Annotated in this window: 39 protein-coding genes (1 of these 39 running past the window's edge); 22 read left to right on the plus strand and 17 right to left on the minus strand. The window is 70.0% G+C overall.

Features of this window, described 5'->3' with window-relative positions; all coding sequences use genetic code 11:
• The first annotated feature begins 183 nt into the window (after positions 1-183).
• Together CQ047_RS07395 and CQ047_RS07400 are read left to right on the plus strand one after the other, a co-directional pair.
• Entirely contained in the window at positions 184-402 is a 219-nt protein-coding gene (locus tag CQ047_RS07395; protein WP_105673794.1) for a ribbon-helix-helix domain-containing protein, read from the plus strand.
• Positions 399-770, plus strand: a complete 372-nt coding sequence (locus CQ047_RS07400; RefSeq protein ID WP_308116186.1) for a type II toxin-antitoxin system PemK/MazF family toxin — start codon at positions 399-401, stop codon at positions 768-770. The genes CQ047_RS07395 and CQ047_RS07400 overlap by 4 nt, the downstream gene beginning before the upstream one ends.
• 170 nt (positions 771-940) lie before the next feature.
• Here the strand turns inward: CQ047_RS07400 and CQ047_RS07405 are convergent, their stop codons facing one another.
• The 5 genes from CQ047_RS07405 to CQ047_RS07425 form a co-directional block, all read right to left on the minus strand.
• Positions 941-1,627: an ECF transporter S component gene (locus CQ047_RS07405; RefSeq protein ID WP_105673796.1), complete on the minus strand. Its 687-nt coding sequence runs from the start codon at positions 1,625-1,627 to the stop codon at positions 941-943.
• Positions 1,624-2,499 carry a siderophore-interacting protein gene (locus CQ047_RS07410; RefSeq protein WP_105673798.1) on the minus strand — a complete coding sequence of 292 codons (876 nt, stop codon included), beginning with the start codon at positions 2,497-2,499 and terminating at the stop codon, positions 1,624-1,626. Before CQ047_RS07410 ends, CQ047_RS07405 begins: the two co-directional genes overlap by 4 nt.
• Before the next feature lie 11 nt (positions 2,500-2,510).
• Positions 2,511-3,323 carry an energy-coupling factor transporter transmembrane component T gene (locus CQ047_RS07415; protein ID WP_105673800.1) on the minus strand — a complete coding sequence of 271 codons (813 nt, stop codon included), beginning with the start codon at positions 3,321-3,323 and terminating at the stop codon, positions 2,511-2,513.
• Positions 3,320-5,083 (minus strand): ABC transporter ATP-binding protein, encoded by a 1,764-nt coding sequence (locus CQ047_RS07420; RefSeq protein WP_105673802.1) that lies wholly within the window; start codon positions 5,081-5,083, stop codon positions 3,320-3,322. The genes CQ047_RS07415 and CQ047_RS07420 overlap by 4 nt, the downstream gene beginning before the upstream one ends.
• A gap of 120 nt (positions 5,084-5,203) precedes the next feature.
• Positions 5,204-5,749, minus strand: a complete 546-nt coding sequence (locus tag CQ047_RS07425; protein WP_105673804.1) for an ECF transporter S component — start codon at positions 5,747-5,749, stop codon at positions 5,204-5,206.
• A 166-nt stretch (positions 5,750-5,915) separates the two neighbouring features.
• Here CQ047_RS07425 and CQ047_RS07430 point away from each other — a divergent pair, with 166 nt between their 5' ends.
• Positions 5,916-8,945, plus strand: coding sequence for a S8 family serine peptidase (locus tag CQ047_RS07430; protein ID WP_181155863.1), 3,030 nt, complete (start codon positions 5,916-5,918; stop codon positions 8,943-8,945).
• A 154-nt stretch (positions 8,946-9,099) separates the two neighbouring features.
• On the opposite strand, the gene CQ047_RS07435 is transcribed toward CQ047_RS07430, so the two are convergent.
• From CQ047_RS07435 to CQ047_RS07445, 3 genes are all read right to left on the minus strand, one after another.
• Positions 9,100-10,017, minus strand: a complete 918-nt coding sequence (locus CQ047_RS07435; protein ID WP_105673808.1) for a pirin family protein — start codon at positions 10,015-10,017, stop codon at positions 9,100-9,102.
• The gene (locus CQ047_RS07440) at positions 10,014-10,316 is read right to left on the minus strand and encodes a GNAT family N-acetyltransferase (protein ID WP_105673810.1); all 303 of its coding nucleotides are present in this window, start codon (positions 10,314-10,316) and stop codon (positions 10,014-10,016) included. The genes CQ047_RS07435 and CQ047_RS07440 overlap by 4 nt, the downstream gene beginning before the upstream one ends.
• Positions 10,317-10,476: 160 nt before the next feature.
• On the minus strand, positions 10,477-11,919 hold the full coding sequence (locus tag CQ047_RS07445) for an MFS transporter (RefSeq protein ID WP_105673812.1): 1,443 nt from the start codon (positions 11,917-11,919) through the stop codon (positions 10,477-10,479).
• A gap of 59 nt (positions 11,920-11,978) precedes the next feature.
• Here CQ047_RS07445 and CQ047_RS07450 point away from each other — a divergent pair, with 59 nt between their 5' ends.
• Complete coding sequence (locus tag CQ047_RS07450; RefSeq protein WP_105673814.1) at positions 11,979-12,485, plus strand: MarR family winged helix-turn-helix transcriptional regulator; 507 nt, start codon at positions 11,979-11,981, stop codon at positions 12,483-12,485.
• Positions 12,486-12,544: 59 nt separating this feature from the next.
• Positions 12,545-14,584, plus strand: coding sequence for a DNA helicase RecQ (recQ, locus tag CQ047_RS07455; RefSeq protein ID WP_105673816.1), 2,040 nt, complete (start codon positions 12,545-12,547; stop codon positions 14,582-14,584).
• A gap of 124 nt (positions 14,585-14,708) precedes the next feature.
• Here recQ and CQ047_RS07460 read toward each other — a convergent pair whose 3' ends face one another.
• Together CQ047_RS07460 and CQ047_RS07465 are read right to left on the minus strand one after the other, a co-directional pair.
• On the minus strand, positions 14,709-15,932 hold the full coding sequence (locus CQ047_RS07460; protein WP_105673818.1) for a hypothetical protein: 1,224 nt from the start codon (positions 15,930-15,932) through the stop codon (positions 14,709-14,711).
• Positions 15,933-15,990: 58 nt separating this feature from the next.
• Positions 15,991-17,253: a TetR/AcrR family transcriptional regulator gene (locus CQ047_RS07465; RefSeq protein ID WP_105673985.1), complete on the minus strand. Its 1,263-nt coding sequence runs from the start codon at positions 17,251-17,253 to the stop codon at positions 15,991-15,993.
• Between the two features lie 137 nt (positions 17,254-17,390).
• Between CQ047_RS07465 and CQ047_RS07470 the strand changes: the two genes are divergently transcribed.
• The 3 genes from CQ047_RS07470 (at position 17,391) to CQ047_RS07480 (ending at position 21,313) form a co-directional block, all read left to right on the plus strand.
• Entirely contained in the window at positions 17,391-18,689 is a 1,299-nt protein-coding gene (locus CQ047_RS07470; protein ID WP_105673820.1) for an MFS transporter, read from the plus strand.
• Between the two features lie 2 nt (positions 18,690-18,691).
• On the plus strand, positions 18,692-20,452 hold the full coding sequence (locus CQ047_RS07475; RefSeq protein WP_105673822.1) for a glycoside hydrolase family 3 protein: 1,761 nt from the start codon (positions 18,692-18,694) through the stop codon (positions 20,450-20,452).
• Positions 20,453-20,737: 285 nt separating this feature from the next.
• Positions 20,738-21,313 (plus strand): RNA polymerase sigma factor, encoded by a 576-nt coding sequence (locus CQ047_RS07480; RefSeq protein WP_181155864.1) that lies wholly within the window; start codon positions 20,738-20,740, stop codon positions 21,311-21,313.
• 8 nt (positions 21,314-21,321) lie between these two features.
• Here CQ047_RS07480 and CQ047_RS07485 read toward each other — a convergent pair whose 3' ends face one another.
• From CQ047_RS07485 to CQ047_RS07495, 3 genes are all read right to left on the minus strand, one after another.
• Positions 21,322-21,729, minus strand: a complete 408-nt coding sequence (locus tag CQ047_RS07485; protein ID WP_105673826.1) for a DUF4265 domain-containing protein — start codon at positions 21,727-21,729, stop codon at positions 21,322-21,324.
• 53 nt (positions 21,730-21,782) lie between these two features.
• Entirely contained in the window at positions 21,783-22,304 is a 522-nt protein-coding gene (locus CQ047_RS07490) for a hypothetical protein (RefSeq protein WP_181155865.1), read from the minus strand.
• A gap of 157 nt (positions 22,305-22,461) precedes the next feature.
• A complete protein-coding gene (locus CQ047_RS07495; RefSeq protein WP_181155866.1) occupies positions 22,462-23,052 on the minus strand; it encodes a suppressor of fused domain protein in 591 nt (196 codons plus the stop codon).
• 248 nt (positions 23,053-23,300) lie between these two features.
• Between CQ047_RS07495 and CQ047_RS07500 the strand changes: the two genes are divergently transcribed.
• The 4 genes from CQ047_RS07500 to CQ047_RS07515 all read left to right on the plus strand — a co-directional run bounded on the left by CQ047_RS07500 (position 23,301) and on the right by CQ047_RS07515 (position 31,040).
• On the plus strand, positions 23,301-26,840 hold the full coding sequence (locus tag CQ047_RS07500; RefSeq protein WP_105673832.1) for a choice-of-anchor G family protein: 3,540 nt from the start codon (positions 23,301-23,303) through the stop codon (positions 26,838-26,840).
• A gap of 73 nt (positions 26,841-26,913) precedes the next feature.
• Positions 26,914-27,732: a DUF5819 family protein gene (locus tag CQ047_RS07505; protein WP_105673834.1), complete on the plus strand. Its 819-nt coding sequence runs from the start codon at positions 26,914-26,916 to the stop codon at positions 27,730-27,732.
• Entirely contained in the window at positions 27,729-28,871 is a 1,143-nt protein-coding gene (locus CQ047_RS07510) for an HTTM domain-containing protein (protein WP_105673837.1), read from the plus strand. Before CQ047_RS07505 ends, CQ047_RS07510 begins: the two co-directional genes overlap by 4 nt.
• A 132-nt stretch (positions 28,872-29,003) precedes the next feature.
• The gene (locus tag CQ047_RS07515; RefSeq protein WP_105673839.1) at positions 29,004-31,040 is read left to right on the plus strand and encodes an acyl-CoA dehydrogenase; all 2,037 of its coding nucleotides are present in this window, start codon (positions 29,004-29,006) and stop codon (positions 31,038-31,040) included.
• A gap of 105 nt (positions 31,041-31,145) precedes the next feature.
• Here CQ047_RS07515 and CQ047_RS18835 read toward each other — a convergent pair whose 3' ends face one another.
• On the minus strand, positions 31,146-32,213 hold the full coding sequence (locus tag CQ047_RS18835) for a hypothetical protein (protein ID WP_181155867.1): 1,068 nt from the start codon (positions 32,211-32,213) through the stop codon (positions 31,146-31,148).
• Between the two features lie 122 nt (positions 32,214-32,335).
• Between CQ047_RS18835 and CQ047_RS07525 the strand changes: the two genes are divergently transcribed.
• Positions 32,336-33,379 (plus strand): NAD(P)-dependent alcohol dehydrogenase, encoded by a 1,044-nt coding sequence (locus CQ047_RS07525; protein WP_105673843.1) that lies wholly within the window; start codon positions 32,336-32,338, stop codon positions 33,377-33,379.
• A 46-nt stretch (positions 33,380-33,425) separates the two neighbouring features.
• On the opposite strand, the gene CQ047_RS07530 is transcribed toward CQ047_RS07525, so the two are convergent.
• Together CQ047_RS07530 and CQ047_RS07535 are read right to left on the minus strand one after the other, a co-directional pair.
• A complete protein-coding gene (locus CQ047_RS07530; RefSeq protein ID WP_105673845.1) occupies positions 33,426-34,403 on the minus strand; it encodes a nucleoside hydrolase in 978 nt (325 codons plus the stop codon).
• 51 nt (positions 34,404-34,454) lie between these two features.
• Positions 34,455-35,870, minus strand: a complete 1,416-nt coding sequence (locus CQ047_RS07535) for an MFS transporter (protein WP_258132522.1) — start codon at positions 35,868-35,870, stop codon at positions 34,455-34,457.
• 141 nt (positions 35,871-36,011) lie between these two features.
• Here CQ047_RS07535 and CQ047_RS07540 point away from each other — a divergent pair, with 141 nt between their 5' ends.
• Genes CQ047_RS07540 through CQ047_RS07550 form a run of 3 tightly spaced genes read left to right on the plus strand, consistent with a single transcriptional unit; the run spans position 36,012 to position 38,257 of the window.
• Positions 36,012-36,797, plus strand: a complete 786-nt coding sequence (locus tag CQ047_RS07540; RefSeq protein ID WP_105673847.1) for a GntR family transcriptional regulator — start codon at positions 36,012-36,014, stop codon at positions 36,795-36,797.
• A 12-nt stretch (positions 36,798-36,809) separates the two neighbouring features.
• Positions 36,810-37,649 carry a PfkB family carbohydrate kinase gene (locus CQ047_RS07545; protein WP_105673849.1) on the plus strand — a complete coding sequence of 280 codons (840 nt, stop codon included), beginning with the start codon at positions 36,810-36,812 and terminating at the stop codon, positions 37,647-37,649.
• 38 nt (positions 37,650-37,687) lie between these two features.
• The gene (locus tag CQ047_RS07550; protein ID WP_105673851.1) at positions 37,688-38,257 is read left to right on the plus strand and encodes a DNA-3-methyladenine glycosylase I; all 570 of its coding nucleotides are present in this window, start codon (positions 37,688-37,690) and stop codon (positions 38,255-38,257) included.
• A 73-nt stretch (positions 38,258-38,330) separates the two neighbouring features.
• Here CQ047_RS07550 and CQ047_RS07555 read toward each other — a convergent pair whose 3' ends face one another.
• Positions 38,331-39,077 (minus strand): GntR family transcriptional regulator, encoded by a 747-nt coding sequence (locus tag CQ047_RS07555; RefSeq protein ID WP_258132523.1) that lies wholly within the window; start codon positions 39,075-39,077, stop codon positions 38,331-38,333.
• A 202-nt stretch (positions 39,078-39,279) separates the two neighbouring features.
• Between CQ047_RS07555 and CQ047_RS07560 the strand changes: the two genes are divergently transcribed.
• The 6 genes from CQ047_RS07560 to CQ047_RS07585 form a co-directional block, all read left to right on the plus strand.
• Positions 39,280-42,090: a metallophosphoesterase gene (locus CQ047_RS07560; protein ID WP_105673855.1), complete on the plus strand. Its 2,811-nt coding sequence runs from the start codon at positions 39,280-39,282 to the stop codon at positions 42,088-42,090.
• A 144-nt stretch (positions 42,091-42,234) separates the two neighbouring features.
• Positions 42,235-48,309, plus strand: a complete 6,075-nt coding sequence (locus CQ047_RS07565) for an Ig-like domain-containing protein (protein WP_105673857.1) — start codon at positions 42,235-42,237, stop codon at positions 48,307-48,309.
• Between the two features lie 171 nt (positions 48,310-48,480).
• Positions 48,481-54,522 carry an Ig-like domain-containing protein gene (locus CQ047_RS07570; RefSeq protein WP_258132524.1) on the plus strand — a complete coding sequence of 2,014 codons (6,042 nt, stop codon included), beginning with the start codon at positions 48,481-48,483 and terminating at the stop codon, positions 54,520-54,522.
• Positions 54,523-54,565: 43 nt separating this feature from the next.
• Positions 54,566-55,537, plus strand: coding sequence for a MoxR family ATPase (locus tag CQ047_RS07575; RefSeq protein WP_105673861.1), 972 nt, complete (start codon positions 54,566-54,568; stop codon positions 55,535-55,537).
• Entirely contained in the window at positions 55,537-56,793 is a 1,257-nt protein-coding gene (locus CQ047_RS07580; protein WP_105673863.1) for a DUF58 domain-containing protein, read from the plus strand. The genes CQ047_RS07575 and CQ047_RS07580 overlap by 1 nt, the downstream gene beginning before the upstream one ends.
• On the plus strand, positions 56,790-57,671 hold the start of the coding sequence (locus tag CQ047_RS07585; protein ID WP_105673865.1) for a transglutaminase domain-containing protein. 1,524 nt of this gene lie beyond the right edge of the window; the window shows 882 of its 2,406 coding nt (coding positions 1-882); the start codon lies at positions 56,790-56,792; the stop codon falls past the right edge of the window. The genes CQ047_RS07580 and CQ047_RS07585 overlap by 4 nt, the downstream gene beginning before the upstream one ends.

The raw sequence follows: 57,671 nt of genomic DNA on the forward strand, positions 1-57,671 counted from the left end.
ATGTCGTGCGTCTTTGCTCCGGTGATTCTATGCCGGAAACACGGGGCACGGCTTCGGAGCGGGGGCGAGGCGCGCCGAGGGGTGGACGCCGTAGAGCGGCGTGTCGGGAACGGGGTCCGCAGCCGTGCTCGTCGCGGGTGATGGTCGGTAGCAGGATCCTTGCTACCTGAGTAGCATGGAGCCATGAACAGCAAGGTCAGTCTCAGCCTGAGCGAGAGCGATCTGGCGTTCCTCGACCTCGAGGCGCTCAGCGGACGGTACGCGTCGCGATCGGCGGCGGTGCAGGATGCCGTCCGTCTGCTCCGCGAGAGCCGCCTCGCGGATGCCTACGCCGAGGCCTATGCCGAGGGGTACGACCCCGAGTGGGACCTCGCCGACAGCGACGGACTCGCGTCGGCGTGAGCGCGGCATCCATCCCTCTGCTGCGTCGAGGGCAGATCGTCCTCGTGTCGTTCGACCCGGCAGTCGGGTCCGAAGTGCGAAAGACTCGCCCCGCCGTCGTGGTGAGCAACAACACCGCCAACACCGTCGCGAGCCGCAGCTCGAATGCGACGGTGACCGTCGTGCCCCTGACCTCCCGCACCGAGAAGGTGTTCCCGTTCCAGGTGCTCCTCCCCGCCGGCGCGACGGGACTCGATCGCGACTCGAAAGCGCAGGCCGAGCAGATCCGCACGGTCTCGGTCGCCCGGATCGTGCGGCCGGTCGGCTGGGTGCCGGCGGAGCTGCTGGGCGCGGTCGACGAGGCCCTGAGGCTCCACCTGTCGCTCTGACCGTGCGGTCAGGCACAGCTTCGGAGCGGCGCCGGGCACAGCTTCGGAGCGGCGCCGCGAAACGCCGGCGAGGATGCCGGGTGAGCGGCGTGTCGGCTTCGAGATCCGCAGCTGTGACCCTGAAAGGAGCACGCCATGGCTCCGGTGCAGGCCGGATACGGTCGCCGCGACTACGGACGCGGCTGCGGGGTCCGGCCTCCGACGCCCGCACGGCGCAGACGGTCGGCGATCAGGATGCCGAGGGCGGTCGCACCCACGCAGCTCGCGAGGGTGACCGCGAAGAACGTGACTTGGAGGCCCACGGTCATGCTCCCGAGGTTGAACGACGCCCACGCCAGCACCGGGTAGACGACGCCGACGACGATCGCGCCGAGGTAGTGCATCCACGTGCCCCAGTAGCGCCAGATCACGAAGACGAACGGCAGCTCCGTGAACGCCGCCCACCACAGGTTCGTGAGCACGCTGGCGAATCCGTATCCGGAGAACGGCACGATCACGAGTCCCGCGAGAAGCCCGACCAGGATGCCGACGAGCGGCCGGCGCAGCAGTCGCAGCGCGATCACCGAGGGGAGGAGCCACAGCCCCGCCAGCGCGACGCTGACGAACGGCAGTCCGGGGAAGAGGATCGTCGAGATCCAGTTCGCGGGGGCGAGCAGCAGGCCGCCCGCGACGCCCAGTGCGGCACAGGTGAGCAGCACGGCCGTGGAGTAGCGCGCGCCCTTCGCCCCGCGGGGCCGATCGGTCGGGGCCGCAGCGGTCCCCGATCCTGCGCCGTTGTAGGGCTGCCTCTCCGTCGCCGCAGCGGCGGCCGCGGCATCCGTCTCCGGGGTGTGCGCCCCGCCGTCCGTCGCGCTCATACCAGCGGCTCCGCCGAGGCCTCGCGCGCAGCCTTCGATGCGGGGGACGCCGCCCCGATCTTCCAGTAGCCGCAGAAGCTGACCGTGTTCTTGTCGACTCCGCGCTCGCCGACGAGGTGCTTGCGGACCCCGGACGCGAGGGCCTGCTCGCCGGCGGCGTAGGCGTGGAAGGGAGCCGCGGGCAGGTCGCCCTCGCGCAGCGCCGCGAGCGCGAGGGTGCCGGGAGCCGTGGAGTGCGGTCGCACGATCCAGGTGACGTCGATGCCGGCCGGGTGCGGGAAGTCGAGGGCGTCCTCCTCGCTCGGCACCTCGATGAGGGCGGAGCCGGATGCCGTGGCCGGCAGCGAGGCGCAGATCGAGGAGATCGCGGGCAGCGCCGTCTCGTCGCCGACCAGCACGACGCGATCGGTGCCGCGCTCGGGGTTGAACGTGAGTCCCTCGTCGATGATCAGCACGTGCTCGCCGGGCTCGCACGTCTCGGCCCACCGCGACGCGGGACCGGCCGTGCCCTCGGCGGCTGACCCGTGCAGCACGAAGTCGACGTCGATCTCCGCCCCGGCGTCGGCGGTCGCGGGGCGGTACGCGCGCACGCTGTAATTGCGCATGACCGGACGCTCGCCATCGGGGATGCGGAGGAACTTCAGGTATCCGAACATCTTGTTCGCCTTCGCGGGCACGCGGTCGAGCCCCGCTTCGCCGCCGATCGGCAGGAAGAGACGGAACCACTGGTCGAAGCCCATCGGCCGGAACCTCTCGATCTCGCCGCCGCCGAGGGTGACCCTCACCCAGTGCGGTGCGAGCCGCTCGGTGCGCAGCACCGTCACGTGGAGGAGGTCGGAGGAGAGCGGCTTGACCAGTTTGCTGAACGCCATCGGTGCGCCTTTCAGATGTTCCAGGGGAAGAAGAGGGCGAGGATCGTCGCGGAGGCCGCGATCCCCACCACGATGAAGACGAGGTCGCGCCCGCGGAACGGCACCAGATGCCGCTCGGTGCGCGTGGGGTGGGCGCCGAAGGCGCGGGAGTCCATGGCCAGGGCCACACGCTCCGCGTGCCGGATCGCGCCCGCGAGCAGGGGGACGATGTAGCCCCAGCCGCGTGCGATCCTGGCGAACGGACCGCGCCCGCCGTGATGGCCGCGCACGCGGTGCGCCGCGCGGATCACCGAGAGCTCGTAGCCGAAGCGGGGCACGAAGCGGAAAGCCGCGAGGGCCGTGTAGCCGATCCGGTACGGCACGCGCAGCTGCTGCACGCTCGCCCGCACCAGGTCGGGACCCGTGGTGGTGAGACCGCCGATCAGCGCCAGCGCGATGATCGCTCCGAGGCGCAGGCCGGTGGCGAAGCCGATGGCGAGGGCGCCCTGGTAGAGCGTCCAGTCGCCGACGCGGAGCAGGGGTGCGGTGTCGCTCACGAGACCGGCATCCACCCAGATCGAGAACCCGAAGCCGATGAGCAGGATGCCGAGGGGCACGGCCGCGAACAGGATCGCCGCGGTGCGGCCGGTGAGACGTGCGCCGACGAGCAGCACGGCGTAGGAGAGGGCGAGGAACGCGGCCGGTGTCGCGAGGTCCCGCACGAAGACGAGCACGAGGATCGCGGGCAGCACGGCCACGACCTTGGAGAGGGGGTTCAGCCCGTACAGGAACTGCCGCGGCGAGGTCGCCGTCATCTCTGCGTACGGATCGAACGCGGCGCTCATGATCTGCCCGCCAGCATCCGCTGCAGGGCGGGGAGGCGCAGCCCCGCCTCGGAGAAGGCGCGACCGTCGTCGAAGAGCTCGGCGGTGGGGCCGGCGGCGTGCACGCGCCCGTCACGGAGGATGACGGTGCGAGTGGCGTGCTCGGCGACCAGCTGCAGATCGTGCGTCACGATGACGATGGTCGTGCCCTCGGCGCGCAGGTCGTCGAGGAGTGAGAGCAGCTCGGATGCTCGTGCCCTGTCCTGCCCGAACGTCGGCTCGTCGAGAGCGAGCACCCGCGGCCTGGTGATGAGCGCGGTGCCCACCGACAGGCGTCTCTTCTCGCCGCCGGACAGCAGGAACGGATGCACGTGAGCCTTGTGCTCGAGGCCGAAGCGCGCGAGCATCTCGGCGACGAGGCTCTCGACCTCGTCGTCTGGCGTGCGCCGCAGCCGCAGGCCGTGGGCGAGCTCGTCGAACACCGTCGGTGCGATGAACTGGTGTTCGGGGTTCTGGAAGACGAATCCGATGCGGGCGGACAGCTCGCGCGGAGAGGCGGTGCCCGGGTCGACGCCCGCGACATCCACCCGACGCCGTGGCGGAGGGACGACCCCCGCGAGGGCCTGGATCAGCGTCGTCTTCCCCGCGCCGTTCGTGCCGACGATCGCGGTGAGGCTGCCGGCGGGGATGCTGAGGTCGACGCCGTGCAGGATCTCCCGCTTCCCCTTCCGCACGGTCAGGCCGCTGGCCGTGATGATCGGCGGCGCGTCCTGCTCGCTCGTCTCGCGTGCGGCCTCGGTCGTCGAGTGAGCGGAGCGAGACGACACGCTGTGCGTCGCGACTCCTCTCGTGCGCGGCGCGAAGCTTTTCGTCTCGTCGCTGCGCTCCTCGCTCGACGACCGGGAGGCCTCGTTCGACGACCCGGGGGCGGCGGCGAGCGCGGCCCCGAGCTCATCGGGGGTCAGCGGCAGCGGTTCGAGGACGACGCCGGCATCCCGCATCCGCAGCGCCGCCAGCGTCGCCGACGGAAGCCACACCCCCATCGAGAGCAGCTCATCGACGTTCTCGCGCACCACGGATGCGGCGGGCCCGTCGAACGCGACGCGTCCGTCGCGGTCGAGCACGATCGCCCGCGTCACGAACCCCATCGCGGCGTCGAGGTTGTGCTCGACGAGGAGGATCGCCCTGTCACCAGCGGCGACGACGTCGGCGAGGGCCGCGTAGACGTCGTCGATACCCTGCGGGTCGAGGTTCGCGGTCGGCTCGTCGAGCACGATCAGCGGCGAGCCCATCGCCAGCGCGCAGGCGATCGCGAGGCGCTGGCGGCCTCCGCCCGAGAGCAGATCGGGGTTGTCCGTCCTCCGGTCCCACAGGCCGACGCGTCGAAGCGCGTCTTCGGTGCGCCGCTCCACCTCGGCGAGCGGCAGCAGCAGGTTCTCCGGTCCGAAGGCGACCTCGTCGTAGACGGTGCCCGTGACGATCTGGGCATCCGGATCCTGGAACACCATCGCGACCCGGGTGCTCAGCGACGCGGTCGTCGTCTCGGCGGTGTCGAGGTCGCCCGCGGTCACCGTGCCCGTCATGGTCGCGGGGACGGCGTGGGGGATGAGTCCGTTGAGCGCCAGGGTGAGCGTCGACTTGCCCGAGCCCGACGGTCCCAGCAGCAGCACGACCTCTCCGGCCGCGATGTCGAACGAGACGTCGCCCGGTGAGGGGTGCGCGGCATCCGCGTGGGTGATCGAGAGGTCACGCACGCGCAGAAGGGGCGCGGATGGGCGCACTAGCACGGCCTCGGGTCAGCGGATCGGACCCTACTAACTTAGCTGAGCCTTACCTATTTCGCCACGCGGCATTCACGCGGGCGTCGACGGCGAGGCCGGCCGAAGAGGAGAGGGCCCGCGCTAGCGGCGTGCGACGCCGGCGCGGCTGAGCGCTGTGCCGATGGCGAGGCCCACCGCAGTCCAGGCGATCGGGCCGAGGACCGAGATGACGAGATATGCGATCTGCGCCCACAGCGCCATGGTCGACAGGTGCGCGGCGAAGAACACCACGACCGCGACGAACACGCCGATCACCGCGGCGGAGACGAAGAAGCGCCAGGCGCCCCACGAGCGGTAGCGCGTCAGCGCGGCGACGCCCTCCTGGATCGCGCCGAACAGCAGCGCGGTGCCGATGAAGCGCAGCGCCCACGCGGGGTTGAAGGCGCTCGCGATGAGCGCGGCGATCACGTGCGTGACGATGGCGACGAGGGGGCGGCGGAGCACCTCCTGCGCGATGATGCCGGGCAGCACGTGGGAGCCGAGCACGAGTCCGTAGAGGAAGGCGGGGCCGGCGAGCACGGGGACGGTCACCCAGCCCGCAATGCCTCCCAGGATGCCGGTCGCCACACCGATCGCGGCGCACACGAGCAGGACGCGGGTCGGCAGGGGGGAGCGGGAGGATGCCACGTCTCCAGCCTACTGTCGACCAACGGCGGCGACGGCTGGCCGATCGTCTAGGAACCGGCTGTGGATCTGGTGAGAGTCGGATTCCGGGACTACTTTGAGCGACGGTGCGGCAACGCGGCTGCACCATAGGACATCGGGAGCACCAATGGGTCGAACACCCCTCCGGATGGCAGCAGCCACCACCCTGGCGACGCTGTTCATCGCTTCAACCGCCACCGCCGGCTACGCAGGAGTAGAGGAGGTGACGCATCCCACCCCTGTCGAGGGCACTCCCGGGCACTACATCGTCGTGATGAAGTCCGACCCGCTGGCGAGCTACACCGGCGAGGTCAAGGGACTCAAGGCGACCAAGCCCGTCGAGGGCGAGCAGCTGGAGACGGAGTCCGAGGACTCGCAGCGCTACATCCAGCACCTCGAGACCGAGCAGCAGACGCTCGCGCAGGAGGTCGGCGTCACGCCGGACACCACGTACCAGACCGTTCTCAACGGGTTCAGCGCTCAGCTCACGGGCGAGCAGGTCGACAAGCTGCGCGCGTCGAAGGACGTCTACGAGGTGTTCCCCGACGAGATCCGTCACCCCGATGCGCAGACGTCGACGTCCTTCCTCGGACTCGGCGACGACAAGAAGGGACGCGGCGGCCTCTGGCAGCAGACCGGCGGCGTCGACCGCGCGGGTGAGGGCATCGTGGTCGGTGTGATCGACACGGGCATCGCACCGGAGCACCCCTCGTTCGAGGGCAAGAAGCTCAAGAAGCAGAAGCGCGACCACAACCGACACAAGGGCAACCAGCCCTACACCGACGGCACCTACGTCTACTTCGACAAGTCGGACGGCGGGCAGTTCAAGTCCCTCATGGTCGAAGGCCAGGGCTGGGACAAGGGCGACTACTCGACCAAGATCATCGGCGGCCAGTACTTCTACACCGGTGCGCAGGCAGACGGCTTCGACTTCCAGTACGACTACCTGTCTCCGCGTGACGGCGCAGGCCACGGCTCGCACACCGCGAGCACGGCCGCCGGGAACTTCGGAGTGAAGGCGTCGATCGAGAACGTCGACTTCGGCAAGATCTCCGGCGTAGCGCCCGGCGCCAAGATCTCGGCGTACAAGGCCTGCTACGAGGGCCCGGACCCCGCCGTCACGACCGACGACATCTGCGCGTTGAGCGACCTCGTCGCGGCGATCGATCAGGCCGTCGCCGACGGCGTCGACGTGATCAACTACTCCATCGGCGGCGGAGCGGCCAAGACCGTGCTCGCCCCCGAGGACATCGCGTTCTTCAACGCGGCGGCCGCGGGCGTGTTCGTCTCGGCGAGCGCCGGCAACGACGGCCCCGACCCCGTCACGGCCGATCACGCATCGCCCTGGTACACGACGGTCGCGGCATCCACCATCCCGACCTGGGAGGGCACCGTCACGTTCGACGGGTTCGCGCAGGCCGGCGCCTCGGTCAGCGTGCCGTTCGGCACCACCGTGACCGGTCCGTCGATCTACGCGGGGGATGCCGCGGCAGCAGGAGCGGCGAACGCGCAGCAGTGCCTCCCAGGCACCCTCGACCCGACGAAGGTCGCGGGGCACATCGTGGTCTGCGACCGCGGCAACAACGCCCGCGCCGAGAAGTCGCAGGTCGTGAAGGACGCCGGCGGCAAGGGCATGGTCCTCGTGAACGTGCCGGGTGGAGCCGACTCGCTCGACAACGACTTCCACGCCGTTCCGACGGTTCACCTCGCCTCCGCGCACCGTGCGGCCGTGCTCGCCTACGTGCAGGGCGGCAAGGACCGTCCGATCTCGCTCATCGGCAAGAACACCACCGGCGTCACGACTCCCGTCCCGCAGATCGCGGGCTTCTCGAGTCGCGGCCCGATGCTCGCCGACGGCAGCGACATCATGAAGCCCGACATCGCAGCGCCCGGCGTCGCGATCCTCGCGGCGACGAACAACGCGCCGGACGAGAAGCCGACCTTCGGCATCCTCTCTGGCACGTCGATGGCGGCGCCGCACATCGCCGGACTCGCGGCGCTGTACCTCGGCGAGCGTCCGAAGGCCACGCCGGCGGAGATCAAATCCGCGATGATGACGACCGCCTACGACACGGTCAACGCCGACGGTTCGAAGAACCGGAACCCCTTCGAGCAGGGCGCGGGTCAGGTCGATCCGACGCGCTACTTCAACCCGGGCCTGCTGTACCTCAACGGTGCGAAGGACTGGGCGGCGTTCCTGGAGGGCAAGGGACTCGGCGCCTTCGACGGCGTCGACCCGATCGACGGCAGCGACCTCAACATCGCGTCCTTCTCGATCGGCTCGCTCGCCAGCGCGCAGACCGTCACGAGGACCGTCACGGCCACCGAGAAGGGCACGTTCACGGCATCCGTCGATCTGCCCGGCGTCAAGACGACGGTGACGCCGTCGACGCTGAAGTTCGACCGTGCGGGGCAGACGGCCACCTTCACGGTGACCTTCGACAACCAGAGCGCCCCGGTGGAGCAGTGGGCCACCGGCTCTCTGACGTGGACGAGCAAGAAGAACACGGTGCGCTCGCCGATCGCGGTGTTCCCGGTGACGGCGGATGCTCCGCCCGAGGCCTCGGGCACCGGTGTCGACGGATCCGCCACGGTGGAGATCGTCCCCGGCGTGACCGGCGACCTCGCCCTCACGCTGTCGGGTCTCACCCCGTTCGAGCTCCTCGCCGACCCGGACGGCCGGGTCGATGGGCACTCGGGCGACGAGGCGTCGGGCGATGCCGACAAGAACGTCTCCTGGCTGGTCGACGTGCCGGCCGGCACGACGCTGTCGCGCTTCGACCTCGACTCGTCGGATGACGCAGGCAGCGACCTCGACCTCGCGGTCTACCGCGTGGTCAGCCCTGACGACCTGCGCTACTACGACAAGTGGCAGTCGGCGACGGGTTCGGCCGACGAGCAGGTCACGCTGAAGGCTCCGAAGGCCGGAACCTACCTGGTGGTCGCGAACGTGTACTCGACCTCGGCGCCGATGACGTGGGACATGACCGTCGCCAACGTGCAGCCGAGCGGAGAGGGCGCCTTCACGGCCACCCCGAACCCGATCGCGGCGACGCGCGGCACCAAGACGAGCTTCCAGCTCGGCTGGAGCGGCCTCACCGCCGGGACCCGCTACCTCGGCCTCGTGCAGTACGGCGAGTCGGCGGTGTCGACCATCCTCACGGTCGACGCGCAGTAGCCCCCGCAAGACGGAACGCGGTGAGGTCGCACAGACCTCACCGCGTTCCGTCGCGTCTTCGGAGAACGGAGACGGATGCCGCGCATCAGGGCGTGTCGGCGGGGACACGCCGCGTCGGCGTCGGATCATCTGGGGTTTCCGAGGCGAGGCGGCCTCAGATCCTGCGGCCCCGTGGCATCAGTCGCACGTCGGGCAGGGGAGGGGCGGGGATGCGCACGTCGTGCCCCTCGACCTCGCCGAAGCGGGCTGACGCGGCCTCCCAGTCGGCCCTCGCGACGGCGATCTCGTCGTGCGTGCGGCCTGCGAAGTTCCACCACATCACGATCTCGTCTTCGAAGGGCTCGCCGCCGAGCAGGAACAGCAGCGCCCCTTCGGCGCTCGACACCTCCACGCTCTCCCGCGAGTCGCCGAGATAGAGGGTGTCGTTCAGGGCGAGCGGATGCTCCGCCACGGTCGCCGCGCCCTCGACGAGCATGATCCCGTGCTCCCAGTCGGCGCGCAGCGGCAGGTGCACGGTCGTCCCGGCCGGCACCACGATCTCCGCGCCGACGATCGGCGTGTGCACGGTCGCCGGAGACGTCGCCCCCGCGAACTCGCCGAGCACGACGGTGGCCGCGGCATCCGCTCCGTCGACGGCGGGCAGCGTGACACCTGGCAGCGCGGTGTGGCGTTCGAATCCGGCGGCGCCGTGCCGCGCCGACTCGGGCAGCACGACCCAGAACTGCAGGGCGTCCAGTGGGATCGGCTCCTCGCCGATCGAGTACTCCGAGTGCGAGATGCCGTTCCCCGCGGTCATGAGGTTCAGCTGCCCGCGGCGCAGGTCGGCGTCGCTGCCGAGCGAGTCACGATGACGGATCTCCCCGACCAGCGGCCAGGTCACGGTCTGCAGGCCGATGTGGGGGTGCGGTTCGACGCGCATCCTCGTGTCTGCGGGACCGAACCGGTCGAGGAAGCACCAGGCGCCGATCGTCGGCAGGTTGCGGTGCGGCAGGGCGCGCAGCACGTTCATGCCGCGCACGCCGCCGAGGGGCACCTCCCGTGGCTCGAGGATGAGCCGGTGCTGACCGATCATGAGTCGCGGCGTCCGGGCCAGCGGATCTCCGCCCCGGGGATCTCGTGCGTCTCGAGGTACTTCGCGATGTACGGGCACAGCGGCACGATCGCCTCGCCGGATGCCGCGGCATCCGTCAGGGCGTCCTTCGCGAGGATGCCGGCGAGCCCCCGCCCCTGGAACGCCGGATCGATCTCGGTGTGCGTGAAGCGGATCGCGCCGGGGCGCAGCTCGAACTCCGCGAAGCCGGCGAGGCCGCCGTCGAGCGTGATCTCGTAGCGGGAGGCGTCGTCGTTGCGGGTGACGGCGATATCGGTCATCGGATGCTCCTTCTGCGGTCTGCGTCCAACCTACGCCCGCCGGGAGCGGGAGGGCTCGCTCCGCGCGCCGACGCCCGGCCTGGCCTCCGTCTCTCAGATGGGGAGTCGTCTCGTAGGCGGGGCGTCGGGCGCAGACGGGGCCGGGCGCGACGGAGCGGGCTCAGTGCACGGGCTCGGCGTCGGCGAGACCGTGCGCGTCCTCCCGGCTCGTGCGGGGGAAGGCGAAGCTCACGGCGACGAAGATCGTGAGCGTGATCGCCGGCACGATGAGGGTGTGCTGGAACGCCTCCGACGGTGACCCAGACCCCGCGGCGTCGAAGAACACCGAGGCGAAGATCGCGACGCCCACGGCACTGGCGATCGCCTGCACCGCGGTGAGCACTCCGGATGCCGAGCCGATCTCATCATCCTTCACGGCCGCGAGGATCGTGCTGAACAGGGCGGCGATGATCGCTCCCCCGCCCATGCCGAAGAGGACGATGCCGGGGGCGATCCCCCAGATGCTGAAGTCTCCCGGCTGCTGGAGCTCGAACCACAGCAGAGCGGCGCCGGCGAGCTGCGTCACGGCGCCCAGCTGCAGCACGGAGCGGCCGATCTTCTCGGCGAGCCAGGCGCCGCTGAGCGCTCCGCCGATCGCGGAGCCGATCGCGAGGGGCAGGTTGCCGAGTCCGGCCTCGCCGGCGGTGAAGCCGTTGCCCTGTTGCAGGAACAGCGTCAGCACGAGCTGCGTGCCGGTGAGGCTGCTGAAGAAGAGGGCGATGCCCACGAGCCCGAACGTGTAGGCGCGCCGCGTGAACATGGTGGCGGTGACCAGCGGCACGCCTCCTCGGCGCAGCAGGCTGTGCTGCTGCCAGCCGAACACGACGAAGCCGAGAGCGCCGACGACCACGCACACCCAGGCCCAGACCGGCCAGTCGAGCTCGGGGCCGAACGTGAGGGCGAGCACGAGCAGGCCGGATGACAGGATGATGAGCGCGCCCCCGACGGGGTCGATCGTGACCCTGCGGTCGCCGGATCGCTTCGGCAGGATGCGCCAGGCGACGATCAGCGCGGCGATCCCGATGGGCAGGTTCACCAGGAAGACGGAGCGCCAGCCGAGTCCGAACAGGTCGGCCTCGATGAGTCCGCCGCCGATGACAGGACCGAGGATGCCGCCGAGTCCGAGCGCGGGCCCGAACACGCCGAACGCGGTCGCCAGCTCGGCGCCCGAGAGGTTCTCGCGCAGCAGTCCGAGCCCCTGGGGGAGCAGCAGTGCGCCCGCGGCGCCCTGGACGAGTCGGAACGCGATGAGGGTCTCGGGGCTCGGCGCGAGCGAGCAGGCGAGGGATGCCGCGGTGAACACGGTGAGCCCGAGCAGGAACATCGGTCGGCGCCCGTACCGGTCGCCCAGCCGGCCGCCGAGGATGAGTCCGGCGCCGAGGGCGAGGGCGTAGCCGCCGATCACCCACTGGAGTCCGAGCGGGGTGACCCCGAGGGACGTCTCCAGCGAGGGCCCGGCGACGTTGACGATGGTCGCGTCGAGCATGTCCATGATCTCGGCGGCGAGCATCACCCCGAGGATCGCCCAGCGCCAGCGGTAGGGAGGTTCGGTCGTTTCGGCCATGTCATCTCACATCTTGATAATCAATAGAATTAGCAATTATTCATACTACTATGACAGACATGGATGCGACGTCGAACCAGCGTGCGGCTGGACGAGAGGGCTACTCGCCGTCGAGTCGCCACGAGACCGAACCGGCGGAGGAGCGCGACATCCGGTCGCGCGTGCAGCAGCTCACGATGCGGCAGCAGCGGTTCGAGAGATCGCTCGCGAAGCGGCTCGACCTGGATGCCGCCGGACTGGAGGTCGTCGACCATCTCATCTCGTCCGGGCCGACGACGCCGACCGAGCTCGCGCACCGGGTCGAGATCTCTACCGCCGCCATGACCCTCGTGCTCAACAGGCTCGAGGATCGAGGGCACATCGGCAGGGAGCGGCATCCGTCCGACGGGCGCAAGCTCATCGTGACGGTGTCGAATGCCGCAGCCGCCGACGCCGAGCGGATGGTCGCGCCGCTCATCGACGAGGTCGAGGACGTGATCTCGGCGATGAGCGAGGAGGAGCGCGCCGTCGTCTCGCGATTCCTGGACGACCTCATCGGCGCCTACGACCGCTCGACTCCGGACTGAGCCGCCCGCCTGTGGAGAACGCGGGGCGTGACGTCGGCGGGGGTGGTTACGCTGGAGGGATGCCGCAGACTCCCCGTGACCCGTACGAGGATCTGCCGTATGCAGACGAGCCCTGGGGTGACGGGTGGGAGCCGAGCGAGCCGCCGGAGCCCATGGACTGGGAGCCGCAGGGCTCAGGGTACGAGCCTCCGCTCGACTGGGGGCCCGGCCCGCGGACGCCCGTGACGGCATCCGCCCCGGCATCCGGTCCGGCATCCGGTGCGCCCGTGCGCAGGGCGACGCCCAGCCACTTCGCCACCGCGCGGGAGGCGCTGCACACGGTCTTCGGCTATGACGAGTTCCGCGGCGACCAGGCCGAGATCGTGGAGCAGGTGATCGGCGGCGGTGATGCCGTCGTGCTCATGCCGACCGGCGGCGGAAAGAGCATCACCTATCAGGTGCCGGCGCTCGTGCGCGAAGGCACCGGACTCGTGATCAGCCCGCTCATCGCCCTCATGCACGACCAGGTCGACGCCCTGCGCGCCAACGGCGTGAACGCGGCGTACCTCAACTCAACGCAGTCGATCGACGAGCGGCGCGAGGTCGAGCGCGCGTACGTCGCTGGCGAGCTCGATCTCATCTACGTCGCGCCGGAGCGGCTCAGCAGTGCGCAGACCACCGCGCTGCTGCAGCGCGGCACCCTGAGCGTCATCGCGATCGACGAGGCGCACTGCGTGTCGCAGTGGGGTCACGACTTCCGTCCCGACTACCTCGCTCTCGGCGACCTCGGCGAGAGGTTCCCCGGGGTGCCGCGCATGGCGCTCACGGCCACGGCCACCAGGGCCACGCACCAGGAGATCACCGAGCGACTGCGCCTCGACGCCGCGCGGCACTTCGTGGCGAGCTTCGACCGCCCGAACATCCAGTACCGGATCGTGCCGAAGGTCGATCCGCGCAAGCAGCTCGTCGCCTTCATCCGCTCGATGCCGGAGGGCGCAGCGGGCATCGTCTACGCCCTCAGCCGCAAGTCGGTGGAGCAGACCGCGACGTACCTCGCCGCGCAGGGCTTCGACGCGCTGCCGTATCACGCGGGGCTTCCGGCCGAGGTCCGCGCGACCAACCAGTCGCGGTTCCTCCGCGAAGACGGCGTGGTCATGGTCGCCACGATCGCGTTTGGCATGGGCATCGACAAACCCGACGTGCGCTTCGTGGCCCACATCGACCTGCCGAAGTCGGTCGAGGGGTACTACCAGGAGACCGGTCGCGCCGGCCGAGACGGCGAGGCCTCCGTCGCCTGGATGGCCTATGGCCTCGGCGACGTGGTGCAGCAGCGCCGTCTCATCGACCAGAGCCCCGGCGACCGCACGTTCAAGATGCGCATGGGGCAGCACCTCGACGCGATGCTCGCCCTGTGCGAGACCGTCGAGTGCCGCAGGCAGAACCTGCTCGGCTACTTCGGCCAGGAGTCGCAGCCGTGCGGCAACTGCGACACGTGCCTCGAAGACACCGCGACCTTCGACGGCCTCATCCCCGCGCAGAAGCTCCTCTCGACGATCGTGCGTCTCAAGAAGGAGCGCAACCAGGCCTTCGGCGCCGGTCACCTGATCGACATCCTCCGCGGCGCGTCGACCGAGCGCATCCGTCAGCAGGGCCACGAGAAGATCGCGACCTACGGCATCGGCGCCGACCTCTCCGATCAGGACTGGCGCAGCGTGGTGCGGCAGCTCCTCGCTCGCGGCATCCTCGTCGCGCAAGGCGAGTACGGCACTCTGGCCCCCGGCGAGCTCGCGGTAGGCGTGCTGAAGGGCGAGACCCCTGTGCCGCTGCGCAAAGACACCATCGGCCGGCCGGCGTCGGCGCCTCGCGCCCGCAAGGCGAGTGCGGCGGATGCGCTGGATGCCGGAGACCGCCCGCTGTTCGAGGCGCTGCGCGCCTGGCGTGCGGAGACCGCGCGAGAGCAGGGTGTGCCCGCGTACATCGTCTTCGGCGATGCGACACTGCGTGCCCTCGCTGAGCATCGGCCCGCGTCGATGGGGGCGCTCGACGGGATCACGGGCATCGGCGAGAAGAAGCGCGAGGCCTACGGCGAGGGCGTGCTCGCCGTGATCGCCGCAGGCTGAGCCGCGCTCACGCGGCGGTCGGGTTCCGGTCTTTGAGCGAGGAGCGCAGCGACGAGACGAAACGCGGTGGCGGACGCTCACAGCACTCCCTCCATCGCCGGGAGGAGTCAGCCGCTGACCGTGCTCATCGCCCGGCGGCCCACTCCGGGTTCACGGCGATCGCCGTGACGTGGAGGTCGCGCCGGGGGAAGTCGATGCCGTCGACGTCGATCTCGATCCGGCGCTCGCCGCTGATGGCATCCGCGCTGAAGATCGCGAAGCTGAGGAGCTTGTCATACGATTCGCCGCGGCTCGGGTTGATGAAATCCTCCTCCGTGGCGACGCCGAAGACGCGTCCTCCGCTCTGCGCCAGTGCACCCTGGTCGGTGCCGACGACCGGACTCAGGTCGCCCAGGAACCCGCCCAGATCCGCCGCCGGCTCGGCGTCCACCGACCTCGACTCCGCGATCTCGGCGAGCGGGATCGACCACAGGGTGGCCCCGGCGGCCCAGTGCAGTCGTCCCTCCCAGACGAAGGGCGTGCCCGATTCCCACCCCAGCACCGACTCGGGGTAGTGGATCTCGAGTTCCTGTCTGTCCCCTGTGGTCCGGTCCCAGATCTGCAGGCTCTGGTGCGCCGACGTCTTCTCGTCGACGATCTCGCCCAGGCCGAGCGCGCGGTCCTGGTCGCAGACCAGCGTGCGGACGCCGGTGAACACGCCGAGCCCGTCGATGTCTCGTGAATCCGGCGTCACGATGCGCACACCGGACTCGTCGACCAGGGCGACATCGTCGCCGCACGTGGTCAGCGCGGGGTTGACGTACCCGAGGTCGATCGTCGTGATCTCTTCCGTGGCGGCATCCACGAAGGCCAGCTGCTGACCTTCGGCCGAACCCGTGTACACCGCGAAGCCGTCGGCGACGGCGAGCCTCGCCCGCTCCGACGACGACTCCTTCGCGCCCGACAGGGGCAGCGCCGTGAGTCCGTCGTCATGGATCAGGTACTCGTCTGCGGGGCCGCCGACGCTCAGTCCCGCCTCCGACCACGCGAGCCTCGACTCCTCGAAACCCCGTTCCTCGAGCTCCACCGACCGCGTCTCTCCGGCCTCGTTCACGAGTACGAGATAGGCGTGGTCGCCGGCGTGCAGGCGCAGGGCCACGACGGCGTCTTCGAGGCCGAAGTCCTCGGAGATGGGTGGGGCGTTCAGCATCCTGACAACGGAGGGGATGCCGAAGAACGCCGCCCAGATGCCGACCAGCACGAGGGCGACGATGATCCAGCTCTTCAGCAGACCGGGCCCCGTGCCCTTCCCGCCACGATCAGGGCGCCCCTTCGCCTTCTGTGCCGCTCGGCCCCCCGCAGTGCTCATGGGAACGATCCTGTCAGAGCGAGGCGGTGCTCGACGGTCGGAGGTGCGGGGACGCGTCTCAGCGTGCGGGAAGCACGTCGTCCAGGTGGGCGCGGAGCTGCACGGCGACGTCCACCGCGTCGCGGTCGTAGAGCCACTGGTACTGCAGGCCGTCCCACAGGGCGATGAGCCAGATCGCCTCGCGCTCGGGGTCGCGATGCTCTGGCAGGTCGCCGTCGAGCTGAGCGAGCCGGAACACCTCGGTGAAGTAGTCCAGGCTGCGCTCGAAACGGCGGATGAAGTAGTCGTGGGCGGGGTGGCCTGCGGGCACGGCCTCGCACGAGAGCACCGCGTACACCTCGATGAGGCCGGGTTCGACCTCGGCGTTGTGCGCGGCGCCCGCGGGCATCCCGCGCAGGAGGTCGGCCGCGCGGCAGGGGGTCGTCGCGTGGTCCTGGAGGCGGATCGCGTCGTCGCGTTCCATGAGCACCGCGCTCAGCAGCGCCTCCTTGGTCGCGTAGTGGTGCAGCAGCGTCGACTTCGACACCCCCACCGCCTCAGCGATGTCGCGCAGGCTGGTGTCTCCGTATCCGCTGCGGGCGAAGAGCTGCGTGGCGTCGACGAGGATCTGCGCTCGACGTCGGCGGCCGGCCGCGTAGCCGGCCTGGTCCTCGTCGGCGAGGCCGCTGAGCGCCAGTTCGGGAAGAGGGCCCGACGGCTCGGCGGGCGCTTCGGGCTCCTCGGGGTCGCGCCATCCGACCGGCGTCGCCCACAGCCCTTCCCGCTCTTCGAGCATCTCCACGACGTCGACGCGCTCCGGGAGGTACTGCGCCATGAGCTGCAGGCCGTCCCACCCGGCCATGTGGCGGATCGTCTCGCCTTCGAGCTCGCGATCCGCGGAGATCACGCCGTGGTCCACGGCATCCTGCATCGCGTCGACCGTCAGCTCGCGCATGGTGGCGTAGCGCTCGCGCATCCGCTCGTGAGCGGGGTGGGCCGGGGCCGACGCCTCGCCGGTGAGTGCGGCGTACAGCTCCAGGTAGCCGGGGGTCTCCGCGTTGCGGGTGGCGAGCTCGGACAGCACGAGGGACCCCGGCTCGGCGGCGGCGGTGAGGACGCTGACGGCCTCGGCGTTCTCCTCCTCGAACTGCGCGACGACCTCGGCGAGCAGGTCGTCCTTCGAGGCGAAGTGGCCGAGGAGACCGGGATGACTGACGGATGCCGCGGCGGCGATGTCGCGAAGCGAGGTGGAGCGGTACCCCTGGGCGACGAAGAGCTCGCGGGCAGCCGTGAGGATGCGCTGCCTCGTGGCAGCGGCACGAGCATGCCGGGTGTTCGTCATCGCATCCTCCCAGGACACTCTATCCTCGCTCATTACCAATCGGTCGAGATTCACTTACCAAACGGTCGAGATTCGTGTATCGTCGAGTCCGCGCCGATCGCGGAAGACCGGCGGAACCTTGCCCGAAAGGATCTCCCATGACAGAGCTGTCATCGGCTGCGAACGCCGCAGCCGCCGGAACCACCGGCTTCAAGCTCCCCGGAACCACCCCCGAGAAGACCCCCCGCGGCTATACGCCCGGTCTCGCCGCGGTGAACTTCGGCGTCTACCTCGCCCTGCTCACCCCGGTCATGGTCTCGATGGCCTTCAAGGTCCAGCACCTCGACCCGACCAACACCGAGGGGAGCCTCGGCCTCGTGATGGGCGTCGGCGCCGCATTCGCCCTCGTCGCCAACCCGCTCGTCGGGCGCCTCTCCGACCGCACCACCTCGCGCTGGGGGATGCGTCGTCCGTGGATCCTCGGCGGTTCGATCGTCGGTCTCGGCGGGTTCGCCCTCATCGGCGCCGCGTCGTCGGTGTGGATGGTGCTGCTCGCCTGGTGCCTGGTGCAGACCTCGATGAACGCGGTCCTCGCCGCAGCGAACGCCACCCTGCCCGACCAGGTGCCCGTCTCCAGCCGCGGCAAGGTCTCCGGTCTCGTCGGCATCACCACCCCGATCGGCATCCTCGCCGGCAGCTTCCTGGTGAACTTCCTCCCCGGCGACTTCGAGCGCTTCGTGGTCCCGGGCGTGATCAGCCTGATCCTCGCCATCGTCTTCGTGGCCATCCTCAAGGACCGCGTGCTCACCGAGAAGCCCGCCGAGCGCTTCACGATCGGCATGTTCTTCGGCTCCTTCGTCTTCAACCCGCGCAAGCACCCCGACTTCGGCTGGACGTGGCTGACCAAGTTCATGGTGATGTTCGGCTACGCGGGCATCGCGACCTTCCTGCCGCTCTACCTCGTCACCAAGTTCGGCCTCGACGAGCAGGGCGCCGTCGGCATCATCCTCGCCGCCAACCTCGCCTCGATGGCGGCCATGGCCGTGTCCTCGCCCCTCGGCGGGTTCCTCTCCGACAAGATCGGCAAGCGACGCCCGTTCGTCGCCGTCGCCGGCGTGATCATGGTCGTCGGTCTCGTGATCCTCGCGATCGCCCCCAGCATCCCGGTCGTGATCATCGGCCAGGCCATCATCGGCCTCGGCGCCGGCTCGTTCTTCTCGGTCGACCTCGCCCTCGCCACCGAGGTGCTGCCGAACCCGGACGACGTCGCGAAGGACCTCGGCGTGCTGAACATCGCCAACGCCCTTCCGCAGTCGATCGCCCCCGCCGTCGCCCCCGGCATCATCGCCCTGGGTGCCGCGACCCCGCTCGGCGGCTATCCCACCTGGTACCTGTTCGGCGCGGTCGTCGCGCTCGCAGGCGCCGTGCTCGTCTACCGCATCAAGGGAGTCAAGTGACGATGTCCGAACGGAACGAACGCCCCTGGCTCGACGCCGATCTGCCCGTCGACGAGCGCGTCGAGCTGCTGCTCTCCGAGATGACCCTCGAGGAGAAGGCCGGGCTCTTCTTCCAGACCATGATCGTGATGGGCGAGGGCGGTGAGCTCTCCGAGGGCGACGCGAACTTCGGCATCCCCTCGAACCGCGAGTACGTGGTCGGCCACCACATGAACCATTTCAACCTGCTCGGCGTCGCGCCGAAGGCGAGCGACATCGCCGCCTGGCACAACAGGCTGCAGGAGCTCGCGGCATCCACTCGCCTCGGCATCCCCGTGTCGATCTCGACCGACCCGCGGCACTCGTTCAGCGACAACCCCGGCGCGACGATGTTCGCGGGGCCCTTCTCGCAGTGGCCGGAGCCTCTCGGTCTGGCGGCCACGCGTGACGCCGCGCTCGTCGAGCGCTTCGGTGACATCGCCCGCCAGGAGTACACGGCGGTCGGCATCCGCGTCGCTCTGCACCCGCAGGTCGACCTCGCTACCGAGTCGCGCTGGGCCCGGCAGCTGCAGACCTTCGGCGAGGATGCCGCCCTCGCCGGTGAGCTCGGGGCGGCCTACGTGCGCGGCTTCCAGGGCGAATCGTTCGGCCCCGGCTCGGTCTCCACGATGACCAAGCACTTCCCCGGGGGCGGTCCGCAGAAGGACGGCGAGGACCCGCACTTCGACTACGGGCGCGAGCAGGTCTACCCCGGCGACAACTTCGAGCACCACCTCCTTCCGTTCGAGGACATCTTCGCCGCCGGCGGTCGCCAGATCATGCCCTACTACGGCATGCCGGTCGGCACGCAGTATGAGGAGGTCGGCTTCGGCTTCAACAAGGGCGTGCTCACGGGGCTGCTCCGCGAGCGGTTCGGATTCGACGGCATCGTCTGCACCGACTGGGGTCTGGTCACCGACCAGCCGATCATGGGCACGGACTTCGCCGCGCGCGCCTGGGGCGTCGAGCACCTCACCCCCGCCGAGCGCATGGTGAAGATCCTCGACGCCGGCGCCGACCAGTTCGGGGGCGAGAACGAGACGGAGCTGCTGATCGGCCTCGTGCGCTCGGGAGAGGTCGCGGAGGCTCGTCTCGACGTCTCCGCGCGTCGCCTGCTGCGCGAGAAGTTCGAGCTCGGGCTCTTCGAGGACCCCTATGTCGACGTGGATGCCGCGGACGCCATCGTCGGCTCCGCGGAGTTCCGCGCGGCGGGCGAGCAGGCGCAGCGCGCCTCGGTCGCGGTGCTGTCGAATGACGGGGTGCTTCCGCTGCGGACGGGGCTGAAGCTCTACGTCGAGGGCATCGCGCCCGAGGCGGCGGCGCGCTACGGCGAGGTCGTCGCGACGCCCGCGGAGGCGGATGCCGCGATCCTGCGTCTGCAGGCCCCGTACGAGCAGCGCGCCTCGATGTTCGAGAACTTCTTCCACGCGGGCTCGCTCGACTTCCCGGAGGACGTCATCGCCCACGTCGCCGAGGTCGCGGCATCCGTCCCGACCATCGTCGATGTGTTCCTCGACCGCCCCGCCATCCTCGGACCGATCGTGAATGCCGCAGGCGCTGTCGTCGCGAACTGGGGCGCGGGCGCCGAGGCGCTGCTCGACGTGCTCACGGGCGCCGTTCCCGCGACGGGGAAGCTGCCGTTCGACGTGCCGAGCTCGATGGCCGCTGTCGAGGCGTCGCGGCCCGACGTCCCGTTCGACACGGCGGACCCGCTGTTCCGTTTCGGGCACGGTCTGTCCCTGTAATCGTGCACGAAGAGACGCCCCGCCGGCTTCGGCCCGCGGGGCGTCTCTTCGTCTGGGTGGGGGCGTGTCGCGAGGCCTCACCACGCTGCGCTTCGAGGTGTCGAGCGGCTGCGAGGAGCTCGATTGTGCACGGCGGGAAAGGTGGGCAGGGGCGACGGCACACCCGTCATCCGGGCCATCTCGGCGCGTTACTATCTCCTTAGCACTGCTGTAGGGGGGAAGCCGAGTCGACGGATCGTCGGGCTCGGATTGGTCTGCGGCTGGCAAGGAGTGATCGGAGGGGGCTTGTCAGCGCGTGAGAAGCGCCGTGACGCGGCGATCGCGTCGGCGCGCGAGGAGTTCGCTGCGCTCTTCGCGGAGCATCGGACCACGGTGCGCCGATACCTCGAACGAGGCCTGTCGAATGACGACGACGTCGATGACGTCCTCGGAGACGTGTTCATGCTGGCCTGGGTCAAGTTCGACCCGAAGCGGCCGTTCCGCCTCGCCTGGCTGCTGAAGGTCGCAGACAACAAGCTGCGCGACCATGAGCGAGGGGCGAAGGCGCGAGCGCGGTTGTTCGATGCGATCGGGCTGATGTCGGTGCCCGGTGCGGGTCGGGCCGACGTGCTCGATCACCTCGCCGTGCGACAGGCCGTCGCCACGCTGAATCAGCGGGAGCGCAGCATCGTCGAGCTGATCTACAGCGAGAGGCTGTCGGCCGGTGAGGTCGCCGTGCGGCTGGGCTGTTCGCAGGCCGCGGTGAACACCGCCCTGAGCCGCGCGAGGACGAAACTCAGGGCGCAGCTGGCCACGGAATCGGATGCAGCGCCTCCCGTGTCGACGACGGGGCTGGTAGCCGTGCCGCGCGGCGACAGCTGAGTCGTTCGTCAGATCAGGATGCGCTCGACTTCGACAGCGTCGCCGAGCCAGCCGAGCTCCTCGAAGAGCTCGTCATGAGAACGCCCCGGCTCAAGGTCGATTGCGACGTAGCCGGGAGCGAACCACTCGCAGAGGTACTCCGTTCGGGCGATCAGGTCGTGAAGACGCGAGTGCACGGCCTCGACGTCTTCGGACCGCACGATCGCCACCCGAGCGACTCCGTTGCCCGATCGTCGCGCCACGGAGCGGATGACGAAGCCGGACTCCGAGTCCGCCCGGACGACATCACCGAGTGCGAGGTCGTAGGCGAAGAACGGGATGCAGCAGATCTCGAAGAGGTCGTCGCCCACGCGCCTGGTCCAGAGCTGCTCGAAGCTCTCGCCAGGGCCGACGTCATCGACAGCCGCCCTCAGCATGACACTCTGGCGAGGGCGATGCACAGGATTCGGATGCGCCGCGATCCTCACCGTCACCTGAGGGGCTCCGATGACGTGTTCCGTCGGGTGGGCATGCCGAGGCTGATGACGAGATAGCTTTCAGCATCGTAGATCGAGTGGATGACCGCGCGAACGGTGCTGGCCAGAGAGGCGGCGCCTTCGACGGTAAGAGAGCGATCCGCTCGTCGGAGGATCGTTCTTGCGGCTTCGTCGCACACGTAGGCGTTCAACGGATACCCTGACGCGCCCCGTCTGATCAGCCGTACGAGCTGCGAAGGTTCCCTCTGCAGTTCTCTCCAGCGGATCACGCGATCTTCCACGAACACGACATCCGCGAGCCCAGGATCGCCCTCGCGTGCCAGGTCGTCTTCGACCACGAGGACTGCTGCCCCGGTCGACGCCTGGTGATGCAGGTGTTCGCCGAGGAGATGATCCACGACGTGGTGGTCGATAGATCGGGAGTGGTCGTCGAGCACCGGCGTCATGTCGGCATCCGACACGATGGCGAACGCGCTCGTGGCCGTCGGCAGCCGTTGGCTGACGAACTCGGCCAACGCGGACCCTTGTTCCAGGGAGGCCTGCGACCATGCCTGCGCCGGAGAGAGGTCTGCGTTCCTCGAGCGAACGCCGATCATGACACCTGCACCTGCCGGAGCATCACGCTTGCACTGTCCTCTCGTCATCCTCGTGTCGTGGCCGCTCCATCGGTCGTCACAGCGTCATCGCCGTGCGGTGGAAGTCGACCAGATCGGGATCCTGTTCGCTCAGTCTGTCTTCGAAGGCGTCCCAGCCGTGGTTCGACACGTAGTCCGCTTCGCTGTCGGTGATCGGTACCAGCCAGGCGATGACGATTGTGCCGTCGTCGTCGGAGTACGTCGCGAACTCGTCAGGGAAGTACGTCGGCATCGTGACGTACAGCGCGGTCAGGTCAGACCCGGGGACGAGCGCACCTGCGGGGCCGATCACGTCGCCTCGCAGCAGCGCCCGCCCCATTCGGATCGCCATCTCGCCGACCTGGAGGAGCAAGGATGCGACGTCGTCGGGCTCGAGCGCATCAGGAGCGAGCATCAGCAGCTCCTGTCGAATGCGGAGGTCGGAGGTGGGCGACGGCAGCACTCGCCTGCTCAGCCCGAGAGTGGAGTAGGCGACGGAGCCGGCGCCCGAGCCGCCCGCGAAGCGGACGATCTGGAACGGTGTCTTCGCGCCATCGGGGGCGACCGTCCAGCCGGTTCGAATCGGGCCCAGAGCGCATTCGAGGTGCTCGACGAGACCTGGAGCGTCATGGTCAGAAACGCGAGTCATCGTTGCCTCCTGAGGTGTTTGCATGACGACGCTGCTCCGGAGGGGGAACAGCGCTCGCGAACGCGTGGACGAGAACCATACGGCATCCCCGTCACAATCCTTCACTTCTGAAGTTTTCTGTGGATCCGCTGGACATTCGGTGAGGTGTACCGGAATACTGACATGGCATGCGCTCTGTCGACTCGATGTCGATACCTGGGGAGGGCCTTGTGACGCGAACGAAGTTCTGCATCACACGGGAGAGGCGAATGAAGAACATTGAGGGGAAGACCCTGCGGAGACGCAGGGCAATCGGAGGGGGCATCGCCGCGGCAACCGCGGGCGCTGTCATCCTCACCAGCGCGCTGGTGCCCATGGGCGCCACTGCCGCACCGAGCGATGATTCCGAGGCACTCGGCCAGATCATCCGCACCGAGCTGCTCGGCGGAGACATCCTCGATGTCTCGCAGGCCGTCAGCGGGAATCCGAGCGACATCGGGCCGGAGATCACTCCGCTCAACGTCACTCTGCTCCAGGGGCTGACCGTCGATCTCGGCGGCGGCCTCCAGCTTCCGCTGATCTCGGGTCCGGGTGGCGCAGGCCTCCTCGACCTCGGTCAACTCGGCGTGCTCAACTCGTACGCGGGGTCGCCCACGGCGAACACCTCGACGGCCAGCGCCGGTGCGATCAGCCAGGACGGCACGATCGCCACCGACATCAACAACCCCGGCGCCTACGGCAACGCGAAGCTGAACCTGACCGACGTGCTCGACCAGCTCGGTGTCGCGGGGATCACCGATCAGGTCGTCGACAACCTCGGCATCGAGCTCGGCGCGATCGCCTCGACCGCGACCGCCACGGGCACCGCGTCGGACGTGACCTTCGCTTCGGAGTACACGGTCGCGGACCTGGAGCTCAACGTCTCGAGCCCGCTCGTCGGCACCGTCGCGACCTCGCTCGGCGGCGTCCTCGGCGGCGTCGGCGACACGCTGGACGCGGCCGTCGGCACCGGCGGTGTCCTCGACTCCGTGGTCAGCGCCGTCAACCTCAACCTCGGTGTTCCGGCCGTCCTGCAGGTGCAGATCGGCGGCGGAACGATCGCGATCGACGGGCTCGACGCGGCGATCACCGCCGCGACGAACACCCTGATCAACGAGCCGCTGGCCGACCCCAACGGAATCGTCTCGATCAACCTCGCGAACGGCCTCGTCTCGGTCGACCTCGCGAAGATCGTCAACGGGCCTGCGGCGACCGACCTCAACGGTCTCGACCCGAACACGCTCGTCCTCGACGACACCACGATCACGGCGATCACCTCCGCGGTCACCGCGGCCCTCGGGACGCTGACCACCAAGGTCACGACGGTCGTCACCGACCTGATCAACAACCTGAGCCTCCACATCGAGCTCGGCGCGCACGTCACCGCGCTCCTGCTGAACGCCGATGTCGACATCACCGTCGACGTGAAGCTCGGTCAGCTCACGGGCGCGATTCCCGGGAGCCCGGTCGTCGGCGTCGACGGAGATCTGCTGGGCATTCCGCTCGGCGGCGTTCTCTCGCTCGTCACGACGCCGGTGATCAACCTGCTCACGACCACGCTCACGCCGGTCATCAGCACGCTGCTCACCACGGTCACCAGCGGTCTCGCCCCGGCGCTCGACGGCATCCTCAACCCGGTCGTCGCCGCGCTGAGCCCGCTGTTCGACGCGCTGAACGAGGTCGTCGAGATCACGATCAACGAGCAGGAGGAGCCGGGAGTCCTCGGCGCCGAATCGTTCACGGTCAACGCCATCAGCTTCGAGCTCCTGCCAGGGCTGGGTGCGCTGAACCTCGACCTCGCCTCCTCCACGGTGCGCGCGGCCGAGATCGCGGCGGTCGACCCGACGGTCGATGCGCAGGATCCGGTTCAGGCCGGAAGCAACCTGCCGGTGGTCGGTGCGAACTGGGTTCCCGGATCCACGGTGACCCTCACGCTGCGCAACGCCTCGAACGACACGATCGGCACGCCTGTGACGTTCACGGTCGAGGCCGACGGCAGCTTCCCGGCGAACACCGTCTACGCGATCCCCGCGGGCACCGACGTCGGAACCGACTACGTGCTGACCGCGGCTGACGACGAGGACCCGCAGAACGTCGCGACCGACACGGTCTCGATCACCGCGGGCGGCGGCGGAGACGTGAACACCAACGCGGCGGCTTCGGCATCCGCGTCGGCAGACGCGACCGCGAGCGGCGACCCGGCAGCGCAGGCTGCGGCACAGGCTGCGGCTCTCGCCGATGCGACGTCCCAGGCTTCGGCTGCGGCGACGGCGAACGCCGACCAGGCCGCGAAGGCCGCGGCGACGGTCACCGCAGACGCCTCGACCAACGCCTCGGCGGACTCGACCTCGGCGGCGAACGCTCAGGCGGCGGCTGCTGCTCAGGCATCCGCTCAGTCGAATTCGGCGGCGACGACGCTCGCGGACGCGAACTCCTCGGCTTCGTCGAAGGCTGCGGCGACCGCTACGTCGTCGGCCAACGCGTCGCAGGAGGCCTCGACCAACGCGAACGCCGCGGCATCGGCATCCGCCTCGGCGAACGCCGACGTGTCCAGCTCGGCTGTGGCTCAGGCCGCGGCTCAGGCGGCGGCGTACACCTCGACCGACGCGAACGCATCTGCGAGCGCGGCGACTGACTCGGACGCGATCGCGGCTGCAAAGGCTGCGGCCACCACGACCGCATCGACGGCGGCAACCGCGGACGCGACCTCGGCCGCGAATGCGAACGCTGCGGTCGCTGCTCAGGCTGCGGCTCTGGCCAATGCGTCCACCAACGCAGCTGCGTCGGGATCTGTCACGGGCGATCAGGACACGAACGCATCCACGGCATCCCAGGCTGCGGCCATCACCAACGCGTCGACCAACGCCTCCGCGAACGCGGTCGCCGAGGCGAGCGCATCGACCGACCCGGGAGCGCAGACGCAGGCGTCCACCAACGCATCGGCAGAGGTGAACACCAACGCATCGGCATCGGCAGCTGCGTCGGCCCAGGCGGACAACGACAACAACGCGGCGGCTCAGGCTGCTGCGGTCGCTGCTGCACAGGCGAACGCAGACACGAAGGCGAGCGCGAAGGCGACGGCCAACGCCACCGCCGCGGCGCAGGCCGCAGCAACGGCTCAGGCTGAGGCGGGAGCGTCGACCAACGCATCGACCGATGCCACCAGCGAGACCAACGCCCGTGCGGCTGCGGCTGCGCAGTCGTCGGCCGAGGCTGACAGCTCGCAGGCCGCTTCGGCTCAGGCCCAGGCCAATGCCTCGGCTGCGGCATCCGCTGCTGCCAACGCGAACGCGTCGACCGAGGCCTCGGCCGCGGCTGCCGCCGATGTGAAGGCGTCTGCCTCGACGAACGCGAACGCCTCGGCGGCCGCGAACCCGCAGGGCAAGCTCGGCATCACGATCAAGTCGCCGGTCCTGGAGCGCGGCCAGCAGCAGACCGCTGTCGGCACGGGCTTCAAGCCGGGCGAGGTCGTCACCGGCGTGATGAACTCCGACCCGCTGGCGCTGGGCACCCAGGTGGCCAACGCTCAGGGCACGGTCACGTTCACGTGGGCGATCCCGGCCGGCACCGACCTCGGCACGCACACCGTCACGCTCACCGGCCCCGAGTCGGGTAGCGTCGCGGGTACGTTCAAGGTCGTGGCCACCGGCCTCGCCGCCACCGGCGGCACGGCGCCCAACGGCTGGATCGTTCTCGGAGCCCTGCTCCTGATGTTCGGTCTGGGTACGGCGCTGGTCGCACGCAAGCGCGCGACGGCCGCAGCAGAGTAAGACAGAAACGCTGTCACAGGTCGGGGTCGCCCTCATCGGGCGGCCCCGGCCTTCAGTGATGAGAAGGACTCTTATGAGCACGAAGACCGATCAGGCTCCGAGCGACACGGAGGCGGATGCCGTCGCTGTCGCGACCAGACCACGACCGACCTGGTGGGTGAAGCTCATCGCCTTCGTCGCGTGCCTGTTCACCCTGTGGCACGTGTTCGCGTCGTTCCTGTGGATCGCGCCGTACTCGGCGCTGCGCGAGATCCCCACGCAGGACGTGCTCGCCAGCTACATGCTGCCGATGTTCGGCCAGTCGTGGAGCGTCTTCGCCCCCGAGCCGATCAACGGGGACTACCACTTCAACGTCCGCGCCGTCATCGAGAAGGACGGCGAGGAGGTCGAGACCGGCTGGGTCAGCGCGACCGACGTCGAGCTCTCGATGATCCGCTACAACCTCTTCCCGCCGCGCGCCGGCATCCAGTCCAGCGAGGTCGCGAGCGGGCAGATGAACGCGTACAACGACCTCAGCGAGCAGCAGCAGGCCGTCGCCGCCCTCGACTTCGCGAAGGACGGCTGGGAGGACTGGATGGTCGGCTCGTTCGACAAGCTCGAGGGCGACGACAAGCCCTCAACGGTCGAGTACATGAAGGCCGAGCACCTGGCCACCGCCTACGCCACGCAGGTCGCCTACGCGATCTGGGGAGCGGATGCCGTCGTCAAGGTGCAGTACCGGGTGAGCCGGCAGAACGTGGTCCCCTACGCCGAGCGCAACAACCCCAACGCCCAGCGCCCCGATCCGACGTTCTCCACGACCGGGTGGCGCGCGCCGATCGAGGAAGAAGGACAGAATCGCGGCAACTTCGCCGACGTCTTCCGTGCACAGTTCGAGAGGACCCAGCAGTGAGCGTCGACACCCGGGCGCCGAAGGCGCCCAAGACCGTGAAGAAGACGGACGCTCCGGCATCCGCCCCCGAGGCGCCGCAGGCGTCCTTCCCCGCGCGCCTGCTCACCTTCGTCGCGTCGATGATCTCGGGATTCTGGGCGATGCTGCTGTCGGCCGTCGACAAGATCTCGGCGTTCGTCTCGGACTGGCTGTTCAACGGCAAGAAGGCCCTCTACGGACTCGCGGTCACCCGCATCCTGTTCGGCGTCACGGCCCTCGGCCTGCTCGCCTCGAACTTCGGCACCCGCCTGTACACCTTCGGCTCGGGTTCCGCGTGGAACGGCGAGCTCGCTCAGCCGGTCAGCGACTTCCCGAAGATCTGGATCTTCAGCGCGTTCCACGCGGCCATGGGCAACGATCTCGCCTACACGGCGCTGTACCTGCTGCTCGCCGTGCTGGCCGTGCTGTTCGTGCTCGGCTGGCGGTTCCGCATCGTGCTGCCGGTCTTCTTCTGCCTGTGGGTGGGCTTCATCGAGGCCAACGACATGGTCGGCGATCAGGGCGACAACATGTTCCGCATCGCGCTGCTGCTGCTGTTCTTCGCCGACCCCGCCGCCCGCTGGTCGCTCGACGCCCGCCGCCGCGCGAAGAGCGGCGACTGGTTCGCCGCCGGCAGCCAGCCCGCGCTGCTCGGCACGGTTTTCCACAACCTCGCGCTGGTGGCGCTCACCGCACAGGTCTGCTTCGTCTATGCATCCGGCGCGCTGTTCAAGGCCGGGGGTGCGCCGTGGGAGCAGGGGTACGCGGTCTACAACCCGCTGCACACCATGCGCTTCGGCACGTGGCCGGTGCTGAGCGAACTCGTCACGACCTGGGGCCCCATGGTCGTGGCGTTCAGCTGGGGATCCATCCTGCTGCAGGTGGCGTTCCCGCTCGCGCTGCTCACGCGTCCGACGCGGCTCATCGCGCTGGTCGGCATCCTCTCCTTCCACATCGGCATCGCCGTGCTGATGGGTCTGCCGTGGTTCTCGCTGACGATGATCGCGATCGACTCGATCTTCATCCGCGACCGCACCTGGGAGCGTCTGAGCACGGGCGTGCGCCGACGCTGGAACGCGGCCAAGACGGCGCCTCCGCCTCCCGCATCCTCTCTGGCCTGACCCGGACTGTGCCGAGGGCACAACGTGACCGGGGGATGCCGCGGCATTCGATTGTGTGAATGTCACACGTGAGTTCTCTCGATGTTGTGGCAGACCTACCATTGACGTACCCCACGTCTTGAGAGGAACGCCATGGTCGACGTCGCCACCGTGTCCGAAGTGAAGAACCCGCAGCCCGATGTGGAGCAGATCACCGAGCTCCTGATGGGCACCTGGGCTGACATCCGTCGCCAGGCCCGCGAGATGATCAAGGACCCCGCCTTCTGGCGCAAGGACGACCTCGGCAAGGACGAGCACCGCGAGCGCGTGCTCAGCCAGCTGCACCTTCTCGTCGAGAACAAGGCCGTGCACCGTGCGTTCCCGAAGCGCCTCGGCGGCGAGGAGAACAACGGCGCCAACATCGCAGGCTTCGAGGAGCTCGTCGTCGCCGACCCCAGCCTCCAGATCAAGTCGGGCGTGCAGTGGGGCCTGTTCGGTTCGGCCGTGCTGCAGCTCGGCACCGCCGAGCACCACGACAAGTGGCTGCCCGGCATCATGAGCCTCGAGATCCCCGGCGCATTCGCGATGACGGAGATCGGCCACGGGTCCGACGTCGCCTCGGTCGGCACCACCGCGACCTACGACCCGGAGACGGAGGAGTTCGTCATCCACACGCCGTTCCGTGCGGCGACCAAGGAGTACCTGGGCAACGCGGCCCTGCACGGCGTCGCGGCCACGGTCTTCGCGCAGCTGATCACGAACGGCGTTAACCACGGCGTCCACTGCTTCTACGTGCCGCTGCGCGGGGAGGACGGCGTCGACCTGCCGGGCATCGGCCGCGAGGACGACGGGCTCAAGGGCGGGCTCAACGGCATCGACAACGGCCGCCTCAGCTTCGACCACGTGCGCGTCCCCCGCACGAACCTGCTGAACCGCTACGGCGACGTCGCGGCTGACGGCACCTACTCCAGCGCGATCGACAGCCCCGGCCGCCGCTTCTTCACGATGCTCGGCACGCTGGTGCAGGGACGTGTCTCGCTCGACGGCGCCGCATCCTGGGCATCCGCTCTCGGGCTCAAGATCGCGATCACCTACGCGACCGAGCGTCGCCAGTTCGGCGGGGCCGACGGGCAGGAGGTCGTGCTTCTCGACTACGGCAAGCACCAGCGCCGTCTGCTGCCGCGCCTCGCGACGACCTACGCGCAGATCTTCGCGCACGACGAGTTCCTGCAGAAGTTCGACGGCGTCTTCTCCGGACGCACCGACACCCCCGACGACCGCGAAGACCTCGAGACGCTGGCGGCGGCCCTCAAGCCGCTGTCGACGTGGCACGCGCTCGACACCCTGCAGGAGGCTCGCGAGGCGTGCGGCGGAGCGGGATTCATGTTCGAGAACCGCCTCGTCGGGCTCCGTGCCGACCTCGACATCTACGTCACCTTCGAGGGCGACAACAACATCCTGCTGCAGCTGGTCGGCAAGCGTCTGCTCACCGACTACGCGAAGCAGTTCAAGGGCAAGGATGCCGCGGCCCTCGCGAAGTTCGCCGTCGGCCAGACCGCGGGCAAGGTGTTCCACGGTGCGGGTCTCCGTCAGCTCGGGCAGGCCGTCGCCGACCTGGGCTCGACGGCCCGCTCGGTGGAGAAGGGCCTGCGGGAGGAGCAGCAGCACGAGCTGCTCGCCGACCGCGTGCAGCAGATGGTCGCCGACATCGCAGGGCGCCTGCGCGCGGCGGGCAAGGACAAGGAGCTCGGAGCGCGGCTCTTCAACGAGAACCAGGCCGAGCTCATCGAAGCCGCTCGTGCGCACGGCGAGCTGCTGCAGTGGGAGGCGTTCACCGACGGGGTGAACCGCGCGACGGATGCCGGCACCAAGAAGGTCCTCACCTGGCTGCGTGACCTCTTCGGCCTGCAGCTCATCGAGAAGCACCTCGCCTGGTACCTCATCAACGGCCGCCTCTCGACGCAGCGCGCCGCCGCGGTGTCGAGCTACATCGACCGCCTGTGCGCGCGCCTGCGTCCGTATGCGCTCGACCTCGTCGACGCGTTCGGCTACGAGCAGGAGCACCTGCGCGCCCCCATCGCGAGCGGGGCCGAGAAGGCCCGTCAGGACGAGGCCCGTGCGTACTACGCCGACCTCGCGGCATCCGGCAACGCCCCGATCCAGGAGAAGGCGCTGAAGAAGCAGCGCTGAGCGGCATCGCCTCGGTCGAAATGCGTTAGTCGGCGCCTCGCGTCGGAATCCTGTGTGGTTTCCGACGGGAGGCGCCGATTTCGGTGCCGGCCGGAGAGGTGAGCCTCAACCCTGAGTCGGCGGGTGCCCCTGAGTCGGAGGGTAGGGCTGCCCCTGCTGGTAGGGCTGCCCCTGCTGGTTGGGCTGGTAGGGCTGCCCCTGCTGGTAAGGCGGCGCGGGCGGGTAGGGCTGCCCCGGAGCGTAGGGCTGAGGGGCGGCCGCGGGTTCGGGTGCCGGATAGTTCAAGGGATAGCCGTCCGCACCGAGCGGGGCGACGTAGGTCCCCGGCAGGATGCGGTTCTGCGCGCGTGCCCTCAGCAGCACGGCCGTGAACAGCGCATAGGCCAGCGCTGCCGCGACCCCGGCGCCCATCACCAGCAGCGGCGGGACGGAGCGGCTCATCTCCCTCGAGAGGGTGAAGAGCACGTCCTGGAATCCGCTCCCCGGTGAGAGCGAGAGCGGCGTGAGCACGAGCAGCACCACGGCGGGGAGCAGCAGAGCGAACGGCGACCACCGGGTCGTCATCACCCCCGCGACGACCAGCACGGCGCCGCTGAGGACCGCCGCGATCGCATCGAACGACACGTCGAAGCGGTACTGCTGGAGCGCGACGAGCATCCCCCTGCTGATGCCGAACGCGAGCAGTCCGATCCCGACGGTGAGCAGCACGGGTGCCGCGACGAGTCCGACGATGTTCATCGCCATCCGGGGTCGGGCGGGCGAGCGCCGCGCGAGGAGCAGCACGAGCCCCATCGCGCCGAACGCGAGGAACAGGGCGAGCGGGATTCCGTAGACGATGCCGTCGACCCACTCCTGCGGCAGCGGTGACTGATACATCGAGAGCAGCAGAGAGGGGAAGATCGCGAAGACGAGGCTCGCGAGCGCCAGGACGCCGACCGTGAGCAGCCCCGCCGAGCTCCAGAACCCTGTCGCCACGACCGCCAGCAGCAGGAGGATGCCGACGGCCTGCAGCAGCACGGGGCCGAGGAGTCGGCTCGGGTCGAAGCCCCCGAACGCGGTGAAGGTGTAGTACCACGCACGCCCTCCGGCGCTGAGGAGCCCGGCGCCGATCGGGGCGATGACGACCGCGAACAGTGCGGTGATGATCCGGGCAGGCATGGATGATCTGCGCATGGGACGTCCCTCCAGAGTCGTACCGGCCACGGTACCGGGCCGACGGGCGCCCTGCACGGCGATCGTCCGGCAGGGCGCGGAACGCGGGAGAATGGCGGAGTACGCCATACAGAGGAGCGCCCATGACCCGCGTCACCGCCTACGCCGCCCCCAGCGAAGCAGCCCCGCTCGAGAGGACCACGATCGAACGGCGGGATCTCGGCCCGCACGACATCCTGATCGACATCGCCTTCGCGGGCATCTGCCACTCCGACATCCACACCGTGCGCGGCGACTGGGGTCCGCAGCACTACCCGCTCGCTCCTGGTCACGAGATCGCCGGCACCGTCGCCGCGGTCGGGGAGAGCGTCACGACGCATGCGATCGGTGATCGCGTCGGCGTCGGATGCCTCGTCGACTCGTGCGGAGAGTGCCCCGCCTGCCGCCGCGGCGAGGAGCAGTTCTGCCGCGAGGGCGCCGTCTTCACCTACGGCAGCACCGACCGCGACGGCACCATCACCCAGGGCGGGTACTCGCAGCAGGTCGTCGTGACCGAGGGCTTCGTCGTGCGCATCCCCGACGCGATCCCGCTCGACAGGGCCGCCCCGCTGCTCTGCGCCGGCATCACCACGTACTCCCCGCTGCGGCGCTGGGGTGTGGGGCCAGGCACCCGCGTCGCCGTCGTCGGCATGGGCGGGCTCGGCCACATGGGCGTGCAGCTCGCGCATGCGCTCGGCGCGGAGGTGACGGTGCTGTCGCAGACCCTGAGCAAGAAGGACGACGGCATCCGGCTCGGAGCAGACCACTACTACGCGACCGCCGACCCTGCGACCTTCAAGGAGCTGCGCGGGTCGTTCGACGTCATCCTCAACACGGTCAGCGCGGTGATCGACCTGCGCGCATACCTCGGGCTGCTCGCGATCGGCGGGACGATGGTGTGCGTCGGGGCGCCGGGCGAACCGCTCGGGCTGCCGATCGGCTCGCTCATCGGCGGCAACAAGACCCTCGCCGGGTCGAACATCGGCGGCATCGCCCAGACGCAGGAGATGCTCGACTTCTGTGCCGAGCACGGCATCTCCGCCGAGATCGAGGTGATCCCGGCATCCGAGATCAACACCGCCTACGAGCGCGTGCTCGCCTCCGACGTGCGGTACCGGTTCGTCATCGACGCCTCCACCTTCGCCTGATCGCCGGAGGGGAGCAGCGGACGACGCCTCTCCCCTCCGTCGAGGGTCAGCCGACCAGGATGCCGGCTCCGGTCATCCGCGCGATCAGGTGCGGAGCGAGCGGGGCATCGGTTCCGAGCACCACGCGAACCGTCGCCCCCGGCTGATCCACCGAGCCTCGTCTCTGCCCGCGCAGGTCGCAGATGGTCTGCCCGCGCGCCGGACCCGCCGTGGTGTCGACCACGACGCTCACCGCCGGGGCGACGATCGCGGCGATCCCGCCGACCGCGATCGCCGCGGCGAGGGGATCGTGCAGTGCGCTGCTGCGCTCGCCGTAGGTCTCGACGTAGAAGTCGAAGTAGAAGTCGAGCATCTCGCCGACCGTGCGGGCGAGCGGCACGTCCGAGGCGAGCAGCGCGGCGCGGTCGTCTTCGTCGAAGACGTTCTCCATCGTCACGTCCAGGGGCACGAGGGTCACCGGCCAGCCCGCGGAGAGGGTCGCAGAGGCGGCCTCCGGGTCGTTGCCGATGTTGGCCTCCGCCACCGGGGTGATGTTGCCCGGCACGAGGGCTGCGCCGCCCATGACCGTGACGCCCGCCACGCGAGAGGGCAGGGTCGGGTCGAGAGCGAGCGCGGTGGCGAGGTTGGTGAGCGGCCCGACCGCGATCACCTCGAGGTCTCCGGCGTGCTCGTGGGAGAGCCGGATCAGCATGCGCGCGGCGTCCTCGTCCTCGGGCGTCCGTGCGGCGGGCGGGAGGACGACTTCGCCGATGCCGTTGTCGCCGTGGACGTGCGGAGCGCCGCCGTCGTACGGGTGGGTGAGGAAGTCATGCGCGCCGACGGCCACGGGCACGTCGGTGCGACCGGCGACGGCGAGCAGGCCGAGGGTGTTCACCGCGGCCTGCGCCGAGCTGGTGTTGCCGCTGACGGTGCCGACGCCGACGAGCGCGATCTCGGGTGAGGAGAGCAGGTAGGCGAGGGCGAGGGAGTCGTCGATGCCGGTGTCGCAGTCGAAGTAGACGGGACGGGCGGTGGCGTGTGTCATGGAGTGCTCCGGTGGTCGGGAGGGCGGCCGCGGCTGTGGCCGCCCGAGGGGTCAGGAGGCGTCGACGGGGACGCGGGGGCGGATGAGGAAGCTGGTGATGAGGGCCAGAGCGGTGATGCCGACGGAGATCCACAGCGCCGTGACGTAGCCGCCGGGGGTGCCCTGCGCGGCGAAGGGGGCGACGATGCCGATGCCGAGACCGGCGCCGATGCCGAAGGCGCTGCCGTTCAGGCCGGGGAGCGCCGCCGGCGCCTCCGCGGGCGACTGCACGACGCCCAGGCCGTTGATCGTGGTCAGCACGATGCCGTTGTACGTGATGCCGAGGAGCGCGATCATGGCGAACACCACCCAGAAGCTCTGGGGGAGCAGGGCGATGACGACCAGCAGGACGAGACAGGCGATCATGCCCACGCGCAGGACGGGGATCCATCCGCGGCGCCCGGCGAGCCAGCCCGACATCGGCGCGGCGAAGACGCCGATCAGCGCGGGCGGGGCGAGGAAGAGCAGAGCCGCGGTGGCGGCGTCGAGGCCGAATCCGTGGGTGCCGTCCTGGCTGAGCAGCACCACGGTGAAGTTGATGACGGCGAAGACGCTCGACAGGGTCAGCACGGTCGTCGCGAGCACCGGCCACACCTGGCGGGAGCGCAGGTGCTCGACGGCGATCAGCGGGGTCGCACGCCTCTTCTCGACCACCCAGAACGCCACGAGGGAGGCGACGGCGCCCGCCAGGAACAGGAGGGTGACCGGGGCCAGCCACCCCGCGCTCGGTCCGGAGGACACGAAGTACGTCACGCAGATCAGCGCGATCGACAGTACGGCAGCTCCCCACCAGTCCATCTTTCCGCTCGACGCGCTGACCTGCGTGGCCGGGATCACCCTGGCCACGCAGACGATCGCGATGAGGCCGACGATGAAGATGACGACGAAGATCGAGCGGAAGCCGAAGGCCTCGCTCAGCAGGCCGCCGATGTAGCCGTCGACGCCGCCGACCCCGCCGTTGACGGCGGTGATGATGCCGAGGGTCGTGCCGAAGACCTTGGCGCTCAGCGATTCGCTGAGGATCACGTAGGCGAGTTGGAACGCGGCACTCGATGCGCCTTGGAGGACACGTCCGATGAGCAGCACGGTGAGGTTCGGCGCGAAGATGCACAGGAGCGTGCCGAGAGACAGGATGCCGAGCACGATGAACAGGGCGCGCTTGCGCCCGATGAAGTCGCTCCAGCGTCCGAGGACGACGCCGCCGACGGCGCCGGCGACGAAGAACAGGGAGGACACCTGCGACACGCGCCCGATGTCCTCGCCCAGCTGTGCGGCGATGTCGGGCAGGGCGGGCGTGATCATGCTCGCGTTCAGCTGATACGAGAGCACGCCGAGGATCAGGGTGGCGACCAGCCCGACGGCGCGCGCACCGCGGACGGGCTCGCGGACGGGTGCGCCGGGGGAGGCGGTGGGGGCGTGGGTGTGCACGGAGACTCCTTCGTCATGGGTGCCGTCGGGTGCGGCTTGTATGATGTTATACCTCTCCGGTCTAACATGGTCAACACGAGGTGTCCCGTGCTTGAATACGGAGGACGCTCGCGCCGGAGCGGCGACGGAAGGAGCGACAGGATGACGAACGGGATCGAGCAGTTCCTCGGACGGAGTCTGACGAGCACCGTCGGGCAGCCGCTGCGCGTCGCCGTCTACTCGCGCATCGCCGACGGCATCCGCTCCGGCATCTTCGAGCTCGGCTCCGCCCTGCCGCGGGAGACCGAGCTGGGCGTCGCGCTGGGCGTCAGCCGCACCGTGGTCCGCGAGGCGCTGATGCTCCTCGAAGAGGACGGGCTCATCATCACGCGCCGAGGCATCGGCCGATTCGTCGCCGACGACCTGCCGCGCGTGGGGCTCGAGGAGCTGCGGCCGCTGGAGCAGGCGCTCTCCGACGGCGACGACGACGTGGTCGTGCGCATGCTCAGCTTCGACCTGCAGTCCACCACCGACTTCACCTCCAGCAAGCTCGCGCTCGACCCCGCCGCGAACACGTGGTTCCGCGAGGCCGTCGTCGAGCGGCGCGGCGAGCCGGTCGCGATCCTGCAGGAGCACCTGCCCGCCGGCCGCTACCTCAGCGACATCAGCCGGCCGATCGCCGACGCGCTGGAGGAGGCGGCGACCTCACCGTCGAGCATCCTGGCAGCGCTGCGCGAGCGGACCGACGTCGTCTTCGACTCCGCGGTCTGCGAGATCACCGTCAACGTGGTCGGCGCATCGCGCGGGTCGCTCCTCGGCCTCGGCGCCGCCGAGCCGGTGCTCATCCTCACCCAGACCGTTACCACGGGGGGAGCCCCCGTGTACCTCGCCAAGTGCATCGTCTCCTCCCGAGTCGGTCATCTCTCCGTCGTCCAGACCACGTCCTGATTGCGAGCCCCCGTGCAGAGTCCCCTTCCCCTCACCGTCGTCGGAAGCATCAACGTCGACCTCACCGCACGCGCAGAGCGTCTTCCGCAGGCGGGTGAGACCGTGGGCGGAGGCCGCCTGGTCCGCGAAGCCGGAGGCAAGGGCGCCAACCAGGCCGCCGCAGCCGCGCGGCTGGGCGCCGCGGTGCGCATGATCGGCGCGGTCGGACCCGACGCCGACGGAGCGTGGATGCGCGCCGAGCTCGATGCCGCGGGCGTCGACACCTCCGGTCTGCAGGCGGGCACGGAGCCGACCGGCGTCGCCCTCATCGTCGTCGACCGCGAGGGGGAGAACCAGATCGCCGTGTGCGAAGGCGCCAACGGGGAGGTCTCCCTCGACGGCGTCGAGTTCGCCGAGGGCGAGGCGGTGCTCGCGCAGCTGGAGATCTCCATGGACCTCGTGGTCGAGCTGGCCGCGCGGGCGCGCGGATACCTCGCGGTGAACGCGGCGCCGGCCCGCGAACTGCCGGACGCAGTGCTGCGACGCGCGGACCTCATCATCGTCAACGAGACGGAGTACGCCCTCATCCCCGCCCTCCGCACGGCCGCTCGGGTCGCCGTCACCTACGGCGGCGACGGGGCGAAGCTGTTCGAGGGCGGTGTCGAAGTCGCCGCGGCCCCTGCCGTGAAGACGACGGTGGAGAACACGGTCGGCGCGGGTGATGCGTTCTGCGCCGCGCTGACGATCGGCCTCGCCTCCGGGGCATCCGCCGCCGAAGCGCTCTCCGTGGCGTGCGCCGTCGGAGCCGCCGCGGTGGCCGATCCGCGGTCGCAGCCCCTCCTCGACCCCTACGACGCCTACCTCGCGCGCTGAGAGCCGGCGGTGTCCGTCGCCGCGGATAGCCTGGGAGCATGACCTCCCTCATCGCAGGACCCGACGCACTCGACCGCTGCGCCTGGGTCGGTGACGACGCCGAATACCGCCGGTATCACGACGAGGAGTGGGGCACCCCGCTCCGCGGCGACAGGGCGCTCTTCGAGAAGATGGCGCTGGAGGGCTTCCAGGCTGGTCTGTCGTGGATCACGATCCTGCGCAAGCGTCCGAGGTTCCGCGAGGTGTTCGCCGGCTTCGAGCCCGAGGCCGTCGCCGAGTTCGATGAGGGAGACGTCGAGCGGCTGATGGCGGATGCAGGCATCATCCGCAACCGGGCGAAGATCGAGGCCACGATCGGCAACGCGCGGCTCGTGCGGGACATGGCCGATGGCGAGCTCGACGCCCTGATGTGGTCGTTCGCGCCTCCGGCCTCCGGCATCCGTCCGCGCAGCATGGCCGACGTCGCCGCCGTGACCGCCGAGTCGACCGCGATGAGCAAGGAGCTGCGGCGACGAGGATTCCGCTTCGTGGGACCGACGACGATGTACGCCCTGATGCAGTCCGCGGGAATGGTCGACGACCACATGGAGGGATGCTGGCGCGCCTGATGCCGTAGGGCGTGCGGACGTTTCGTCTCGCTGCGCCCGCTCGACGCCGGCACCACCCCTCAGGGCGTGAGGCTCAGCGCCGACCGGTCTCCCTCGTGAGAGCGGAGCGGGAGTCCGACGTGTTCTCGACGGCGAAGGTCGCCATCGTCGGCAGGTAGCGGTCGTCGGCGGTCTCGACGAGCGCTCCGTCCTCGGCCCAGGCCATGCGGCGCACGCGCAGGAGCGGGCTGCCGAGCGGGACGGCGAGGACCTCGGCGTCGAGCGGATCGGCGGCGACCGCGTCGAAGAGATGGCGGGCGCGCGTGGGGGCGAGGCCATGCGCCGTCATTGTCTGGTAGATGCTCCCGGTGTCGAGATCCGCCGCGAGCAGCACTCGGCCCACGTCGAGGGGGAAGGCGGAGCGCTCGAGCATGGCGGGGGCGTCGTCGAGCAGACGGAGGCGCACGATCTCGACCACCGGATCCCCCTGTCCGATGCCGAGCCCGGCGGCGATGTCGTCCGACGCCGGACGGCGGGCGGCTTCGATCACGCGCTGGCCCGGGGTGCTGCCGATGCTCAGCGCCCATTCGGTGAACGAGATGAACGTCTGGAAGGGCTGCGTCGGGACCATCCTCTTGACCCGCGGGGGAGCGCCGCGGCCGCCGTCGACCGCTCCCTGCGCGCGCAGGGTCGCGAGCGCCTGTCTGATCGGCCCCCTCGACGTGCCGAACTCGGCGATGAGCGACTGCTCGCTGGGGACGCGCTCCCCCTCGGGCCATTCGCCGGAGCGGATGCGCGACAGCATCCGCTCGTAGAGCTGTTCGTGCAGCGGTGCGCTCACGTGTCGGCCCTCCTTGTCGCTACTTCTTCGGGATGGGATCCCGCTCTCTGACCAGTCTGATGCCTGTCGGTGAACATTCGGGGAACTTCGCTGCCAGAAGTTGTCATGACTACTTGCATTCAGCAGGCTCGTATCGGGCGATACCCGCGCCCTCACCCCGCATCGTCCGACCCACGGTCCCCCACTCCCGAGGAAGAAGCACATGAGACTCACACGCGGAATCGGAGCCCTCGCGGCCTCCGCCGCTCTCGCCCTGATCGCCGGAGCGGCGGCGAGCCCCGCCGTCGCCGCCGCGCCCGCACCCCTCGCCGAGGGCTTCACGACCGGGTCCGCCGCCCAGGCGCCCGCGGGCTGGAGCGTCGAGAGCAGCAACATCGCCGGCATGCGCACCGGATGGCAGGGGTGGACGTTCCACACCGTGCCCGAGGTCCTGTCGACCTGGGGCAACAGCGGCGATCGCGGATCGTTCTCCCGCGCCGACGGCATGACCGCCGTGGTGCACTCCGACTCCAACCGCCCCACCACAGGGCGCTTCAGCTCGGTGCTCTGGGCGCCCGAGTTCGACCTGCAGTCCGGCGCCGGCGCCGTGCAGGTGACGTTCGACAGCCACTACAAGCAGGGGCAGGCCCCGCAGACGGCGCAGCTCGTCGCGCGCTTCGACGACGGTGCACCCGTCACCGTGGAGTCGTTCTCGCGCAACCGGCTCGACGAGCAGGTCTCCGTCGCGGTCCCGGTGCCGTCGGGTGCGGGCAGCGTGCAGATCGGCTGGTCCTACGCCGAGAGCAGCAACAACTGGTTCTGGATGATCGACGACGTGCAGATCGGCGAGACGGCTCCGGTCGACTCCACCCCGCGCATCCTCTCCGCGACCAAGCCCGTCGCGGCGGCGGGCGCGACGGTGCCCGTGCAGATCGGCGGGCTCCGTCAGGGGCAGCAGCTGGAGGCGCTGCTCGGCGCCGACGCCGTCTCGGGGATCCCGGTGGCGGATGCCGCGGGCGAGACCTCCTTCTCGGTGACCCTCCCGGCCGGGACCCCTGCCGGGTCGGCGACCCTGTCGCTCGGAGGGGCGGGCATCGCGCCGGCATCCCTGGAGATCACCGTGCTGGGTGCGGGCGACGCCGAGACCCACACGACCGAGCAGCAGATCTGGTTCGACGGCTTCGAGGCCGACACCTGGACGGCCAGCGGGTCGTGGAAGACCTCGACCATCGCCGACGTCATCGCCGAGTACGGCACCGATCGGAGGCACGCGTTCACCCGCGCCTCCGGGCGGATCGCCGTGGCCGAATCGGCGAAGGCCGCTTTCGACGGCACGCTGACCTCCGCTCCGATCGCGGTGACGCCCGGTGACGCGCTCGAGCTGCGTCTCGACAGCCACTACCGCAAGCGCGGCGGCGCCCAGCAGGGCACCGTCACGGTGTCGTTCGACGACGGCACGCAGACCGTGCTCCGTGCGCTCTCCGATGCGGATGAGGAATCCGCCCAGCTGCGGCTGCCGTTCTCCGTGCCAGCGGGGGCGAAGGCGATGACCGTGCGCGTCGACTTCGAGGCGGCCGCGGCATCCGGCTCCTGGATGCTGGACGACGTCCAGGTCGTGCGTCCGCTCTCCGCCCTCGCCGACGGCACCACGGCGCAGGCCGTGGTCGACATCTTCAGCGACGTGCAGGGTGCGACCACCCGACTGAGCCAGAACGTGATCCCCGGCTTCCGCGGCATGACGCAGAAGGCCGACGTGCTCGTCTCGAACGGCGACCTCGTCAGCAACGGCTCGACGTCGAACTACTCCGCGTACTTCGCGGCGCTCGCCGCGGGCGGCGGAGGCCAGTACGGCACGGTCGTCTCGACCATCGGCAACCACGAGTACTACGGGAGCGACGGGTCGGCGACGTACCAGAAGCGGTTCCTCGACACGACCGGCATGCGCGACGTCGGCGGTCAGGGCGGACTGTGGGGCGAGGTGCTCGTCGACGGCGAGCTGCCCCTGATCTGGATCGGCAGCGAGTCGTACGACTACTCCGCGAAGACGGGCTCCGGCCCCTTCGTCGACTTCAGCTCGGCGCAGTACACCTGGCTGCGCGAGCGCCTCGACCACTGGCGGGCCGAGAACAAGCCCGTGCTGCTCTTCTCGCACCACCTGCTGCCGTACTCGGTCTCTGGCTCCTACGCGCGCTTCTACAAGAACGACTACGGCCAGGAGGAGGCGCGCTTCGCGGCGCTGCTCGCGCAGAACCCGAACGTGATCATGTTCAACAGCCACACGCACTGGTCGCCCACTCTGAACGACTGGAGCTCCGAACTGCGCACGGACCCGGCGCAGGCGCACGCGCCGACCGTCGTGAACACCGGCGCGGTGACGACGATGTACGGTCCGAGCGGCGACTGGGAGGAGAAGGCCGTCGGCGGCGCCGACCCCGTGGGCCTCCGCGCCGCCCTCTACGACGACCGCGTGCGGGTGACGGTGTACTCGTTCTCCACGACGGGCGCCTCGGAGATCAAGCACGTCGACGTCCCGCTGCCGACGGATGCTCCGGTGGAGCCCGCGCAGCCGCTGATCGACCTCGGCGCCGACACCGTCGTCGCCGGCGGCGAGCTCGCGGTCTCCGGCACGGGCTTCCCGGCGTCGGCTGAGCTGGCGATCGAGCTGCGCTCCACCCCGGTGCGGGTCGGGCAGGTCACGACGGATGCCGACGGCGCCTTCCGCACCACGGTGACGATCCCGAAGAGCACGCCCGCCGGGGCGCACACGCTCGCCGTCATCTTGCCCGATGGCACGGAGGCGACGGCGGCGGTCACGGTCACCGCGGCGGGCGGCACCGGTGATGCGAACGGCACCGGCGGCACAGGCGGAGCGAACGCCTCCGGCGGCGCGAACGGCGGGTCGGGGTCGACCGCGCCGGGCGGAGGACTCGCGACAACGGGCGCGGAGCCCGCGTGGCTGCTGCTCGCCGGTGCGCTCGCGCTGGCCGCCACCGGCGCGGTGCTCGTCATCCGCCGCCGCGCGACCCGCGGCTGAGACCCTGCCCATCGGATGCCGCGCCCCACGGCATCCGATGGGCAGTCCTCCCCATGTGCGCCTCTTCATCGCGCGGTTAGACTCGACAGGTGCGTCGACCGTCCTCAATCGGGCGGTGGACATCGACCGGGGGGACACCGCGAAATGAAGGCTCTGTCATGGGTACGGACACGTCCGAAGACCCTGGCCTCCGCGGCCGCCGTCACCGTGAGCGCCGTGGCGATCACGACGATGGCCTTCGCCTATGACGGCAATCCCACGACCAAGGTCGACCTGAACGACGGCGGCGTCTGGATCACCAAGACGTCGAGCCTGCTGATCGGGCACTTCAACCACGAGTCCACCGTGCTCGACGGCGGGCTGCGCACCAGCGGCGACAACTACGACATCCTGCAGGATGCCGCGAACGTCCTCGTCGTGGACACGGGAGCTGCGACGCTCAGCTCCGTGGACCCGGCGCGCGTCGCGCTGGGAGACTCCGCGTCCATCCCCGGCTCGGCGAAGGTGGCACTCGGCGCCGCCACCGCGGCGATCCTCGACCGCAAGTCGGGCGACCTCTGGGTCGTCCCCGTCAAGGGCATCGCGAGCTTCGAGCTCAAGGCGGCGGACCCCACGGCGGAGCTCGGGGAGAACGCCGACGTCGCCGTCGCGAAGGACGGCACCGTGTTCGGCCTCTCCGCCGACAAGGGCGAGGTCGTCACCATCCCCGTCGACAACGAGGGCCAGGCGCTCAAGCCGTCGTCGGCGTCGGTCGGCGACATCGATCCGTCGGGAGAGCACTCGATCACCGCGGTCGGGGACAAGCCGGTCGTGCTCGATCGCGACGCGGGCGTCGTGATCACCCCGGGAGGCGGCCGCACCGAGATCGCCGACGCGGAGGATGCCGTGCTGCAACAGCCGTCGGCGGCGACCGACGCCGTGGCCGTCGCGACCGCGTCTGCGCTGCTGAGCGTTCCGCTCGCCGGGGGCGAGGCGACGAAGACCGAGGCGAGCGGCAAGGGCGTGCCCGCCGCCCCGGTGTGGCTTCGCGGCTGCACCTACGGGGCCTGGGCCGGGTCAGCGAGCTTCGTGCGCGACTGCGCGGGCGATGCGAGCGACGTGAACGAGAAGATCCCGGATGCCGAGGACTCCACGAGCCTCGTGTTCCGCGTGAACCGCGACGTCATCGTGCTGAACGACGCGGTCGGCGGCGCGGCCTGGCTCACCAACGAGAGCCTGCAGCGCGTCGACAACTGGAACGACATCACCCCGCCGGAGGGGGAGACGGAGAACCAGGAGGACACCACCGAGGAGACGGTCGAGACCACGCTCCCCGAGCGCAGCGAGCAGAACACGCCCCCTGTCGCAGAGGACGACGAGTTCGGCGTGCGGCCGGGGCGCACCACGATGCTGCCCGCGCTCGACAACGACACCGACGCCGACGGCGACGTGCTCGTCGCCTCGCTCGCGCAGAGCCAGCCGGCGCTGGGCGAGGTGCAGCCCGTCAACAACGGCGGCTCCCTGCAGATCGCCGTCCCCGAGGACGCGACCGGCGGCGGGTCGTTCGAGTACCAGGTCGACGACGGCCGCGGCGGCAAGGACACCGCGAACGTGCAGCTCTCGGTGCACGGATGGGACACCAACGGCGCGCCCGTCCAGCGCCGCACGACCGGCATCGCGGTCGAGGAGGGCGGCTCGGTCTCCTACAACGTGCTCCCGGACTGGCTCGACCCCGACGGCGACGACATCTACCTGCAGGACGTCGTGGCGGCGCCCGGCGATGAGGTCGACTTCACCACGGACGGTCAGGTCACGTACCGCGCGGTCGCGAGCATGCAGGGGCGCAAGGACATCCAGATCAGGGTCGCCGACGGGCTCGGCGAGACCTCGACCGGCGTGCTCCGGCTCGACGTCCGGCCCGCAGGCTCCACGCTCCCGAAGACCAACGCCGACCACGTCGTGACCCGCGTGGGGGAGGCCGTCACCGTCGCGCCCCTCGTCAACGACACGAGCTCCGGCCGTGAGCAGCTGCGCCTGGCCAAGGTCGACGAGACCCCGGGCGCCATCATCGTCCCCGACTTCCCGAACAAGTCGTTCACCTTCCAGTCGGATGCCGCGGGCGTCTACTACGTGCAGTATCTGGTCAGCGCCGGCCCGAACGCGGTTCCTGGTCTCGTCCGTGTGGACGTGCTGGAGCCGAGCGAGACCGAGCTCCCGCCGATCGCGGTGCGCGACGTCGCCCTGCTCCCCGCCGGCGGCGAGGTGCTCGTCGGCGTGCTCGGCAACGACTCCGATCCGGCCGGCGGCATCCTCGTCGTGCAGTCGGTCACCGTGCCGCCGCACAGCGGCATCTCGGTGTCGGTGCTCAACCACGAGACCCTGCGCATCGGCGACCAGGGCGCGCTCGACGAGACCGTGCGGATCGGCTACCGCATCTCCAACGGCAGTCAGACCGCCGAGGGCGAGGTCGTCGTCATCCCGATCCCGCGCCCCGAGCAGCTGATGCCGCCGGTCGCGAACGACGACCAGGTCGTCGTTCGTGCGGGCGACGTCGTCACGATCCCGGTGCTCGACAACGACACGCACCCCAACGGCGACGTGCTGCACGTCGCCCCCGACCTCGTCGAGCCGCTCGTCGACCCGGAGGACGGCGAGGCGTTCGTGTCGCAGGACACGGTCCGGTTCCGCGCCTCCGACACCCCGGGGACGGTCTACCTGACGTATCAGGCCGTCGACTCCCTCGGGCAGAAGGACGCCGGGTACGTCACGATCCAGGTGCGGCCGATCGACGAGGAGGCGAACTCCGCCCCCAAGCCCAAGGACCTCACGGTCCGCGCGCTGAGCGGATCGACCGTGCGCATCGCGATCCCGCTCGACGGCATCGACACCGACGGCGACTCGGTCGAGCTCGTCGGGCAGGAGAGCGCGCCGTCGAAGGGCCAGGTCGCCGAGACCGGCAGCAACTACCTCGTCTACGAGGCGTTCGGCGACGCCACCGGCGTCGACTCGTTCACCTATCGGGTGCGCGACCGCCTCGGCAAGGAGGGCGTCGCGACCATCAGGGTCGGCATCGCCCCCGGTGACGCCTCGAACCAGGCTCCGTACGCGGTCAAGGACACCGTCGTGGTGCGCCCGGGTCGCACGATCGCGGTGCCCGTGCTCTCGAACGACTCCGACCCCGAGGGCGACGCGATCTCGCTCGTCAAGAAGGGCCTCGAGATCCCGCCGGATGCCGGCGTCAAGGCCGTGGTGTCCGGCGACCGCGTCGTGGTCACCGCGCCCGACAAGGCGATGGACACGTCGATCCAGTACACGATCCGCGACGCCAGGGGAGCGACCGCGACCGCGGTGCTGCAGATCACCGTCGACGAGGACGTTCCGCTGAAGGTGCCGACGGCGCGCGACGACCGCATCGTCGCCTCCGACGTGCAGGACAGCCTGAAGGTCGACGTCGAGGTGCTCGTGAACGACGACGACCCCGACGGCACCGTCGACGCGCTCGACCTCTCGGTCGGGGCAGGCGGCGTCGTGCGGGAGGACCGCACGATCCGCGTCACGGTCGGCCAGGAGCGCCAGCTCATCCGCTACACGATCACCGATCAGGACGACCAGGAGGCATCCGCCTTCATCTTCGTCCCCGCGATGAGCGAGCTCCGTCCGACCCTGACCTCGACCAAGCCGGTCGAGGTCAAGAGCGGTGAGACTGTCGAGCTGCCGCTGTCGAAGTACGTCACGGTCGCCGGCGGCGGCGATGTGCTCCTCACCGAGGCCGCGAAGGTGAGTGCCGTCTACGCCGACGGCTCGTCCCTGATCAAGGATGAGAAGACCCTCGTCTACACGTCGAAGCAGGGGTACTTCGGCAAGGACGCCTTGACGTTCGAGGTGACCGACGGCTCGGGTCCTGACGACCCTGAGGGTCGCAAGGCCACGCTGACGATCCAGATCACCGTGCTCCCGCCCGAGAACCAGCAGCCCGTGTTCGTGAACGGCCAGGTCGAGGTCGCTCCGGGCGAGCCCGCGATGCCGCTCGATCTCGCCGCCCTCACGACCGACCCCGACCCCGAGGACGCGAAGGGCATCCGCTTCAGCATCGTGGACCAGCCGCCCGGCGGGGTGAAGGCGCGCATCGACGGCTCGAAGCTGCTCGTCGAGGCGGACTCCGGTACGCCGAAGGGCACGAGCGCGACCGTCGGGCTGCGCATCGACGACGGCACGACCGAGCCGGTCGAGGGGTCGGTGGCCGTGCTGGTCGCCGCCTCGACCCGATCGCTCCCGACCGCGAACACCGACACGGTGCCGGAGGCCGACCAGGGCAAGACCGTCACGGTCCCGGTTCTCGACAACGACGTGAACCCCTTCCCGGAGACGCCGCTCAAGGTCGTCTCCGCGGCGACGGAGACCGGATCGGGAACCGTCTCGTTCACTGCGGGCGAGGTGAAGGTCACGCCCGCTGCGGAGTTCGTGGGGACGATGGTGGTGCGCTACCGCATCCAGGATGCGACGAAGGACGCCGATCGCGAGGTCGACGGACGCATCGTGCTGACCGTGCAGGGCGTGCCGGAGGCGCCGGGAACGCCGACCGTGTCGAGCGTCCAGGACCGCACCGTCGTGCTGTCGTGGTCGCCGCCCTCGAACAACGGCGCGGAGATCACCTCCTACACCGTGAAGTCCGTCGCCGGGAACTACACGAAGAAGTGCACGTCGACGACCTGCACGCTCGACGGGCTGACGAACAACGTCGAGTACGTGTTCCAGGTCGTGGCGACCAACCGCGTCGGCGACGGCAAGCCGTCTCCGACCTCCGCGGTGGCCCGCCCCGACGCGCGTCCGGACACACCCCAGCCGCCGAAGCTCGTGTTCGGCGACAAGAGCCTCAAGGTCTCGTGGACGACGCCCACGACGCCGGGCTCGCCGGTCGAGTCGTACACGCTGCAGATCTCTCCGGCCCCGCCCTCGGGCATCTCCGAGAAGTCCGGGGTCACCGGCAACTCCCTGGTCTGGGAGGGGCTGGAGAACGGCTCGAACTACCAGATCCAGATCCAGGCGCACAACCGCGCGCCGGAGCCGTCGAGCTGGAGCGGCTGGTCGGCGAGCGAGATCCCGGCCGGTGTGCCCGGCACGGTCGCGGCGCCGACGGCGAAGAGCGCGCCGTCGGTGGGCAAGCAGGTGCAGATGACGGTGTCCTGGGCCGCCGCACCGCAGAACGGCGACGCGATCGCCGAGTACGAGCTCGTCGTGATGCGCGGAGGCGGGGTCGTGAACCGCATCCCCGGCATCGCCGGCACCCAGCTCAGCCAGACCGTGAACGTCGACACGTCCACGTCCGACTACACCTACTCGGTGCGGGCGCGGAACAAGGCCGGGTGGGGCGCGCAGAGCCCGGCCTCCGCGCCGCAGCGCGCCTTCGGCAGCCCAGGGGCCCCGACCATCACCGGCACTCAGGAGCACGACGGGTACGTCACCGTCTCGTACTCGCTCTCCGACACCAACGGCGCCTCCGGAGGAGAGGTGCGCTACGAGTACTCCCTCAGCGGCGGCGCCTGGAGCCGCAACTGGGACGGCACGCGCATCAACGCCGCGAACGGCAGCAGCTACACCGTGCGGGTCAGGGCCTACTCGGTCGTCGGCGGCCAGGAGTCGCAGCCCGGTGCGCCATCGGCGGCCTCGGGGGCTCTGAGGCCGTACGGACCCGTGCAGAACCCCGGCGCCTCCGCGACCAACCAGGGCACCTCGGTCAGGGTCGCGTGGTCTCCTCCGGCTGCGAACGGCCGTGCGATCACCCAGGTGCTCGTCAGCCTCGACGGCGGAGGATGGCAGGACCTCGGACTCAACGGCAGTCGCAGCCTCGGCGGCGGCTACAGCGAGACGCACAGCATCCAGGTCAAGGCCAAGGACGAGGCCGGCCAGTGGTCGAACGTCGTGTCGGCATCCGCCGTCACCGACAGCCAGCCCGTGCCCGAGGCGTGGGTCACGCGGGGCAACGCCAAGACCAACGGCTGCACCAGCGTCGGAGGCGGTCCCTGCTACAACCTGCAGCTGAACACGAAGAACTTCGCCGGCGGCTCGTACCGGGTCGAGTGCACGGCCGACGGCAGCGTGTTCTCCACCAACGCGGGTTTCCCGGTCAACATCCCGTCGAACGGTTCCGTGATCATCGACTGCTGGAACGGCTTCGTCACCCGCAAGGGTCTGAACATCATCGGCGGCAACCCGTCGAGCGCCAGGGAAGGCAACTTCTAGCAGGCGTTCGGCCCGTGCGCGCCGGGCGCTCTCGGTGGGGACTCCTCCCCATCGAGAGCGTCCGCCGCGCAAGTTAGACTCATCTGGTATGCCGCGCGCCCTCGGGCGTGTCGGCCGAGTCCGAGAGTGCACAACCCAGGGGGGATACCGGGGATGAAGGCGTTGTCATGGATGCGTGCGCGTCCGAAGACGCTGGCCTCCGCCGCCGGCGTGGCCGCCGCGGCCATCGCGATCACCACCCTCGCGTTCGCCTACGACGGCAACCCCACCACCAAGGTCGAGCTGAACGACGGCGGCGTCTGGATCACGAAGACCTCGAGCCTGCTCGTCGGGCACTTCAACCACGAGTCCACGGTCCTCGACGGCGGCCTGCGCACGACCGGTGAGAACTACGACATCCTGCAGGACGAGAGCAACGTCCTCGTCGTCGATCGCGGCTCCTCCACCCTCACAGCCGTCGATCCGGCCCGCGTCGCACTCGGCGACAGCTCCGGCATCCCATCGTCCGCGAAGGTCGTGCTCGGCAACAAGACGGCGGCGATCCTCGACCCGAAGTCCGGAAACCTCTGGGTCATCGCGGTCAGGGCCATCGCGGGCTTCAAGATCGAGGCGGTCGACCCGACCGCCGAGCTCGGCGACGGCGCCGACGTGGCGGTCGCCGACGACGGCACCGTGTTCGGCCTCTCCGCCGCCCGCGGCGAGGTCGTCACCATCCCCGTCGACAACGAGGGCGAGCCCCTCGATCCGTCCGAGGCGTCGGTCGGCGACATCGACACCGACGAGGCGCCCACGATCACCGCGGTCGGACGCACGGCCGTCGTGTTGGATGCCGCTACCGGTGTCGTCATGACCCCCGGTGGCTTCCGCACCGAGATCCCCGACGCGGCGGATGCCGTGCTGCAGCAGTCGTCCGCCGCGGCAGACTCCGTGGCCATCGCGACGCCGTCGGCGCTGCTCAGCGTGCCGCTCGACGGGAGCGATCCGACCGAGACCGCGGTCGACGGCACGGGCAATCCGGCCGTCCCCGTGTCGCTGCGCGGGTGCTTCTACGGCGCATGGGCGGGCTCGGCGCGGTTCGTGCGCGACTGTCCTGGCGACGCCGACGACGTGGAGGCGAAGATCGACGGGGCCGAAGACGCCGCCTCGCTGACCTTCCGCGTGAACCGCGACGTGATCATCCTCAACGACGCCGTCGGCGGAGCGGCCTGGATGGCCGATGAGAGCCTGCAGCGCGTCGACAACTGGAACGACCTGACGCCCCCGGAGGGCGAGGCGGAGAACGAGGAGGACACGACCCAGGAGACGGTCGAGACCACCCTCCCCGACCGCAAGGAGGAGAACACCCCGCCCGTGGCGGAGGACGACTCCTTCGGGGTGCGGCCCGGAGCCTCCATCCTCCTGCCGGTGCTCGACAACGACAACGACCCCGACGGGGACGTCCTCGTGGCGGCGCTCGCCGAGCAGCAGCCCTCGATCGGCACCGTGCAGCCGATCCAGAACGGCGGATCCCTGCAGATCGCCGTCGACGAGAAGGCGACGGGTTCGGCGACCTTCACCTACGAGGCCGACGACGGACGCAAGGGCAAGGACACCGCCGCCGTCACCCTCTCGGTGCACGACTGGGACGTGAACGGCGCGCCTGCGCCGAAGCGCAAGACCAGCCTCACCGTCGAGAGCGGCGGGACGGTGTCGTACAACATCCTCCCCGACTGGATCGACCCCGACGGAGATGACATCTACCTGAAGGCGGTGGCGGCCGCCCCCGGCGACGAGGTCGACTTCAGCACCGACGGACAGATCACGTACAAGGCCACGGCGAGCCTGCAGGGCCGCAAGGACATCGAGGTCGCGGTGGCCGACGGCTCCGGCGAGGTCGGCACCGCGTCGATCACGATCGACGTCCGCCCTCCCGGCACGACCGACCCCAAGACGAACGCCGATCACGTGGTCACCCGCGTCGGCGAGCAGGTCACCGTCGCGCCGCTCACGAACGACACGAGCTCCAGCAGGGAGCCGCTGCGTCTCGGCCGGGTCGACGAGGTGCCCGGCGCCACCGTCATCCCCGACTTCACGAACAAGACGTTCACCTTCTCCGCCGACGCACCCGGCACCTACTACGTGCAGTACCTCGCGACCGCCGGGCCCAAGAACGGCGAGGGGCTCGTCCGCGTCGACGTGCTCGAGGCCGGGGCATCCGACCTCGCTCCCGTCGCCGTGCGCGACGTCGCCCTGCTGCCCTCCGGAGGCGACGTGCTGATCGGGGTGCTCGCCAACGACGAGGACCCCGGCGGCGGCATCCTCGTGGTCCAGTCGGTGTCGATGGAGCCCAGCTCCGGCGTCTCCGTCTCGGTGATCAACCACGAGACGCTGCGCATCACCGACCAGGGGTCGCTCACCGGTCAGGCGCGCATCACCTACACGATCTCGAACGGGTCGAAGTCGGCAGAGGGCGAGGTCGTCGTCATCCCGATCCCCGCGCCCGACACGATCATGCAGCCGGTCGCCAACCCCGACACGGTCACCGTGCGGGCCGGCGACGTCGTGACGATCCCCGTTCTCGACAACGACACGCATCCGAACGACGACGTCATGCACGTCGCCCCGGAGCTCATCGAGCCGTTCGTCGACCCGGACGACGGCGAGGCGTTCGTGTCGCAGGACACCGTGCGCTTCAAGGCGGGGCCGGAGGCGAAGACCGTCTACCTCACGTACGAGGCCGTCGACTCGCGTCAGCAGAAGGCCGCGGGCTACGTGACGATCCAGATCCTCCCCGTCGACGAGGACACCAACGCGGCGCCGCGGCCGCGCGACCTCGTCGCCCGAGCCCTCGCGGGCACGGAGATCAGCATCGCCGTGCCGCTGGACGGCATCGACGCCGACGGCGACTCGGTCGAGCTCCTCGACATCGCCTCCAGCCCCACCAAGGGCCGCATCAACGAGACGGGCGCGAACTACTTCACCTACGAGGCCTTCACGGGTTCGAGCGGCGTCGACACCTTCAAGTACCGGGTGCGCGACCACCTCGGCAAGGAGGGCATCGCGACCATCCGCGTCGGCATCGCCCCACCGGAGCAGGTCAACCAGGATCCGTACGCGGTGAAGGATGCCGTGGTCGTGCGTCCGGGTCGTGAGATCGCCGTCCCCGTGCTGGCCAACGACTCCGACCCCGAGGGCGACGAGATCACGCTCGTCAGCGAGAAGAACGGCGGACTCGAGGTCCCGAAGGAGCTCGAGGCCAGGGTCTCGGGAGACCGTGTGCTCGTGCAGGCCCCGGACAGGTCTCTCGAGACGTCACTGCAGTACACGATCCGCGACGCCAGAGGAGCCACGGCATCCGCGATCCTGCAGGTCACGGTCGACGAGGACGTGCCGCTCCAGGCGCCGGTCGCGCGCGACGACCGGGTGCGTCCAGACGACCTCAAGGACGGCGGGCTGACCGCCGACATCGAGATCCTCACGAACGACGAGGACCCCGACGGCACGACCGACTCCCTCGATCTCGACCTCGGCGCCGGGGCGACGGCGCTGCAGAACGGCAAGGTCAGGGTCACCGTCACGGACGAGCAGCAGCTCATCCGGTACACGCTCACGGACCAGGACGGTCTGCAGGCGTCGGCGTTCATCTTCGTGCCGGCCGTGTCTGGTCTGCGTCCGACCATCGACTCGACCAAGCCCGTGCAGGTGGTCAGCGGCGAGACCATCTCGCTCCCGCTCTCGAAGTACGTGACCGTGGCCGGAGGCGGCACGGCCCGCATCACCGAGCACGCCAAGGTCTCCGCTGTGCACGCCGACGGCGCCGATCTGGTGAAGGACGAGTCGACGCTCGTCTACACCTCCGCGGCCGGCTATTTCGGTCAGGACGCGATCACCTTCGAGGTGACCGACGGCACGGGGCCCGATGATCCAGAGGGGCGCAAGGCGACTCTCACGATCCCGATCGACGTGCTCCCGCCCGAGAACCAGCAGCCGACGTTCGTCAGCGGACAGGTGCAGGTCGCGCCGGGCGAGAAGGACACGGCACTCGACCTCGCCGCGCTCACCACAGACCCCGACCCGGAAGACGAGCACACCTTCGCGTTCGTGGGCGGGGACGGCAAGGGCGTGACCGCGAAGGTCGACGGCGACAAGCTGCTCGTCGAGGCCGCGTCGAGCGCGAAGAAGGGCACCGCCCTCACCCTCGACGTGCGCATCAGCGACGGCGAGACCGAGCCCGTCGAGGGCACGGTCTCGGTGATCGTCGCGGCATCCACCCGTGCTCTGCCCGCGGCCAACACCGACACCGTCGGCCAGGCCGATCAGGGCAAGTCGGTGACGGTCCCGGTCCTCGCCAACGACTTCAACCCCTTCCCCGAGACGCCGCTCGAGATCGTGTCGTACGTCGTCGAGTCCGGCTCTGGTGACGTCTCGAAGAAGGGCGACGAGCTCGTGGTCACCCCGTCGGCGAACTTCGTCGGCACGATGGTGGTGCGCTACCGCATCAAGGATGCGACCGACGATCCCGACCGCGAGGCCAACGGCCAGGTCGTCGTCACCGTGCAGGGCGTACCAGAGGCCCCGGGCGCGCCGACGGTCACGAGCGTGCAGGACCGCACCGTCGTCATCTCCTTCGCGGCGCCGTCGAACAACGGCGCGGAGATCACCAAGTACACGGTGACCTCGGCGCAGGGCTCCTCGTACCGCAAGGAGTGCCAGTCGACGACGTGCACGCTCGACGGGCTGACCAACAACGTCGAGTACACGTTCCGCGTCACCGCGACGAACCGCGTCGGCGAGGGCAAGCCGTCCGGCACCTCCGAGGTGGCGCGTCCCGACGCTCGTCCGGACACGCCCAACCCGCCGTCGCTCAAGTTCGGCGACAAGTCGCTCCAGGTGAACTGGGTGACCCCGTCGACGCCGGGTTCGCCCGTGGAGAGGTACACGCTCGAGATCTCGCCCGCCCCGCCGTCTGGCATCGCCCAGAAAGAGGTGACGGGCAACTCGATCACCTGGGAGGGGCTGGAGAACGGCTCCAACTACCAGGTGCGCGTGCAGGCGCACAACAAGGCGCCCGAGCCGTCGAGCTGGAGCGGCTGGTCGGCATCCGAGATCCCCGCAGGCCCCCCGTTCGCGCCCGCGGCGCCGACGACGACGGAGATCCCGAGCGTGGGCGACCAGGCGCAGATGCAGGTGAACTGGGCCGCCCCGAACAGCAACGGCGACGCGATCGACGGCTACCAGCTGGAGATCTACGAGGGGTCCACGCTGAGGCGCACGGTGACGCCCGGCGCCGGCGCCACCAGCCAGGCGGTCACTCTGCCGACCTCGGAGACCGCCTACACGTTCCGCATCAAGGCGACCAACAAGGCGGGCTGGGGAGAGTACAGCCCGATGTCGGCGCCGCGCCGCGGAGTGAACGCCCCCGGGGCGCCGACCGGACTGACGGCGGAACCGCACGACAAGTCGATCGTGATCGCCTACACCCCGGGCTCCCGCAACGGCGCGCGCACGGGCGAGGTGAGCTATCAGTACCGGCTCAACGGAGGCACCTGGCAGGCCCTGAGCGGTCCGACAATCTCCGGACTCACCAACGGCACGACCTACAAGGTCGAGGTCAGGGGGGTCGCGACGGTCGACGGTTCGACCTACTCGGGCGCTCCGTCGAACGCGGCATCGGCGGTGCCGTACGGCGTGCCGTTCGCCCCCAAGGCGACGGCGAAGAACCTCGGCACGCAGGTGCAGCTGAACTGGGATGCCTCCGGCTCGGGCAACGGCCGCAAGATCGACGTCGTGCAGATCAGCGTCGACGGCGGCGGCTGGCAGAACGTCGCCGTGAGCGGTTCCCGGACCGTCGGCGGCGGATACAAGGAGACCCACAGCATCAAGGTCAGGGCGCAGGACAGCGCCGGCCAGTGGTCACCGGAGGCCTCCGACTCCGCGCGCACCAACGACCCGCCGGCCGAGGTGCTGAAGACCGAGAAGGGCGCCTCCGGGTCCTGGCCCGACTGCGGCTCGTCCTCCTGCGCCAAGGTCAGGCTGACCGTGGCGAACTTCAACAGTCCAGGCAACTACCACCTGCAGTGCGACGACGGCAACAAGTGGGGTGGCGGCACGCTGTCGTACGTCCCCGCGAACGGCAGCGTCGACCTCAACTGCTACTACGGGTTCCCCGGCAACACGATCCGCGTCTACATCAAAGAGCTCGACAGATACGCCACGGCGATGGTCTGGTACTGACGCTCTCTCGAACGACACATACAGAACAGGAAGCACCACGCTCATGACAATGACCCCCGAACAGGCCGCCTGGTTCCAGGGCACCTTCACCCGCCTCGTCGACAACGTCGACAAGGCCGTGCAGGGCAAGCGCGAGATCGTCTCGCTCGTGCTCGCCTCCATGCTCGCCGAGGGCCACGTGCTGCTCGAGGACGCCCCCGGCACCGGCAAGACGAGCCTCGCGAAGGCGCTCGCCGCGACCGTGCAGGGCACCAGCGCCCGCATCCAGTTCACCCCCGACCTGCTGCCGTCCGACGTCACCGGCGTCACGATCTACGACCAGCAGTCGCACCGCTTCGAGTTCCACAAGGGACCGATCTTCGCCTCGATCGTGCTCGCCGACGAGATCAACCGCGCATCGCCGAAGACGCAGTCGGCGCTGCTGGAGGTCATGGAGGAGTCGCGCGTCACCGTCGACGGCGTGACCCACGAGACCGGCCGGCCGTTCCTCGTGATCGCCACGCAGAACCCGATCGAGCAGGCGGGCACGTACAAGCTGCCCGAGGCGCAGCTCGACCGGTTCCTGATCAAGACCTCGATCGGCTACCCCGATCTCGCCATCACCGAGAGCATCCTGGCCGGAGCATCCGACCGCAACCCGTCGGCCGCGCTGTCCGCGGTGATCACGACGAGCGCCGTCGCCGACATGGCCGACCTCGGTGCATCCGTGCACGTCGAGCCCGCCGTGCTGCGCTACGTCGCCGAGCTCTCCGAGGCGACGCGCAAGGACCCCGCCATCCGCCTCGGCGTCTCGGTCCGCGGCGCGATCGCGATGGTGCGCATGGCGAAGGTGTGGGCGGCGGCCCACGGCCGTCACTTCGTGCTGCCGGATGACATCAAGGCCCTCGCACGTCCGGTCTGGCAGCACCGTCTGCTGCTGGATGCCGAGGCGGAGTTCGCCGGCACCACGAGCGACATCGTGATCGCCCGCGTGCTCGAGAACATCGCGGCGCCGCAGGCGCGATCGGCCGCGTGATGACGACGGAGGCACTCGAGGCTGCGCCGATCGCCCGCGACGCCGGCTGGCGCGACGTCGCGGCGGTCATCGGTGCGCGCGGCCTCGCGCGCCTCCGCAAGGTCACCGCGGCGATCCGGCCGCTGGCATGGGTGCTGATGGCGCTCGCCGTCGGCTTCTGGATCCTCGGTCAGGTGGCCGGATGGGCGGAGTTCACCGTCGCCGCCGTCGTCATCGCGATCACCGTCGTCCTCTGCGCTCTGTTCCTGATCGGGCGCACCGCCTACGACGTGTCCCTCGACCTCGCGCGCACGCGCGTCGTCGTGGGGGAGCGCGCGGTCGGCGGCCTGAAGCTCGCGAACCGCGGTACGAGGGCGATCCTGCCCTCCCGTGTGGTGCTGCCCGTCGGATCGGGCCGCGGCGAGTTCGGCATCCAGCGGCTCGCGCCCGGTGAGGAGGCGGAGGAGCTCTTCGCCATCCCTACGCAGAAGCGCGGTGTCGTGAAGGTCGGCCCCGTCAGCGTCGTGCGCGGAGACCCGCTCGGCCTGTTCGAGCGCGCCCACCGCCGCGACGACCCCGTCGACCTCTTCGTGCATCCGAAGACCATCCTCTTCGACGGCCAGTCGCTCGGGTACCTGCGCGACCTCGAGGGTCTTCCCGCCGCCGACCTCTCGCGCGACGACGTCTCGTTCCACGCCCTGCTCGAGTACCAGCCCGGCGACGACCTGCGCCACGTGCACTGGAAGTCCACCGCGCGCACCGGGACGATGATGGTGCGGCAATACGAGGAGACCCGGCGCTCGCACTTCGTGATCGGGCTCTCCCGCGCCGCGGCGGAGTACGCCACAGGAGACGACTTCGAGCTCGCGATCTCGGTCGCCGGTTCCATCGGCCTGCGGGCCATCCGCGACTCGCAGCGCGTCGACGTCCGCGTGCAGGGGCGCGAGCTCCCCGCGGGCACCGGCAAGCAGCTGCTCGACTCGCTGTCGGCCGTGACCCATTCCAAGCCCCGCCGCGGCGGCATCGAGGACCTCGCCGGCGTCGTCGCCAGGACCATGCCCCTCGCCAGCGTCGTCGTGCTGATCTGCGGGTCCAAGGTGCGCTCGGACGACCTCCGTCTGGCATGCTCCCGCCTGCCCTTCGGCGCACGCGTTCTCGCCATCGTCGCCGACCGCTCGACATCCTCTCCCGCGCTCCGCCGCATCGGCGACGCCGACGTCGTCACCGTCGGCTCGCTCGAGCAGATCCCCCTCGCGCTCCAGAAGGTTCTCGCATGACCGCACCCGCCACCACGGCCACGGCGCTGCCGCTGCGCCGCTGGATCCTCGACCTCGGAGCGTCCGCGCTGCTCGTCGGCGTCTCCATGGTCGGCTTCTGGCCGACGTTCGCCGGCGGCTCGTACCTCCCGGCCGCGATCGGCGGCATCCTCCTGGGTCTCGCGATCTCCGCGGTCGCCGCCTGGCGACGCTGGGGCATCCTGATCATCGCCGGACTGACCGTCGCGGCGTACTTCGTCTTCGGCGGCGCCCTCGCCCTGCCGCACACCACGCTCCTCGGTGTCGTGCCGACGTTCGACACCCTCCAGCGCCTCGCGCTCGGCACGGTCACCTCGTGGAAGCAGATGCTCACCACCGTCGCCCCGGTGGCGGCGGCGGACGGGCACCTCATCGTGCCGTTCCTGCTCGCGCTCGTCGGCACGGTGCTGACGGCATCCCTCGCCCTCCGGCTCTCTCGGGTCGCCTGGGCTCTGATCCCCGCCGGTGCGCTGCTCATGCTCGTCATCGTGCTGGGCACGCCCGAGCCGGCGTTCCCGCTCGCCCAGGGTCTGGTGTTCGCCGTCATGGCGATCGCGTGGCTCGCGCTCCGCCAGCTGTGGGCGCCGCAGAACGACGCCGTGTCGGTGAGTGAGGTCGACTCCTCTCGCGCCACCCAGATGCGCATGCGGCGCCTCATCGCGGGCGCGGCGGTGCTTGTCGTCGCGGGTGGTGCGGGCATCGCCACGAGCGCGGTCGCCGCGCCGGCGCAGCCCCGGCACGTCTTCCGCGACGTCATCATCCCGCCGTTCAACATCCGCGACTATCCGAGTCCGCTGCAGTCCTTCCGCAAGAACGTGCGCGACGAAGCAGACGAGACGCTGTTCACCGTGAAGGGGCTG

Source organism: Microbacterium sp. MYb72, assembly GCF_002979415.1.
Lineage (GTDB): Bacteria > Actinomycetota > Actinomycetes > Actinomycetales > Microbacteriaceae > Microbacterium > Microbacterium natoriense.

What these genes read in the sequence shown, in the direction of transcription:
- CQ047_RS07395 (WP_105673794.1), top strand. Translation starts at nt 184, where the DNA reads ATGAACAGCAAGGTCAGTCTCAGCCTGAGCGAGAGCGATCTGGCGTTC.
- CQ047_RS07405 (WP_105673796.1), bottom strand. Translation starts at nt 1,627, where the DNA reads ATGAGCGCGACGGACGGCGGGGCGCACACCCCGGAGACGGATGCCGCG.
- CQ047_RS07410 (WP_105673798.1), bottom strand. Translation starts at nt 2,499, where the DNA reads ATGGCGTTCAGCAAACTGGTCAAGCCGCTCTCCTCCGACCTCCTCCAC.
- CQ047_RS07415 (WP_105673800.1), bottom strand. Translation starts at nt 3,323, where the DNA reads ATGAGCGCCGCGTTCGATCCGTACGCAGAGATGACGGCGACCTCGCCG.
- CQ047_RS07430 (WP_181155863.1), top strand. Translation starts at nt 5,916, where the DNA reads ATGGCAGCAGCCACCACCCTGGCGACGCTGTTCATCGCTTCAACCGCC.
- CQ047_RS07435 (WP_105673808.1), bottom strand. Translation starts at nt 10,017, where the DNA reads ATGATCGGTCAGCACCGGCTCATCCTCGAGCCACGGGAGGTGCCCCTC.
- CQ047_RS07440 (WP_105673810.1), bottom strand. Translation starts at nt 10,316, where the DNA reads ATGACCGATATCGCCGTCACCCGCAACGACGACGCCTCCCGCTACGAG.
- CQ047_RS07445 (WP_105673812.1), bottom strand. Translation starts at nt 11,919, where the DNA reads ATGGCCGAAACGACCGAACCTCCCTACCGCTGGCGCTGGGCGATCCTC.
- CQ047_RS07450 (WP_105673814.1), top strand. Translation starts at nt 11,979, where the DNA reads ATGGATGCGACGTCGAACCAGCGTGCGGCTGGACGAGAGGGCTACTCG.
- recQ (WP_105673816.1), top strand. Translation starts at nt 12,545, where the DNA reads ATGCCGCAGACTCCCCGTGACCCGTACGAGGATCTGCCGTATGCAGAC.
- CQ047_RS07460 (WP_105673818.1), bottom strand. Translation starts at nt 15,932, where the DNA reads ATGAGCACTGCGGGGGGCCGAGCGGCACAGAAGGCGAAGGGGCGCCCT.
- CQ047_RS07465 (WP_105673985.1), bottom strand. Translation starts at nt 17,253, where the DNA reads ATGACGAACACCCGGCATGCTCGTGCCGCTGCCACGAGGCAGCGCATC.
- CQ047_RS07470 (WP_105673820.1), top strand. Translation starts at nt 17,391, where the DNA reads ATGACAGAGCTGTCATCGGCTGCGAACGCCGCAGCCGCCGGAACCACC.
- CQ047_RS07475 (WP_105673822.1), top strand. Translation starts at nt 18,692, where the DNA reads ATGTCCGAACGGAACGAACGCCCCTGGCTCGACGCCGATCTGCCCGTC.
- CQ047_RS07485 (WP_105673826.1), bottom strand. Translation starts at nt 21,729, where the DNA reads ATGCTGAGGGCGGCTGTCGATGACGTCGGCCCTGGCGAGAGCTTCGAG.
- CQ047_RS07495 (WP_181155866.1), bottom strand. Translation starts at nt 23,052, where the DNA reads ATGACTCGCGTTTCTGACCATGACGCTCCAGGTCTCGTCGAGCACCTC.
- CQ047_RS07500 (WP_105673832.1), top strand. Translation starts at nt 23,301, where the DNA reads ATGAAGAACATTGAGGGGAAGACCCTGCGGAGACGCAGGGCAATCGGA.
- CQ047_RS07505 (WP_105673834.1), top strand. Translation starts at nt 26,914, where the DNA reads ATGAGCACGAAGACCGATCAGGCTCCGAGCGACACGGAGGCGGATGCC.
- CQ047_RS07515 (WP_105673839.1), top strand. Translation starts at nt 29,004, where the DNA reads ATGGTCGACGTCGCCACCGTGTCCGAAGTGAAGAACCCGCAGCCCGAT.
- CQ047_RS18835 (WP_181155867.1), bottom strand. Translation starts at nt 32,213, where the DNA reads ATGCGCAGATCATCCATGCCTGCCCGGATCATCACCGCACTGTTCGCG.
- CQ047_RS07525 (WP_105673843.1), top strand. Translation starts at nt 32,336, where the DNA reads ATGACCCGCGTCACCGCCTACGCCGCCCCCAGCGAAGCAGCCCCGCTC.
- CQ047_RS07530 (WP_105673845.1), bottom strand. Translation starts at nt 34,403, where the DNA reads ATGACACACGCCACCGCCCGTCCCGTCTACTTCGACTGCGACACCGGC.
- CQ047_RS07540 (WP_105673847.1), top strand. Translation starts at nt 36,012, where the DNA reads ATGACGAACGGGATCGAGCAGTTCCTCGGACGGAGTCTGACGAGCACC.
- CQ047_RS07550 (WP_105673851.1), top strand. Translation starts at nt 37,688, where the DNA reads ATGACCTCCCTCATCGCAGGACCCGACGCACTCGACCGCTGCGCCTGG.
- CQ047_RS07560 (WP_105673855.1), top strand. Translation starts at nt 39,280, where the DNA reads ATGAGACTCACACGCGGAATCGGAGCCCTCGCGGCCTCCGCCGCTCTC.
- CQ047_RS07565 (WP_105673857.1), top strand. Translation starts at nt 42,235, where the DNA reads ATGAAGGCTCTGTCATGGGTACGGACACGTCCGAAGACCCTGGCCTCC.
- CQ047_RS07570 (WP_258132524.1), top strand. Translation starts at nt 48,481, where the DNA reads ATGCGTGCGCGTCCGAAGACGCTGGCCTCCGCCGCCGGCGTGGCCGCC.
- CQ047_RS07575 (WP_105673861.1), top strand. Translation starts at nt 54,566, where the DNA reads ATGACAATGACCCCCGAACAGGCCGCCTGGTTCCAGGGCACCTTCACC.
- CQ047_RS07580 (WP_105673863.1), top strand. Translation starts at nt 55,537, where the DNA reads ATGACGACGGAGGCACTCGAGGCTGCGCCGATCGCCCGCGACGCCGGC.